The 57,671-nt window shown below is 43.7% G+C and carries 63 protein-coding genes (1 of these 63 running past the window's edge); 27 read left to right on the top strand and 36 right to left on the bottom strand.

Annotation, left to right across the window (positions count from 1 at the left end; genetic code table 11):
• Window positions 1–440 precede the first annotated feature (440 nt).
• The 11 genes from QY309_03345 to QY309_03295 form a co-directional block, all read right to left on the bottom strand.
• Entirely contained in the window at window positions 441–1,007 is a 567-nt protein-coding gene (locus tag QY309_03345) for a DUF502 domain-containing protein (protein ID WKZ60513.1), read from the bottom strand.
• 79 nt (window positions 1,008–1,086) lie between these two features.
• Window positions 1,087–1,497, bottom strand: a complete 411-nt coding sequence (locus QY309_03340) for a cupin domain-containing protein (GenBank protein ID WKZ60512.1) — start codon at window positions 1,495–1,497, stop codon at window positions 1,087–1,089.
• Window positions 1,498–1,509: 12 nt separating this feature from the next.
• Entirely contained in the window at window positions 1,510–2,556 is a 1,047-nt protein-coding gene (locus QY309_03335) for a Gfo/Idh/MocA family oxidoreductase (protein ID WKZ60511.1), read from the bottom strand.
• A gap of 92 nt (window positions 2,557–2,648) precedes the next feature.
• Complete coding sequence (gene nqrE, locus QY309_03330) at window positions 2,649–3,263, bottom strand: NADH:ubiquinone reductase (Na(+)-transporting) subunit E (protein ID WKZ60510.1); 615 nt, start codon at window positions 3,261–3,263, stop codon at window positions 2,649–2,651.
• A 12-nt stretch (window positions 3,264–3,275) separates the two neighbouring features.
• Window positions 3,276–3,935 carry an NADH:ubiquinone reductase (Na(+)-transporting) subunit D gene (locus tag QY309_03325; protein WKZ60509.1) on the bottom strand — a complete coding sequence of 220 codons (660 nt, stop codon included), beginning with the start codon at window positions 3,933–3,935 and terminating at the stop codon, window positions 3,276–3,278.
• A 2-nt stretch (window positions 3,936–3,937) separates the two neighbouring features.
• Window positions 3,938–4,732, bottom strand: coding sequence for an NADH:ubiquinone reductase (Na(+)-transporting) subunit C (nqrC, locus tag QY309_03320; GenBank protein ID WKZ60508.1), 795 nt, complete (start codon window positions 4,730–4,732; stop codon window positions 3,938–3,940).
• On the bottom strand, window positions 4,719–5,921 hold the full coding sequence (locus tag QY309_03315) for an NADH:ubiquinone reductase (Na(+)-transporting) subunit B (GenBank protein ID WKZ60507.1): 1,203 nt from the start codon (window positions 5,919–5,921) through the stop codon (window positions 4,719–4,721). Before QY309_03315 ends, nqrC begins: the two co-directional genes overlap by 14 nt.
• A gap of 1 nt (window position 5,922) precedes the next feature.
• Window positions 5,923–7,287: a Na(+)-translocating NADH-quinone reductase subunit A gene (locus QY309_03310; protein ID WKZ60506.1), complete on the bottom strand. Its 1,365-nt coding sequence runs from the start codon at window positions 7,285–7,287 to the stop codon at window positions 5,923–5,925.
• Between the two features lie 124 nt (window positions 7,288–7,411).
• Window positions 7,412–8,107, bottom strand: coding sequence for a (d)CMP kinase (gene cmk, locus QY309_03305; protein ID WKZ61677.1), 696 nt, complete (start codon window positions 8,105–8,107; stop codon window positions 7,412–7,414).
• 5 nt (window positions 8,108–8,112) lie between these two features.
• Window positions 8,113–8,256, bottom strand: a complete 144-nt coding sequence (locus QY309_03300) for a hypothetical protein (GenBank protein ID WKZ60505.1) — start codon at window positions 8,254–8,256, stop codon at window positions 8,113–8,115.
• A 92-nt stretch (window positions 8,257–8,348) separates the two neighbouring features.
• Window positions 8,349–9,026 (bottom strand): hypothetical protein, encoded by a 678-nt coding sequence (locus tag QY309_03295; protein WKZ60504.1) that lies wholly within the window; start codon window positions 9,024–9,026, stop codon window positions 8,349–8,351.
• A gap of 132 nt (window positions 9,027–9,158) precedes the next feature.
• Here QY309_03295 and QY309_03290 point away from each other — a divergent pair, with 132 nt between their 5' ends.
• A complete protein-coding gene (locus QY309_03290; protein WKZ60503.1) occupies window positions 9,159–9,431 on the top strand; it encodes a hypothetical protein in 273 nt (90 codons plus the stop codon).
• A 30-nt stretch (window positions 9,432–9,461) separates the two neighbouring features.
• On the opposite strand, the gene QY309_03285 is transcribed toward QY309_03290, so the two are convergent.
• From QY309_03285 to QY309_03220, 14 genes are all read right to left on the bottom strand, one after another.
• Complete coding sequence (locus QY309_03285) at window positions 9,462–10,316, bottom strand: nucleotidyl transferase AbiEii/AbiGii toxin family protein (protein ID WKZ60502.1); 855 nt, start codon at window positions 10,314–10,316, stop codon at window positions 9,462–9,464.
• Window positions 10,313–10,951 carry a hypothetical protein gene (locus QY309_03280; protein ID WKZ60501.1) on the bottom strand — a complete coding sequence of 213 codons (639 nt, stop codon included), beginning with the start codon at window positions 10,949–10,951 and terminating at the stop codon, window positions 10,313–10,315. Before QY309_03280 ends, QY309_03285 begins: the two co-directional genes overlap by 4 nt.
• Window positions 10,952–11,013: 62 nt before the next feature.
• Window positions 11,014–11,478 carry a hypothetical protein gene (locus QY309_03275; GenBank protein ID WKZ60500.1) on the bottom strand — a complete coding sequence of 155 codons (465 nt, stop codon included), beginning with the start codon at window positions 11,476–11,478 and terminating at the stop codon, window positions 11,014–11,016.
• Window positions 11,479–11,496: 18 nt separating this feature from the next.
• A complete protein-coding gene (locus tag QY309_03270) occupies window positions 11,497–12,123 on the bottom strand; it encodes a hypothetical protein (protein WKZ60499.1) in 627 nt (208 codons plus the stop codon).
• Between the two features lie 70 nt (window positions 12,124–12,193).
• Complete coding sequence (locus tag QY309_03265) at window positions 12,194–12,451, bottom strand: hypothetical protein (protein WKZ60498.1); 258 nt, start codon at window positions 12,449–12,451, stop codon at window positions 12,194–12,196.
• A 208-nt stretch (window positions 12,452–12,659) separates the two neighbouring features.
• Complete coding sequence (locus QY309_03260) at window positions 12,660–13,406, bottom strand: hypothetical protein (protein WKZ60497.1); 747 nt, start codon at window positions 13,404–13,406, stop codon at window positions 12,660–12,662.
• Between the two features lie 49 nt (window positions 13,407–13,455).
• On the bottom strand, window positions 13,456–14,022 hold the full coding sequence (locus tag QY309_03255; GenBank protein ID WKZ60496.1) for a hypothetical protein: 567 nt from the start codon (window positions 14,020–14,022) through the stop codon (window positions 13,456–13,458).
• 37 nt (window positions 14,023–14,059) lie between these two features.
• Entirely contained in the window at window positions 14,060–14,566 is a 507-nt protein-coding gene (locus QY309_03250; GenBank protein WKZ60495.1) for a hypothetical protein, read from the bottom strand.
• A gap of 7 nt (window positions 14,567–14,573) precedes the next feature.
• Window positions 14,574–15,269 (bottom strand): hypothetical protein, encoded by a 696-nt coding sequence (locus QY309_03245; GenBank protein ID WKZ60494.1) that lies wholly within the window; start codon window positions 15,267–15,269, stop codon window positions 14,574–14,576.
• Window positions 15,270–15,273: 4 nt separating this feature from the next.
• On the bottom strand, window positions 15,274–15,717 hold the full coding sequence (locus QY309_03240) for a hypothetical protein (protein ID WKZ60493.1): 444 nt from the start codon (window positions 15,715–15,717) through the stop codon (window positions 15,274–15,276).
• 8 nt (window positions 15,718–15,725) lie between these two features.
• On the bottom strand, window positions 15,726–16,154 hold the full coding sequence (locus QY309_03235; protein WKZ60492.1) for a hypothetical protein: 429 nt from the start codon (window positions 16,152–16,154) through the stop codon (window positions 15,726–15,728).
• Window positions 16,155–16,254: 100 nt separating this feature from the next.
• Entirely contained in the window at window positions 16,255–17,019 is a 765-nt protein-coding gene (locus QY309_03230) for a hypothetical protein (GenBank protein ID WKZ60491.1), read from the bottom strand.
• A 51-nt stretch (window positions 17,020–17,070) separates the two neighbouring features.
• On the bottom strand, window positions 17,071–19,041 hold the full coding sequence (locus tag QY309_03225) for a hypothetical protein (GenBank protein ID WKZ60490.1): 1,971 nt from the start codon (window positions 19,039–19,041) through the stop codon (window positions 17,071–17,073).
• A gap of 234 nt (window positions 19,042–19,275) precedes the next feature.
• Window positions 19,276–20,679: an MATE family efflux transporter gene (locus tag QY309_03220; GenBank protein WKZ60489.1), complete on the bottom strand. Its 1,404-nt coding sequence runs from the start codon at window positions 20,677–20,679 to the stop codon at window positions 19,276–19,278.
• 599 nt (window positions 20,680–21,278) lie between these two features.
• Here QY309_03220 and QY309_03215 point away from each other — a divergent pair.
• From QY309_03215 to QY309_03205, 3 genes are all read left to right on the top strand, one after another.
• Window positions 21,279–22,502, top strand: coding sequence for a serpin family protein (locus QY309_03215; GenBank protein WKZ60488.1), 1,224 nt, complete (start codon window positions 21,279–21,281; stop codon window positions 22,500–22,502).
• A gap of 338 nt (window positions 22,503–22,840) precedes the next feature.
• Complete coding sequence (locus QY309_03210; GenBank protein WKZ60487.1) at window positions 22,841–23,275, top strand: hypothetical protein; 435 nt, start codon at window positions 22,841–22,843, stop codon at window positions 23,273–23,275.
• A gap of 4 nt (window positions 23,276–23,279) precedes the next feature.
• A complete protein-coding gene (locus tag QY309_03205; protein ID WKZ60486.1) occupies window positions 23,280–23,570 on the top strand; it encodes a hypothetical protein in 291 nt (96 codons plus the stop codon).
• On the opposite strand, the gene QY309_03200 is transcribed toward QY309_03205, so the two are convergent.
• A complete protein-coding gene (locus tag QY309_03200; GenBank protein WKZ60485.1) occupies window positions 23,530–24,375 on the bottom strand; it encodes a HAMP domain-containing sensor histidine kinase in 846 nt (281 codons plus the stop codon). The two genes, QY309_03205 and QY309_03200, sit on opposite strands and share 41 nt — an antisense overlap.
• 102 nt (window positions 24,376–24,477) lie before the next feature.
• Window positions 24,478–24,867, bottom strand: coding sequence for a Dabb family protein (locus QY309_03195; GenBank protein WKZ60484.1), 390 nt, complete (start codon window positions 24,865–24,867; stop codon window positions 24,478–24,480).
• Between the two features lie 814 nt (window positions 24,868–25,681).
• Between QY309_03195 and QY309_03190 the strand changes: the two genes are divergently transcribed.
• The 13 genes from QY309_03190 (at window position 25,682) to QY309_03130 (ending at window position 35,903) form a co-directional block, all read left to right on the top strand.
• Window positions 25,682–25,870, top strand: a complete 189-nt coding sequence (locus QY309_03190; GenBank protein WKZ60483.1) for a hypothetical protein — start codon at window positions 25,682–25,684, stop codon at window positions 25,868–25,870.
• Between the two features lie 276 nt (window positions 25,871–26,146).
• Window positions 26,147–27,349: an acyl-CoA dehydrogenase family protein gene (locus tag QY309_03185; GenBank protein ID WKZ60482.1), complete on the top strand. Its 1,203-nt coding sequence runs from the start codon at window positions 26,147–26,149 to the stop codon at window positions 27,347–27,349.
• Window positions 27,349–28,413: a phosphotransferase family protein gene (locus QY309_03180; GenBank protein WKZ60481.1), complete on the top strand. Its 1,065-nt coding sequence runs from the start codon at window positions 27,349–27,351 to the stop codon at window positions 28,411–28,413. Before QY309_03185 ends, QY309_03180 begins: the two co-directional genes overlap by 1 nt.
• Window positions 28,414–28,424: 11 nt before the next feature.
• On the top strand, window positions 28,425–29,300 hold the full coding sequence (locus QY309_03175) for an SDR family NAD(P)-dependent oxidoreductase (protein ID WKZ60480.1): 876 nt from the start codon (window positions 28,425–28,427) through the stop codon (window positions 29,298–29,300).
• 152 nt (window positions 29,301–29,452) lie between these two features.
• Window positions 29,453–29,623 carry a hypothetical protein gene (locus QY309_03170; protein ID WKZ60479.1) on the top strand — a complete coding sequence of 57 codons (171 nt, stop codon included), beginning with the start codon at window positions 29,453–29,455 and terminating at the stop codon, window positions 29,621–29,623.
• A 152-nt stretch (window positions 29,624–29,775) separates the two neighbouring features.
• Window positions 29,776–31,092, top strand: a complete 1,317-nt coding sequence (locus tag QY309_03165) for a hypothetical protein (protein WKZ60478.1) — start codon at window positions 29,776–29,778, stop codon at window positions 31,090–31,092.
• Between the two features lie 86 nt (window positions 31,093–31,178).
• The gene (locus tag QY309_03160) at window positions 31,179–31,805 is read left to right on the top strand and encodes a hypothetical protein (GenBank protein WKZ60477.1); all 627 of its coding nucleotides are present in this window, start codon (window positions 31,179–31,181) and stop codon (window positions 31,803–31,805) included.
• Between the two features lie 48 nt (window positions 31,806–31,853).
• On the top strand, window positions 31,854–32,324 hold the full coding sequence (locus tag QY309_03155) for a hypothetical protein (protein ID WKZ60476.1): 471 nt from the start codon (window positions 31,854–31,856) through the stop codon (window positions 32,322–32,324).
• Between the two features lie 150 nt (window positions 32,325–32,474).
• Window positions 32,475–33,137: a porin family protein gene (locus QY309_03150; protein WKZ60475.1), complete on the top strand. Its 663-nt coding sequence runs from the start codon at window positions 32,475–32,477 to the stop codon at window positions 33,135–33,137.
• Window positions 33,138–33,210: 73 nt separating this feature from the next.
• Window positions 33,211–34,476, top strand: coding sequence for a TlpA disulfide reductase family protein (locus QY309_03145; protein ID WKZ60474.1), 1,266 nt, complete (start codon window positions 33,211–33,213; stop codon window positions 34,474–34,476).
• Between the two features lie 285 nt (window positions 34,477–34,761).
• Window positions 34,762–35,184 (top strand): hypothetical protein, encoded by a 423-nt coding sequence (locus QY309_03140; protein ID WKZ60473.1) that lies wholly within the window; start codon window positions 34,762–34,764, stop codon window positions 35,182–35,184.
• A 42-nt stretch (window positions 35,185–35,226) separates the two neighbouring features.
• On the top strand, window positions 35,227–35,589 hold the full coding sequence (locus QY309_03135; protein WKZ60472.1) for a hypothetical protein: 363 nt from the start codon (window positions 35,227–35,229) through the stop codon (window positions 35,587–35,589).
• A gap of 17 nt (window positions 35,590–35,606) precedes the next feature.
• Window positions 35,607–35,903, top strand: a complete 297-nt coding sequence (locus tag QY309_03130) for a hypothetical protein (GenBank protein ID WKZ60471.1) — start codon at window positions 35,607–35,609, stop codon at window positions 35,901–35,903.
• A gap of 140 nt (window positions 35,904–36,043) precedes the next feature.
• Here QY309_03130 and QY309_03125 read toward each other — a convergent pair whose 3' ends face one another.
• On the bottom strand, window positions 36,044–38,401 hold the full coding sequence (locus tag QY309_03125; protein WKZ60470.1) for an ABC transporter permease: 2,358 nt from the start codon (window positions 38,399–38,401) through the stop codon (window positions 36,044–36,046).
• 288 nt (window positions 38,402–38,689) lie between these two features.
• On the opposite strand from QY309_03125, the gene QY309_03120 reads away from it, so the two are divergent.
• Window positions 38,690–41,128 (top strand): ABC transporter permease, encoded by a 2,439-nt coding sequence (locus tag QY309_03120; protein ID WKZ60469.1) that lies wholly within the window; start codon window positions 38,690–38,692, stop codon window positions 41,126–41,128.
• Between the two features lie 39 nt (window positions 41,129–41,167).
• Here QY309_03120 and QY309_03115 read toward each other — a convergent pair whose 3' ends face one another.
• A complete protein-coding gene (locus QY309_03115) occupies window positions 41,168–41,785 on the bottom strand; it encodes a YdeI/OmpD-associated family protein (protein ID WKZ60468.1) in 618 nt (205 codons plus the stop codon).
• Between the two features lie 105 nt (window positions 41,786–41,890).
• Between QY309_03115 and QY309_03110 the strand changes: the two genes are divergently transcribed.
• Entirely contained in the window at window positions 41,891–42,175 is a 285-nt protein-coding gene (locus QY309_03110) for a GNAT family N-acetyltransferase (protein WKZ60467.1), read from the top strand.
• An 8-nt stretch (window positions 42,176–42,183) separates the two neighbouring features.
• Window positions 42,184–42,573 (top strand): META domain-containing protein, encoded by a 390-nt coding sequence (locus QY309_03105; GenBank protein WKZ60466.1) that lies wholly within the window; start codon window positions 42,184–42,186, stop codon window positions 42,571–42,573.
• A gap of 2 nt (window positions 42,574–42,575) precedes the next feature.
• Here QY309_03105 and QY309_03100 read toward each other — a convergent pair whose 3' ends face one another.
• From QY309_03100 to QY309_03090, 3 genes are all read right to left on the bottom strand, one after another.
• Window positions 42,576–43,574: a tetratricopeptide repeat protein gene (locus tag QY309_03100; protein ID WKZ60465.1), complete on the bottom strand. Its 999-nt coding sequence runs from the start codon at window positions 43,572–43,574 to the stop codon at window positions 42,576–42,578.
• A gap of 3 nt (window positions 43,575–43,577) precedes the next feature.
• On the bottom strand, window positions 43,578–44,354 hold the full coding sequence (locus QY309_03095; protein WKZ60464.1) for a hypothetical protein: 777 nt from the start codon (window positions 44,352–44,354) through the stop codon (window positions 43,578–43,580).
• A gap of 63 nt (window positions 44,355–44,417) precedes the next feature.
• Window positions 44,418–45,650, bottom strand: a complete 1,233-nt coding sequence (locus QY309_03090) for an OmpA family protein (GenBank protein ID WKZ60463.1) — start codon at window positions 45,648–45,650, stop codon at window positions 44,418–44,420.
• Window positions 45,651–45,928: 278 nt separating this feature from the next.
• Here QY309_03090 and QY309_03085 point away from each other — a divergent pair, with 278 nt between their 5' ends.
• The gene (locus QY309_03085; protein WKZ60462.1) at window positions 45,929–46,432 is read left to right on the top strand and encodes a nuclear transport factor 2 family protein; all 504 of its coding nucleotides are present in this window, start codon (window positions 45,929–45,931) and stop codon (window positions 46,430–46,432) included.
• A 188-nt stretch (window positions 46,433–46,620) separates the two neighbouring features.
• Window positions 46,621–48,147 (top strand): M20/M25/M40 family metallo-hydrolase, encoded by a 1,527-nt coding sequence (locus tag QY309_03080; protein WKZ60461.1) that lies wholly within the window; start codon window positions 46,621–46,623, stop codon window positions 48,145–48,147.
• Here QY309_03080 and QY309_03075 read toward each other — a convergent pair whose 3' ends face one another.
• The 3 genes from QY309_03075 to QY309_03065 form a co-directional block, all read right to left on the bottom strand.
• On the bottom strand, window positions 48,148–48,921 hold the full coding sequence (locus QY309_03075) for a sulfite exporter TauE/SafE family protein (GenBank protein WKZ60460.1): 774 nt from the start codon (window positions 48,919–48,921) through the stop codon (window positions 48,148–48,150).
• A 64-nt stretch (window positions 48,922–48,985) separates the two neighbouring features.
• Window positions 48,986–49,450: a nuclear transport factor 2 family protein gene (locus QY309_03070; GenBank protein ID WKZ60459.1), complete on the bottom strand. Its 465-nt coding sequence runs from the start codon at window positions 49,448–49,450 to the stop codon at window positions 48,986–48,988.
• 71 nt (window positions 49,451–49,521) lie between these two features.
• Complete coding sequence (locus QY309_03065; protein ID WKZ60458.1) at window positions 49,522–49,953, bottom strand: hypothetical protein; 432 nt, start codon at window positions 49,951–49,953, stop codon at window positions 49,522–49,524.
• Between the two features lie 208 nt (window positions 49,954–50,161).
• On the opposite strand from QY309_03065, the gene QY309_03060 reads away from it, so the two are divergent.
• A complete protein-coding gene (locus QY309_03060) occupies window positions 50,162–50,518 on the top strand; it encodes a hypothetical protein (protein ID WKZ60457.1) in 357 nt (118 codons plus the stop codon).
• On the opposite strand, the gene QY309_03055 is transcribed toward QY309_03060, so the two are convergent.
• Window positions 50,519–50,992, bottom strand: coding sequence for an RDD family protein (locus QY309_03055; GenBank protein WKZ60456.1), 474 nt, complete (start codon window positions 50,990–50,992; stop codon window positions 50,519–50,521).
• Window positions 50,993–51,080: 88 nt separating this feature from the next.
• Here QY309_03055 and QY309_03050 point away from each other — a divergent pair, with 88 nt between their 5' ends.
• The 4 genes from QY309_03050 to QY309_03035 all read left to right on the top strand — a co-directional run.
• Window positions 51,081–52,364, top strand: a complete 1,284-nt coding sequence (locus QY309_03050; GenBank protein WKZ60455.1) for an NAD(P)-binding domain-containing protein — start codon at window positions 51,081–51,083, stop codon at window positions 52,362–52,364.
• Window positions 52,365–52,648: 284 nt separating this feature from the next.
• On the top strand, window positions 52,649–55,084 hold the full coding sequence (locus QY309_03045) for an ABC transporter permease (GenBank protein ID WKZ60454.1): 2,436 nt from the start codon (window positions 52,649–52,651) through the stop codon (window positions 55,082–55,084).
• Between the two features lie 222 nt (window positions 55,085–55,306).
• Window positions 55,307–57,313: a sensor histidine kinase gene (locus QY309_03040; protein WKZ60453.1), complete on the top strand. Its 2,007-nt coding sequence runs from the start codon at window positions 55,307–55,309 to the stop codon at window positions 57,311–57,313.
• A gap of 87 nt (window positions 57,314–57,400) precedes the next feature.
• Window positions 57,401–57,671, top strand: the 5' portion of a protein-coding gene (locus QY309_03035) for a response regulator transcription factor (GenBank protein WKZ60452.1). It continues 347 nt past the right edge of the window; the window shows 271 of its 618 coding nt (coding positions 1–271); its start codon is at window positions 57,401–57,403; its stop codon lies beyond the right edge, outside the window.

Raw genomic sequence — 57,671 nt, 5'->3', positions numbered from 1 at the left:
TCAGCTAATAAGATAACGCTCCTACGGAGCTTGAAATTTGCGCCAGATGGTAAGTTCTACACAACTCCCCTCCTGACAAGGAGGGGCCGGGGGTGGTATTTTTCTTGAATCAAATGACGCTCCTACGGAGCTCAAAACACAATTACATTTTCAGCTAATAAAATTACGCTCCTACGGAGCTTGAACTTTTAACGAGATTTCCGTTTTACGAAACTCCCCTCCTGACAAGTACTTGAATTTGCAACGGAATAATAAGCTTTACACAACTCCCCTCCTGACAAGGAGGGGCCGGGGGTGGTTTTGTTATTTCATTTTTCTTAAATGAGATGTCTCCCCTACAGAGCTGCTTTTGAGTCCCGGAGGGACGGCATCTTATTAGAAAAATCAATTATGAAATACCGAGCCCCGGAGGGGCGGCATCTTAAAAAATTCAGATTAACCTACTGCTCCTTCGCGAACCCCGAAACACCACCCGACACCACATACTTCATCGCTACCGGTCCGGAAATATTCAATGGCGTAACGCGGTCTTTTGAAATCACAAAATGATCACCTGAAAAATTATAGGCATGGGGCAGATAAACGGATATCATGTCTTTCAATCCCAACTCGCTTAAATCGCTTTGCGTAACAAATCCGATCTGGTGCAGGTTGTTTTCTTTATTCAGCAGCACCAACACCGGCTTATTGAATTTCTTCTTATCCCCAACAAACGCGCCAATCAAATCTTTAATGGATGAATAGATTAACTTCACCATGGGAATGCGGTTGATGATGTGATCAAACCAGGTGGTGAGGGTTTGAAACGCCAGGTTGGAGGTGAGGTACCCAAACACCGTAATGGCCGCAATGATGATCACAAAACCAACACCTGGATACGGTATACCCAGCAAATTATCCAGCCACGTGAATGAAATATAAATGACATAAGCGGTGGCGGCTACCGGTACTATAAAGAGCATGCCACTGAAAAAGTAGCGAAGGGTTTTTCGAAAAGACGATTCCATATCAGGTTTTGTTTAGCGCATGTAAAAGACAGACCTCTTGGTCATTAAAATAGTGTTGAAACTACAGGTTTGTTCATTTCTACTTTTCAACCATTTCATATCGTTTGATTACCAGGTATTTCAACTGGGTTTCCCCCACATTGCGAATGCCGTGTTCACTGTTTGAAGGGCAATACAAACTGGTGTATGGCCCAACAACTTTCGTTTTTCCATTCAGGAAAAATTCTGCGGTACCTTCCAGAACAAAGAAAAATTCATCTTCCGGATGACGATGCGGAGCATGAGTGGCTTTTCCAGGTTCAACCACACTCATCTTCAGTGTGCGGCCGTCTCCCAGAAAATTTTTATCGGCAAACCAATATTGGTATCCTGCCCGTGTCTCTTCGGTTTGCTCCTTAGAAAATTCGTTCACACAATTTTCGATGGTATACGACTGGGCACACAACGTGAATGAGGTGAACACAAAAAACAGTAAGGCTATAGATTTCATAATACCTGGATTTTAAATCAATTCAATCACTCGCTTTTCTTCACTGCTTGCAAAGGCAGCATCGATTACGCGCATCACTTGTAAGCCATCAAGCGCGGTTACAGGCAATTGCTTATCATGAACCAACGCCTGATAGATGCCCTCATAATATTCCATATAATTGCCGGGCAAACTTTCAATCCGCTCACGAATTATTTTTCCGTCTACTTCGGTGTGAAGCAAACCTTGCTCCTGTTTCGGCTCAACTCCCCAATCAGGATTTAATGGTTTCTTTCCTGCCTGCAAGTCTGCCTCCTGAACATCAGCCCGTGTTTTTAAAAACGATCCCTTCGTTCCATGAGTGATATAAGATGGTGCAGGTTCGCGAACAAAATATCCGGCTCTCAACCGAACCCTCCACGATGGATAGTAAAGCAATATTTCAAAATAATCATACACCCGCGAAGCGGGACGCGTAATCGAAATGTCTGCAAATACAGCCTCCGGCATTCCGAATAAATACAAAGCCTGGTCAATCAGGTGCGGGCCAAGGTCGTGGACTACACCTGCACCGGGGCGAGGAATTTCTTTATGCAGCTTCGGACTAAGATTCGGATTAAACCGATCATACGAAAATGAAACTTCCACCAGATTACCCAGCACGCCTCTATCAACAATGTGTTTCACGGTTTTAAAATCACTATCCCACCTGCGGTTCTGAAAAACGGAGAGCTTACTATTCATTTTTTCCGCAAGCGCTTTCAATTCCATCGCTTCGGCCGCTGTTGCGGTAAATGCCTTTTCTACCACCGCATGTTTGCCTGCTTCAAGCACTTTCTTGGTCAACTCATAATGGGTATACGTTGGTGTGTTAACAATAACGAGGTCAACACGCTCATCGGCTAATAATGATTCAAGTGAAGCATAACTTTTTGCCTGCGGATAGAATTGCTGTATGGATTTGTTTGAACGCTCCCACGATCCCACCAGGGTGAGTCCCTGATGCGCCTCAATAAACGGAGCATGAAATACCCGTCCCGACATACCGAATGAAAGCAGTGCTACACCAACTGTTTGCATATCGGTAAAGGTACGGGTAAGTTTTGAACTCCCTGAAAAAACAAAAGGCTTCCGTTTGCACAGAAGCCTTTATCATCAAAAAGAATAATTTTTTACAACGAGAAGCCCAGGAAGCTTAAGAAGCCCAACGACATCAAGCCTACCAAAATAAAGGTGATGCCCAACCCGCGAAGCGGACCTGGTACGTTGGAATATTTCATTTTCTCACGGATACCCGCTAACGCCACAATCGCCAAGAGCCAGCCAATGCCGGAGCCCAATCCAAAAACGGTAGCCTCTGCTAATGTATAAGAACGACCAATCATAAACAGGGCACCTCCAAGAATTGCACAGTTTACCGCAATCAACGGAAGGAAAATACCCAATGAGCCGTACAAGGCAGGTGAGAATTTCTCAATCGCCATTTCCGTTAACTGTACCATGGAAGCAATTACCGCAATGAACACAATGAATTGCAAAAAGGTCAGGTCAACCGTGGCCAGTTCAGGACTGATCCACGCCAGTGAGCCCTGATTTAAAATGTGGTTTTGGATTAACCAGTTGATGGGAACGGTGAAACCCAATACAAACACAACGGCCACACCCAAACCAAAAGCAGTTTTTACTTTTTTAGAAACGGCCAGGTATGAACACATGCCTAAGAAATAGGCAAAGATCATGTTGTCAATAAAAATGGAGCGTACGCCTATGCTGATAAGATTTTCCATAATGCCTGTTGATTAACCTTCGCGATAACCGTTTAATGAACGTTGTACCCAAATGATGATGCCCACTACAATACAGGCACCGGCCGGTAACAATAACAATCCGTTTCCGGGATATTTCAATCCGATAGATTCAAAAACCTTGAAACCGAAAATTGCACCTGAACCGAGTAACTCACGGAAGAAAGCCACGATCATCAGAATGATACCGTAGCCCAATCCGTTACCGAGGGCATCCATAAAGGACGGCCCGATTTTGTTACCCATTGAAAAGGCTTCCAAACGACCCATCACAATACAGTTGGTGATGATCAAGCCCACAAATACAGAAAGCTGTTTGGAAATATCGTACACAAACGCTTTCAAAACCTGGTCAACCAAAATCACAAATGTTGCAATTACAGCCAACTGCACCACGATACGAATGCGTGAAGGAATCGTATTGCGCAACGCAGAAATTACCATGCTGGACGCAATCAACACCACCACCAAACTCACTGCCATGGTAAAGGCCGGTTTCATCTGTGTGGTTACCGCGAGGGCCGAACAGATTCCCAACACCTGCACGGTAATCGGGTTATCAATATCTAATGGATTGGAGACGAGCTTACGGTTCTTTTTCGAAAACAGCGGTTCGCTCTTTACTTCTTTTACTTCAGCTACTTCAGTACTCATAGTTACTTTGTTTCGTCTGATGATTCTGTTTCTTTTTCTTCAACTGCAGGTTCTTCCACCACTTCCTCTACTTTCGCAGAAGCACTGCCGGCTTTCACCTTCTTCAGGTAATTCTCATATAAAGAAAGGTAACCCGACAACATGGTGTTGACACCTTTCGCTGTTAGTGTAGCGCCCGACATACCGTCAACCTTGTGCAAATCATCGGAGTAGTCAACGCCTTCTCCTTTCATCATGGTAACGGCAACCAACGTGGCGCCATCATAAATGGATTTTCCTTTATAGCGATCCTGAATTTCTTTTGAATCGATGCGAGCACCCAAACCCGGAGTTTCTGCTTTGTGCTGAAACGACACACCCTGAATGGTATTCATATCTTCCTGCAACGCCACAAATCCCCAGATGTTATCCCACAAGCCGAAACCAAAAACAGGCAACACCACGAAATCAATTTTATCAGGATTGCTTTCGTTGCGGAATTCGTACACCGGCAGCTTGCGTTGATCTGCCGGCTTCTTGTATTCGGCCAACACCACCACATCGGCAGCATTTACACCTTCTACTACATTGCCACTGGCATCTACTACAAACGATTTCACTTTGCTGGCGTACACTTCTTCAACGTTGGTGTTTTTATCCACCGCCATTACGGTACCTAGAATATTTTTCTTTTGCTCCAGCGCAATGTTTGCCTGCTGACGATCCTTTAAACCTTCAGAAGCAAGTGCCAGCAAGCCACCGCAGATAACGGTAAGCGCGGCAGCGTATAATACGATGTATAAATTAGATTGTCGCACGTTTTAATCTCCGTTTTTTGTTTGCACTAACTACAAAATAATCAATCAGCGGAGCCATCACGTTCATGAACAGGATGGCCAACATAATCCCTTCCGGATAAGCCGGGTTGAACACGCGGATCAACACCGTTAAAATTCCAATCAATAAACCATACACCCATTTACCGGCCTCGGTCTGTGCAGCCGTTACGGGATCGGTAGCCATAAACACAGCACCAAATGCCAACCCACCAATCACCAAATGATAGTGCGCAGGCATGGCCATAAATTCATTCACGGCAACCAGGTTCAGGAATGCACCCATGCCGTATGCACCGGCAAATACACTGGCAATAATCTTCCAGCTACCTACACCGGTAACCACTAAAATCAATGCACCAATCAAACACATGAAGGTAGAGGTTTCACCAATACTGCCCGGCATAAAGCCAAAGAACATGTTAGAGAAACTATACAGCTCATTGGCCCAACCTGAGCCAAAAGAATTAAACGCCTGAACTACACTTTCACCATCGGTAGAAGCTTGTGCAGCAACCGCCAGCGGAGTGGCACCGGAATAACCGGCAACTGTTTTTGCGCCTTCCGGCAGATACGTCCACACTTCACCAGAAATCTGGAGCGGATACGCAAAGTAAAGGAACGCACGCGCGGTAAGCGCAACGTTTAAAATATTCATTCCCGTTCCACCGAAAGCTTCTTTGGCAATGACTACAGCAAAGATGGTAGCCACAGCTACTTGCCACAGCGGAATATCCGGAGGCATAACCAATGGAATCAACAAACCTGTAACTAAAAATCCTTCGTTAATCGGGTGTTTACGAAATACAGCAAAAGCAGCTTCTACCAAACCTCCTGCCGCATAGGCAACGATAACAATAGGAAGAACCTTGATCAATCCGGTTCCAATCATGGCACCCATTGTCAGTTGCTCACCTGTTGCCAGGGCATGCTGGTATCCCACATTATAAATACCGAAAGCCAGACACGGAACCATGGCAATCACCACCGTCATCATCAGGCGTTTCAGATCCACCGCATCGCGGATTTGTGCTCCCGTTGCCGGAGTTACCGTGTTGGGTGAATAGTTGAACGTATCCAGGGCTTCGAACAAGTAGAAGTACTTGTGATACTTGCCACCCTTCTCGAAGTTATGCTTGGCTTTGTCCAGTGTATCGCGTAAAAACTTCATATCAACTGTTCAGCATTAAATCAATTCCTTCTCTCAATATAGACTGCACATTGTGCTTGGAAACATCCACAAACTCGCACAGGGCCAGGTCTTCTTCAACAACCTCGTAAATACCCAGCGCTTCCATCTCATCGTAATCTTCGGCTATGATAGACTTTAACAAATAAGTCGGCAAAATGTCCATTGGGGTAACCTGTTCAAACACACCGGTTTGAACAAAGGCACGGGGTTCGCCACGTGTGTTGCTATCCAGCACAAATTCTTTCTTGCCATTCAGGAAGGAGAACAACCCAAAGGCACGGTGAAAACTCAATTTGCTTGCAGTGGGTTTAAGCCATCCAAGGAATTCAAAATAGTCTCCTTCAGGAATTACCGAAACCACGTGATCAAAATGACCGAGGTAACCCTCTTTGCCGATGTTGGTACCGGTAAGCACATTACCCGAAACCACGCGTACGTGATCTTGCTTCAGGTTATTCTGAAGAAACTTGTTTACACAAGCACCAGAATGCGTGAGGTAGTACTGTGGCTCCTTCACTTCCGATCCGGCCACTGCTACCACTTTAGAGGTATCGTAAATTCCGTTGAGGAAAAGTTTACCGATCTGGATTACACCTGCAGGTGAAATTGTCCAGATTACATCTCCTTTATTAATGGGATCAAGGTGGTGAATCTGCACGCCCACGCAACCTGACGGATGCGGGCCTGAGAATTTGTTTAACTCCACGCCTTTTACTTGTGAGAAAACAGGGGAGATTTCACGCTCGGAGTGAACATTCACATGTACAAGACCCGAAGTGAACTTCTTTAAAATATCTACACCCACCTGGAAGAACTGCTCCTGTCCTTTGTAGATGATATTATAATCTGCGCCAAGCGGACTGGAATCGAAAGCTGAGATAAATATAGACTTGGGTTTTTCAGCCGGATCAGCAACGATACCAAACGGGCGCTGCACCAGATTTACCCACACCCCGCTTTTCAACATCTGCTCCTGTGCCTGCTCACGATTCAGGTTGGCTATGTCGGAAACAGAGTACTTGTTGAACGACACATACTCGATTTGCTTGTCGGCCAGAATTTTTACTTCCAGCAACTTGCGCTTCTCTCCACGCTTGACTTCCACCACCTCACCACTTACAGGAGCGGTGAATACGATGTTGCTGTGTTTTTTATCGTGAAACAGTACGGTACCTGCTTTTACATTGTCGCCTTCCTGAACGACCACTTTAGGCATGTAAATGCCATGAAAATCAGTGGGTTTTACGGCAAATGTTTCAGGTTGTTCAATACTGGCAATTTTAGGTGCGGCTTTTCCTGCAAGATTGATGTCAAAGCCCTTCTTTAACCGGATGAATTTGCCCATGCGTACGGGTTAATTTTGATTTGATCGGGGGCAAAATTAATGATTAAAACGATATTAAAAAGGCTTTTTGGTGCTGGTTGGCACCTGATTTTCAACTGTAAAAATTGTGTTTAACGGGGCCTCGCTAGCGGGCTGTTTTTCGTGTTGAAACGATCTTCGAAAAGGCCAGCCGAACCACCTCATCTACCTGTTCATCGATGGTAATGTGCGTGGTATCAATCACAATGGCATCTTCTGCCTGCCTTAGCGGACTTTCTGCCCGTGTGGTGTCAATGTGATCGCGTTTTTTGATGTTTTCAATCACCTCATCCAGGTCAACCAGCCGGTCTTGCGCCAGCCATTCCTGTTGCCTGCGAAAGGCCCGCACCATCATATCGGCTGTCATGAACAGTTTCAGCTCGGCTTGCGGAAACACCACCGTGCCAATGTCGCGGCCATCCATCACAATGCCTCTTTCCTTGCCCAGTTTGCGTTGCTGTGCTACCATGGCTTCGCGCACTTCTTTTATGGTACTCACCGGGCTCACCTGCTCTGACACACGCAACTGGCGGATTTCTTCTTCCACACTCAGTCCGTTCAGGAAGGTTTCGGTAACGCCTTTCGCGTTAATCTTAAATGAAATGTTGATCTGTTGCAGCGCACGATGAATTTCTTTCGGATTGGTGAGCGCAACATGATGATCGAGAAAGTACAAGGTTACGGCACGGTACATGGCACCCGAATCGATGTAGCGGTAGCCCAATATTTTCGCTACCTCCTTGGCCGTGGTGCTCTTACCACAGGCGGAGTATCCGTCTATCGCAATAACAATCTTACTCAGGTTCATCAGCAGTCTTTTTGCGGACAAGGAATGGGCTTACCGGGCTTCAGGCGCTTATGCTTTTTTTGAGATGCGCAATCGCTGAACAGCAATGCGGATAACAGGATTAAAACCAGGGAAATTCGCTTGAACAACACGGCACTTTTCATACCGGCAAGTTAGGATGAAACGGGGATTTTGGAAACACCCCCTCCGTCCTGCGGACACCTTCCCCTATCAGGGGGAGGAATAGGGGGTGTAGTTATTTCTGGTAACTCATCTTAAACCCAATCTTCTGCCCGCCACCCAAATCGGGTGTGTGCTCCAGTTTTTGGTGAAGGGTAATAAACCGCACTTGCGGATACGGCATGGCCATCAAATCGTTTTCAATGGCAATGGCCAGCGCCAGTTTTACCAGCGCATTCAGGTTTTCGCGCTGCAGCGGCCCTTCCGAAACCTTGTTGAATAAAAACGACAACTGCCCCTCGCCCTCTACAAAAAAACGGTTCTCGTGATTTACCATCAACCGCGCAAGCAAATAACCCGGGTCGTTGATGCGGTTAAACTTCAATGAATCGGCCATGAAGTTGTAGATCATGATCTGCCCGTAGTAGCGGTTGTATTCATTCTGCCGCGTGTAGGTGTCCTTCATCACAAAATGCTCTTCATCAAACGTAACTACGTTGGTGTGCAGCACAAAAATCAACAAGTCGCCCGCTACCTTTACATGAAATTCGTGTTCGTTGATGATGGTAAATGAAACCGTAACATCATCATCACCGGGATGCGCCTTTTTTTGTAACTCTTGCACAATGCGCGTGGCCTCCTCTTTTAACATAGTGAAAGCTTCCAACAAGTGCTTGTAGGTTTTTTGCTTGGCGGTCGACTTACTCTCCAGCAGTTGGGTGATGTAATCGATGTGATCCTGATCGTTTTCCATGATTATGCATTGAGGTATGCAAAATAAGGAAATTTAATACTCCCGATAACGTAATTTTAAGTGAACGCTGGCGTCTGATTTTGCGTTACAGCAATATCCGTTTTAACTTAAGAACTCAATAACACCAGACGTATGGCAGACGAAACAAAAGAAGGTAAAGCCGAAACACTTTTTCAAAACTTTGGCAAAAAGGTTGATAAGTTCATGGAAGAACTGAACGAAGCAGGCGGCAAACTGAACAAGGAGTTTGAAGACAAATACGAAGACCTGAAGCAGGCCGCTGAAAAACTAAAAGCCCAGGCCGAAAACAAAGATCGCTGGAAGGAAGTGGAAAGCAGCCTGAAGCGTGCCGGCAAGGAATTGGAGAATGCCGTGAAGGCTGCGTTTAAGAAGAAGCAGGAATAAGGTACACAAATTCTGCTTCACATCGTTTCACTAAGATGTTATCAGTAAATGTGACGTCAGGTCTTGAAAATATTTTGGAGACCATACATCCAGCCGGTGGCTATCTGGTATAAATCTAATCACGTCAGCTTTTACTTTATCAAAGTCAATTGTTTCTATTCTTTCGGCTAACAGTTTTCTAACGGTTTCTTCCGAACAAGAACCCGAAGGCAAATCACCACTTGCTTTGGCGCGTTCAATGAAATGCGAAAGGTTCATTGATATCTTATTCTTGATGTACCACTCCAGATCATACCAATCACGACCTTTCACGTTGTTCTTCCATTTCCGAAAAAGTAAGGCATGCATTTTCCCGGCAAAGAGAAATGGAAGTGAAAAACACTTTACATAAAACGAGAAAGGTTTGAGTAATAATTTCTCCTCGGTTTCAAATCCACCGGGCGGAAGAGTGTCAACTTCAATCTTAATGGTAATGTTTACCGGTTGGTTCAAACCTGTCTGCGGTAACATGCTCTCCAATATTAATTCTTTCCAGAGCGTTTCCGATTTCAGAAAAGCAGATTCTACCTGACTCTCTTTTGTTTTCTTTTTTTCCTTGATCGAAACCTTCATCCCCAGAGATTCAAACTCGTCATGGATTGCTACCAAATACCGATCAAGTGAGAAATTGGGATTGGATTCTAATAAAGAAAAGTCAAGGTCTTCAGAAAAACGATCAAGCTTGTAGAAAATACGAAGCGCTGTTCCGCCATAGAAAGCTGCCTTTTCGAAAAATCCCGATCTGTATAATCCTGCCAGGGCTACTTCCTGCATAATTTCACGCAGCGCAGCATGCGCCTCATTTTTATTGGCAGGGTTGTATTCAGCAAGCCATTCTTTAATCATAGTTCTTTGATTGCCTCAATAATCATTTGCAGACTTTCGGACTTCGGAGATTGTGCCACCCAGGTTTCCATTTCATCCAAGTCGAGTTCCTGCAGCTTCTCCTCATCCATACGCATATTCTCAATCAGAAATTCGGTTGCCGACTTTCTACTGCGTAACAATAAACCCGATGTGGTTACCACTTTATCACAAATGGCTTTTGCCGGTGACGCTACCAGAGCATACTGATCATCTGACAACATGATCCGTTGGATACCAAACGTATAATACGGTAAAGGAATCCGTGTGTAGGTGAATTTTCCAACCGATGTATCAAACGTCCGCGAAGCTTTGGTGGTCACGGATGCAATTTCGTGCACCCGTTCCGGTATGAAACCATAATAGGCCAGGGCTGTTTCCATCGAAACGTAGCTCGGACCAAGCATGTGATTGGCCAACAGAAAAGGCTCTGGCCTCCCGGCATTTAGGATATTGCCCGCAATGTAGAGCCCCTTTTTTACGGGTATAATTAATCCATCGCGCATCAACTTATAAATCTTATCGTTGGGCTGTTTGAACGATTTAAGCAGTGAAACCAAAAGCTGGTGCGTAAGGGGCTGATGCGCGTACTGACGAATTTGCTCAACGGAATTCATTAAGCAAAATTGTAAAATTTTAACATGATAATCTACATTTTGCAGATTATTTTGTAAAATTTTTACATTTTTATCTGTCCGTGGTTCAGCAACCAATGATCCCAATCGTCCAGCACATCGGCTTGTTGCTCCATGCGCCAACGGCCCTGATCATAGGTTAAATACAGCAATACATTATCGTTTAGCTTCAGGCAAAGCCAATCGTTTGGCAAGGGCTTGTAGGCAAAGTCGAAACAATCGGTGCGGGTGTTGAGTGCATCCACCAGAAATTGATAAGTCTTGTGTTTTTCCTTTTCACGGGCCAGATACTCCGGGTCCATCACCAGGTCGCCAATTATATAATGATGGTTGCTGCGCTGGTACAGGTACCACGTGCAGGCTTCCGATTCTAATATCAAACCCGCACTATGTGGTTTTATAAAACGGGCAAATGCCTGCACACTTCGCAAGGCAATTTTCAACTTGCCCGGGCGGGTTGCTTTTCTACCACAACTGCAGAGTTTGAAATTTCCGTTGGGTTGACACATGGGCTAGTGGTACTAAGGCTACCTGCAATTCTTGTTATAAAAACTTACAATCGCCTCCATGTCATATTTTTTAAAATCCTTATCCTGAATCTTATCTACCAATGTCGGGCAGTCACTGAAATATTCCGCCATATCTTTTTTGAAACTCAGGTTTTTCGGTCTTTTCAATTCACCCGATCCCTTTTGCATAATGTAGCGTTCCACACTGTAGGCATAGCCTCCGGTAACAACACCCGTTGAAGCATTGTACATACCCGGTGATTGTTGCGTATAGTAATAACTAAACAGTTTTAACGGACCATCTATTTCCAGGCGGAGAAAAATATGGGTGTTGCTTGAAAAAATGTTTCCCAAACCGAGTGTATTGAACCGGGAAAGCATCCGCACCTGCTCGGCCCCATGCATAAATTGAATCTCCTTTGCTTCATGTGGACGCAAGGTGATTTTTTTCTTGTTCGAATCCAGGTACCGAACCTTATACTGAAGTTTTTCAAAATTAGGTTGCCCTGAAAAGAGCTTCACCGGAATCTGGAAAATAACATCAAGGGTGTCGTTCCCTAAAATGATTTTGCCTGCTATGTTTTTTGCCTGTAGGGTAAACGTTAGGAACACGCCAATGATAACGGAAGTTATTATTTTTTTCATGCTTCGGGGGATTAGAATTTGCTGCAATGTTACGATTTATTCGTAACCGTGTTGAAATATTGACATTTAATTACAATTGTTCTGTATCTGCAACATCAGTCAGGCGCATTTTTCCATCTTCTGCTTGCAGTTTCAACTGTCCGATATTTTCGGACAGTTGGCTACCCTCCTTTAAAAGTTTGGTTTTCAGATCACTCCAGTATTTTCTCGGTCTGTCTGTTCCGGTTAAGGCTTCGATTACATCAATTATTGAAAAATACCAAGCCTCTTTTTCCTCATCCCAATGCGTTCTGACCTTTTTGGCTTCGAATAGTTTTATATCACTCATAACTTATCGCCTTATTCATTCAAAAGTTACGCCTTTAAATTCATTGGATAAACTACACCACTTATTAATACTGACAAATTCTGTCAAGATACTGATGTATAAACAATAGGCTAATTGATCCTACCGCTAAGACGCAAAGGCGCAAAGTGTTCCGCGATTTCTTTGCGCCTCAGCGCCTTTGCGGTTTACAATACCATCCAATAATCCTTTACAACTTCTCCAGCACATACTCCGTTACAACCGACTTGCCTTTCACCAACCACGCCAACCCAAACAACACCAGCATGGCTGCTTCCATCCAGAAAACAAAACTGCTGCCGGGTGAATCCGCTTCGGTGAGCATATCAATGAATAGGATAAGCAACAACACCAGTATGCCGATGCCGCAAAACAAATAAATATTTCCTTCTGCATTTTTGATAAACCCGTTGTTGCCATTCCTTCTGAAATTAATGATGCAAAACACCGACATGGCAATAAAAAACAACGCGGCAAAAACGAGGTGCATGGTGCCGGCCGCATCGGAGGAGACGTAGATGTGAATGTTATCGGTAATGGGCTCGCTTGAGCCGGTGGGTAAAATCACGATCAGCAGCGCGCATACGGCTGCCACTTTTGACAGCAGTCCATCCGTTAGCCACGCAAACTTGTCCTTACCCTCCTTTTTGGCATGACCCTGGTAACAAACCAAAAAGATGGCCAGCGTAATGAGCACCCCGGTAAACAACGGCCCGGCTGCGGTGTAGTAAAAATGACTGATTGACGATTTTAAATTCGCACCTGCCGTATATGGCCAACTGTACTTGGCATTTACAAAGACGGGGTTATTCAACAAATCATAATTGTTGACAAACGTGTTGATGCCCCAGCATAGGAACGGAAGCGCTATACCGAGTATGCCGATGAGCCGCCTTAAGGCGTGGTAGGAAATAACGTAGGTGTTGGTTGGGGGCATACTATTTTTGGTTTTAAAAACTCAACGAATAGTTCAAAAACATCAACATTCATTTCAATAATTGTATTGTGTCATAAGATATTGTAATTAATCCTTGCGCAAGAAATACATTTAGTATTTTTTCAAGCCCTAAAGTACTTCTTATGTCTTTAAGTTTTATTGTCCCTATAATTCCCACAACTAAAAAATTCATCAGTCTACCGACAAATATCACATTATGATCAGGATGCAAGTATAAAAGTCCCTGTATGAAGATTAACCCTGCGAACAAAATGTAGTATTTAAAGTCCGAACTAAATTGACGTCTGTATGTCAGTATTATTGATGTTGACAGTATGAATACACCACTCAGTCCGATAAGTTCTATTAAGTAGCCTCCAGTCAAATGCAAAACAGTAAATACGTATCCAATTGTCCGCGTAATCATTAAAGTAATTACTACTGTCCACAATGACTTGTCCAGAATAGCTATGTAGTAAATCATTAATGTTATCAATGAAATGTTTGTCAGCCAAAAGAAAATCATAATCGTGTCCCAATAAATTAGCGCACTCAGCGCCACTCCAATTCCACCAATAACAGCGAGTACAAATAATATTTGCTCAACCTTTTTCATTCTTGAAACAGTGGTTAATAGCAGGCTTTTTCATTTTTCACTTATGGGGAGTGAACTTCATGATCAATTTTTCTTGATCAGAATCTCGCTCACGCTCTATCATCTTTACAAGAATTTCATTTACCTCAGGATGTAATTTAAATATCTTGTCAGGTTTTAGTCCGAGTCGTACCTTCAAGTTATCAAACCAGTTTTTTGGTTGATAATCTACGAATTGCAGAAATTCCTTCTCCCTCAATTGTTCAGGGTACATCATTCTTGAATTTTCAATAACACTATTCGCCAGGGCAGTTTTTAAGTCTGTATTAAATTCAACTTCAAGCCATTTTACAAACGCTTCCATTCCATCAGCGTCCATTGGAATAGCATGCCAAAATACAGGCGTAATTAAATACAAGCAATAATCATCAGATGCAGGTCCTGCTGAAGTTGTAAATTCTCCTATTGCCAATACCTGATTGAGTTCTATTTTAATAGGTCCGGTTTCACCGAGATAATACTCGGCTGTTCGTAATGTGCTATTGAATATAACTTTGTTTCCCATTGAAGACTTAACAAATCACCTTCTCAATGTCTCGCTTATCTTCTTTCAGATGCTCTTTTGAACACTCCATAATCACATCCTCCGTTGATACACGACCAAACTTCCACCTAAGCTGTGGATCAGCATACAGTTTGTTCTTCTTGAATTTCTTTATCCATTTCAAAAAAGCGTTAATCAGTTCAGGGTTTTCAATTTTTAAATGTCCCTGACTCTTTTTTACAATTGCTTTCAGTTCCTTAGGTATAGCGCGAGGCTCTTCTCCAAAATAATAAAAGTGTGTGGAGAGCAGTGCATGCTGCCCGCTCAAATCCCTTCTTCTATTCTCTTCCGTGTGGACGCCACGCCTTAATTTTGGCTCAGGCCCTCCGGAATAATCATAGATACAATCACCTATTATCCGTCTCCAGTCTTTACTAAACCAGTTGGGCATTTTCTTCTTCAATCTCTTCTGGCAATACGCATCATATTCAGCCATTGACTGGATAGCGGTTACTTTCATGGCATATACAATACACCCGGACAGATCGTGAACCTTACCATCTTTCAACCTTGCATTTTTTGAACCTGTACCGATTATCCAATCACCCACTTTGGCAGTACGCCTAATGGTTGGCTTGCAAATGGTTAGCGTGCAAACACCCCAAAACGGATTTGGAGCTGCACCACTATCGTGCTTTACGATATAGGAAAAGAGATTTGGCATTTGCTCACCGATTAACTCCTTTACTATTTCCATACTTTTCAACGATCACTTTTAGCTGAACAAGTGATTCACTTAGATACGATTGATCAGACTTAATCTCAAAAATCAATTGCGTATGTAAATGAAAGAATTCCTGATACTCCCCAATTAAATCCACCTGACCATTTTCGCTATAAACAACTTTTAACTTCAGGTTGTGCTCATAATTCTCAAAGTCAGCCGTACCGCTTACACTTGCATGACAGTTTTCAAGCTGTTTGAAGAATTGAAGAACTTCTCCCGTTGTCGTCCATATAGACCCCTTCACAAAGTAACTTTGACTTTTTATTTCAATTTCGCACTCGGTCTCATATCCCCCGAAATGACTCGTCTGGTTAGGGAATCCATTAACGCGTACAAGACTAATCCTGATATATCCGTTCTCTCCTTTTAATTCAAAGAAGTCCATACCGCATCTTACTCTTTTATGAGCCTATCCAACCAAAATTTTGATCCAATTACATCACTATCGGTAAGGATTGTTTTCATTGGAACCTTATCAAAATAGGTACAACCCGAACAAACGGAAACCAACTCGTCTGATAGTTTTGCTTTTGCAATTAAATCCTTCTCGGTGTCACTTAACTTGTATTGATTGCTTTCAGCCAGCCTTTGAAGTGATATTACGGCTAAATATTTTTCACCGTTATTTCCAGAAGTTAAAAGGTTTGAAATGGCTTTGTAATTTTTTGCTTTCAGTAACTTTGTAACCTTAATAACCGTCTTGGTTGAGCGTCCCTCATAGTAACAACCAAAACCAACCATCTCCTTCAGGTTAACATTGTCTTGTGCAATGGTTGAAAGTGAAATAAAATAAGTCAGTGCTGTTATTAAAAGTACTCTCATTAAATTAATACTTTAATTATCTCCACCCTCAAGCATTCAAAATTTAGTTCAAAACATGAACGTCCGAAAACGAGTGACGTTGTTGAGGTGTAATAGGGTATTAATGGTATTTTCCAAAATATTTCTCACTAGGCGTGCTATATTTATGCGTGACGTAATCCCACAATTCATTTCCATCTTTGAATTTTGGTAAGTTTACCCTGTTTAGTATTTCATTGAATTCTGTCTCCTGAATTTTTGTCTTATCGTAACCAAAACCGTGAATGTGTTCTTGTAAATAAACAACTGACTTACGTTCTTGAAAGTTGTCTGTATATACGACCTCGAGAATATAGAATTGGCTTTGTAATGAAGGTAATGCATATCCTCTTTCACTACCAATGGAATATAACGAATCAATCTTTGCTTCAATACTTTTTATTAGACTTTCATCATATTTACAAATGTAAGCACAAGGTCCTGGCGTCTTCGATTTAATAATAACTTTTTCCGCCTTTCCATCATCATCAATCCACTGGTATAAAAGCGAATTGTCTACATACGGTATTTCAACAATTACCTTACTCTCATAATCTTCATAGCCAACTATTTTAATTTTCAGAAAATTAATCATATCAATCGAGAAGAGATCGCTGCTAATGTTTGTTAATTCAATGTTGTCGTTTTCGTCAATACTAAATTGAATATTTGGCGTATAGTCCTTCGATGAAAAGATGTAGGTTCTTTCAGATATTCTCAATGCTATTACAGAAATTATTAACGAAACAATTGCAATTACTAGCGAAACAAATGTTGAAATACTTTCAAGTTTTGGAAATTTTATCCTTTTGAAATTAACTTTCATTTTATTGATCTTTCCTTTCAAAACTTATCTCAAATCATCACTCGTTCAAACTAGTATTTTGCTGAATAAACATTATGTCAGATTAAGTTTTTCAAAAAGCACCCTATTCCTCTCTTTGGAATCCTTAAGCACTTTATCAAAACTCAGTATCTCTATATACATATTGTAGTTGTCATTAAATGAAAAATAACCATCTCCACTCGGTAGTAGCTTGTAGCCAGCATCTTTCGCAAATGCTTTTAACCTTTTTGTAAGATCACAAACAATGAACGCATAAATGGGAGTATTTTTTCTAAAATTAAACTCCCTTTCATTCTTATCTTTGGCATCGCCATCAATAATTTCCCGAGCATACTTATTTATTTGAGAAATCGGATTTTCTTGGTCAGTGTAGTCATCTCTCATCGGACGTTTGAACTCAATCAATACTATTGATTCATATGGCTTCTCATCATTGGAGAAAGCAAACGGCCTATTAAAAATAATAATATCAGGTCTATCGTTAGAGTTAGACTCAATCGGTTCAATTCTCTTAAATGTTTTATCAGAAGCTAAGTACTTGTGATAGGATAACTTCTCATCAATCATCCATAAATTATGGTCCTCAAAACCAATTTCATCAGAGAGCGTTTGCAGAGGAAATATTAAGCTATGTACTGCTTTTTCAGTTGCCTTTCGTTTTAACATTCTGTCAAATAAATCTAAAACAAGTTTTCTATGAATGACATATTCCGAGAGCTTTGCATTACCAACTTCAATGATTTTTGAATAAAGTTCTTTATGCTTTTGGTCAAATTCGTCCATATCAGATTCACTTGTTATGAACTTCAAAATTGACTTTGTTTCCTTCTTGACATCAAGCTCAAGCTCCTGTTGAATTTTAAAAACCTCAAGCTCCATTTTTTCATCTGAAAGTGTTGAGGGAATTTTTTTTATCTTGTCAGCTTTGTACTTGAGAAGCTGTTTGTAGCGCGGGTGTTGAGAAACGAACTCCTTAACTCGTAATACACGCTTTTCTGACAGTACATTAATATACTCTTCAAATTCGACTTGCAACAAGTCTGTTATAGCTTTTCTTAACTCTTCTTGCGTTGTCTCATCAGGGAAATCGACTTCGCCTTTATTAAAACTTATAGTTGTTCTTTCTTCATTTACATTTTGATCCAAATAGTCACCTTCCACATAAACAGCTATTGAAAACGGTTTGCCTTCGCTATCAACCATCGTATTATCTAGCTCAGGTATGTCGGTTGATATTTTATCAACTAAAACTTCGCGATTGTCCGCACAATAATGAATTTTGTTATCAACTTTGCTACTGTACAGCCTAACTATACTTAATTTAAAATCGTTATTTCTTATTGAAAGTTGTTTTGGAATCACTTGACCGTTTGTAAATAATTGAAATAAGTCATTCACAACAATTTGATTCCCCAAATCATTCAAAAGAATTCGTGGGCAGTGTTCAGTCAAGAAATAAATGAATGTATGTTCAATTATTTTTATAGCAATATCTTCAGCTCTGGTATTGCACCATTTTCTATAATCCTCCTTTAACCCTTTCAATTTTACAATAGTGTATCTCTCACCAGATGAGCTGACTGGAATTAAGGTGTGCTTTTCAATACCCTTCTTTGTTGGCTCAAATTGAAATTTTCGAATACTCCATTGCCCATTTTCTCTGAATCGGCTTTCGATCTCAGCGTGGTGAAATGCTCTCAACCAACTAAATCGCCCAACTCCCTTTCCTCCTCTCTTATAAGTAGAATGAGCGTAATTGAATGATTCATAATTAGCTTCGTTAAATCCGATACCATTATCTCTAATGACAAAATCAATTATCTCCGGCAAATCTTCTTTACCATCAAGTTCTAATCCCTTTTGAGCTGTCCTAATAAGATCAATTTCAATTATACCGGGCTTTGTTGCACTTTCCTCGTCAATTGCTTGAATGGAATTGACGATTGCTTCGTAAAGTGGAAGAAGCGTATTACTGTACGCCAATTTTTTCTCACTTATTTTACCTTTAATGTCAATTTCCATGGTTATTCAAATTTAACCATTTTGAAGATATATCAACCTGAGGCTTGGGGATTTGGCTTTTGACATAACTTTGTATCTAAATTTTATTTCTACAGCCCTAAAAAACAATATGTGTTTGCAGTTTAGTGTAGGAGTAACTCCTACGGTATGCACCAAAAAAATAAGGAGCTGGCAACACCAGCGGCTTTACCGCTTTCGCCCAACTCCTCATCAATTCAATGCTTAGGGTCCTTTCTAAATCTTCACCGTCTTCCACTTGCCCCTGCGGAAGATAAGAATGCCCGCCACCGCCAACAATGACTCGGCCACCACAATGGCCACGTACACGCCCATGGGCCCGAGGTTGAACACAATGGCCAGTGCATACGCCAGCGGAATCTGGAACATCCAGAAGGCCACAAAATTCAGCAACGTAGGCGTGCGGGTATCGCCCGCGCCATTGAACGATTGCGCCACCACCATGCCGTACGCGTAGAACACGTAGCCTAGCGCCACAATCTGCAAACACTGTATGGCGTTGTGCAGCACCACGGCATCGGTGGTAAAAAATTCAACGATGGGCCGCGCCAGCGTAAGAAACGTAATGGTGATGAACACCATAAACACCATGTTGAAAAAACCTGTGCGCCATACCGATCGCTCGGCACGCTCGGGCAGGCCCGCACCCAGGTTTTGCCCCACCAGCGTAGCCGAGGCATTGGCCATGCCCCACGCGGGCAGTATGGCAAACACAATTACGCGTATCGCTATCGTGTAACCGGCCAGCGCCTCGCTGCCAAAGGTGGATACAATGCGCACCAGAAAAATCCAACTCGCAGAAGCAATGATGAACTGCCCCGTTCCGCCTGCGGAGACGTTGATCAGTCGCCCGATCAACCCAAAATCGACAGGCAGGTTTTGCCGGTGAACTTTAATCAGTCCTTTGCCATACAACAAATGCGAAAGCTGATACGCCACGCCAATGCCTCTGCCAATGGTGGTGGCAATGGCGGCACCTTCTACACCAAATGCCGGTATGGGGCCAAATCCGAAAATGAAAATCGGGTCGAGCACGATGTTGAGCCCGTTGGAAAGAATGAGCACGCGCATGGCCAGCGAAGCATCGCCTGCCCCGCGAAAGATGGCGTTGATCAAAAAGATGAGCATGATGGTGATGTTGCCGCCCAACATCCAGCGCGTGTAGCCTGCACCGGTGTCGATCACCGACTGCGAGGCACCCATGAGCGCGAGAATGTTTTCGGCAAAGAACAACCCCGCCACTGAAATGAGTAACGAAATGCCGGTGGCCAGGTAAATGGCCTGCACACCGGAGCGTGCCGCTTCGGGCACGTTGCCCTCACCTACCCTGCGCGCCACCATGGCGGTAGCGCCCATGCTCAACCCAATGGCGATGGCATACACCAACGTGAGCACCGACTCGGTAAGGCTAACGGTGGCGAGGGCATCTACACCCAGGCGACTAACATAAAACGCATCCACAATGGCAAAGAGCGACTCCATCGACATCTCGAGGATCATCGGTATCGACAACAGAATAATAGCTTTGTCGATACTGCCCGAGGTGTAACTCTGCTCCTCGCCTTTGAGGGCTTGCTTGAATAAACGAAACAACGAACCTGCTTTGGTAAAAACAGACATATCTGTAGTGAGTTAAGTAGAAGCCCTCTTAAAAATCAGTTCACGTGTCAGCCTGAGCTTGTCGAAGGCTATATTGAGCTATCAAATCGGTTTCGACAGGCTCAACCTGACATTAGGAGAATTTTTGAGATGACTCCTTGTAAATAATAATTGAAGTAATGGCCGGACGTGCGGCCGGTTGGTGCGTAACCAACAAAATATCCCATGTCAATCCCCGAAAGGGATGCCGACATCGGATAATTTAGAATGTGAGAATCATAGGCATTAACGATTGGGGCTTGTGAGGCCGATGGCAAAGATCACGAAAAGCAGGAGAAAAGGTTTCACGGAGTGTAAACTTTTTCCAACTTATTTTGCTGAGGGTTAGCCTCACCCCAACCAAGGGCTTGCCATTGGCAAGGGTCGTGCTGCCCCTCTCCGCGGGAGAGGGGCGATTCAGGTTTTTCGCACCTGATAAAAAAGATGGGGTGAGGCTAAACAAAACAAAGATGCAGACTTTAGAAAAGCAGGGCTGTTTATTTACGCACTGCTGCTATTTTCCAACTTTTATTGCCGCGAGTGGGTCTAACGTGCATGATGACCCAAAAACCATGAGCCTGATGAAAAGAATTTTGTTGATTCTCCCCATTTTCTTTTTCGCTGCCTGCGAGGAAACAGCCGTTGCGCCCGAAAATCCGCCTAACCTCCGCACACTCTCAGCCGCGGAGCGACAGGCCTCGAAGAGTTCAAATGATTTTGCCTTCAACCTGTTTCGTAACCTGCCTACAGACCCTACCGATAATGCATTTATCTCTCCACTCAGCGTGAGCATGGCGCTGGGCATGTTGCTGAATGGTACGGATGGCGAAGTGCGGCAAAGCATCCTGAACACTATCGACTTCAATGATTTTACTGCTGAAGAAGTGAATGCAGGTTTTCATGACCTGACCGATCTTTTATTGTCGATGGACAAGAAAGTGAATTTCGGTTTGGCCAATTCCGTGTGGTATCGTGAAGAGTTGACTGTCAACAATCAATTCGCTTCTGTCATTGAAAATTATTATGACGGAAAAATAAAAGGTCTTGATTTTGATGACCCTGCATCAAAGGATGTGATCAACAGTTGGGTGGAAAGCAAAACCAACAACCGCATCAAAGACCTGATTAAACAGATTAATCCGGATCACGCGATGTTCCTGGTCAATGCCATTTACTTTAAAGGCGATTGGACACACCAGTTCGAAAAATCCAAAACCAAAAAAGCACCCTTCACTACCCTGAGCGGAACAACCACACAGGTAGACATGATGTTCTCGAAAGGTGTTTCGATGCAATACAAAACCACACCGGATTTTCAGTTGCTGGATATACCCTATGGCAACGGTCAGTTCAGGTTTACGATATTGATGCCAAACGAATATGCCGGAGTTACTTCACTGGTTGAAACCCTTAACGCAGAAACGTTCAACACACTGATCGATGAGTCAGATTCCATCAGCGTTGAACTGGAGCTACCGAAGTTTAAAATGAACTGGCGAGATGATCTGGTACAATCGCTTGCGCAAATGGGCATGATCATGACCGGCTATCCGCTTCTTTTTGAAGGACCAACTCCTCTTATTAAAGTAGGCCAGGTAATTCATCAATCCTTCCTGGAAGTAAACGAAGAAGGTTCAGAAGCAACTGCAGCCACAGCCATAGGAATGGAATTCGTTTGTGTTTGCCCACAATCACCGCCAAAAATCACTATCGATAAACCGTTTCTGTTCATGATTCGCGAAAAACACACCGGAGCGATTTTATTCATGGGGCAGTTAACTGATCCGGGTACGTTACAGCAATAGACGCAACTTTCAGGTTTATTTGTATCTCACATGCACCACACATGAGCTTGGGTTTTGCCTCACCCCATCCATTTTCATCGGATTGGGAAAACCTGAATGGCCCCTCTCCCTTGGAGAGGGGCACCGCGACTCTTGCTACTAGCAGGCCTTTAGTTGGGGTGAGGCTAAACAGAGATGCACTTCAGCCGAAGCGAGAAGCAGACTTCAGTACGTCCTATCGCGTGATGCTAATCAAGAGTACGGTACAGCTATAACCGCAGCTTTCAGATTTATTTTCGGCATTGTTAAACAATACCGTTTTGGTTATGTTATTCCTGTACTAAAACGTAAACAACGATATGAATCTGACAGAAAAGCTGAATTTGACTGTGGCACGCACCTTCAAGCACGCTGTAATCAAAACCGTGGAAGGGAATCCGGAAGTTGCCGTAGTGGAAGCTACAGCTACCTATATTCCCATTGAACAATTCAAGGAAATTTTTGCCGCCATTGGCGAGTTGGTGAAGAAAGAAAAGATTACCAAACTCGTATTCGACAAAAGAAAATTAACCGTGTTTCACCAACCTTCTATGGAATGGTATTTCGTTGAGTGGAAAGAACAAATGTTTGAACACGGCTTAAAAACACACCGCAAAATTTTACCACAGGATGAAGTGTTTCGTCAGAGTGTGAAAATCGGGCGCGAAAAAATCAAGGCCAACCATCCGAATGGAAAGTACCAGCAAATGGATATCCAGTATGCGGAAACGCTGGAAGATGCCATCGTAAAATAAACACATGAACAGCCTTTCGGATGTAGGCGATAATCCAGAAAAAATCCTGCAGTGCATTGAAGCCGCAAAAGCTGAATTAAGAACAGTTTCGGAGTTAATTAAACCTGCAGCATGGGATAATGAAGTGGCCCGGAAAATTTCCGGGTCGCTTGATTTACTATCCCATCAACTCAGCGTGCTGGAAAGTGAAACCCGGTACGTTATGGAAATCAGTATGTGTCGGAAAATTATGCTTTCCGATTCCATTGCACACGTTAAGAAACTGGAGCAGCAGTTACAGGAATTGAAATCGTAAACACGGTTTGTCCGTCACCGCTTTGCCACATGAGTGAGCCGCGTAGCCGATCCACAATTTTGCGCACCATGTATAAGCCCATGCCCAGGCCCACCGATTTTTCAGAGCCGCGGTAAAACATATCGAAAATCTTTTTACCTGTTTCAGTCGAAATACCTTCACCATCATCCGCAATGCGCAGGCTAAGTTGATCGAGCTGTACGTGTACGTCAACCGCTACCTGTCCCTTACCGGGCTTGCGGAAAATAACCGCATTCGCCAACACGCATTTCAGGATGATACGAAGCTGAGCTTCATCTGTGTAAAGCTGCGTGTTGCCTGTGAATGATTTTTTAAACGCTATCTGATTGAAGTTACCCAGGTAATTCAACTGACTGATTTCATCTTCCACTACATCCTGTATAGTAAACACAGCAGGATTAAATGATTCATCCGTAGCCTGACCGAGCAAGATGAGTGTTTTCACTACCGCTTGCATCTGGGTGATGGCTTTTTCGAAATGCTGGCAATAGGGTTTAAAGTTTTCAGGAATAGCTTCCAGTTGCAACAGGCTCAGTACGCCTACCATGGATGCCACAGGCGAACCGAGGTCGTGCGAAGCACGGTATAAAATCTGGTCGAGTTCCTGGTTTCGTTCTGCCAGCAGTTTGTTTTTTTCGATCAACTCCTCCACCGCGGCTGTCAGTTCTTCCTTTTGCGCCTCCAGTTCTTCAAAACGGTCTGCCAGTTCGCTTTCGCGCTCCATGAGTTTCATGGTGCGTTCATTCAGCAATTCGTTTAATCTTTTAATTTCTTCTTCGTTCACGTTTTATCCAGCATCAATACACGGGGCTTAAAATAACAAAAAAGCATTTTTTCCTGCCGGTGAAATTATACAACTGGACGGAACAGTGGAATTGATGGAAGGTTACACCGATGAGGAGTCGTACACCACTACTTTTGACCACAGCGGTGAACACTCCGCCACGAATTTCTGGTGTAAGGGATGATCCTGGTAGATGTTCTGTCCTTCTACGTCATCAAAGAAAATCAGTTCCGAAACACTGAAACTATTGTCGACTACCTCACGCTTTTCGGTTGACGCAGGCACACCAATGTGCAATTCGCGCACGGTTTCAATGGCCTTTAGTGAACGAATGCCGGCAATTAGCTTCTCGCGATCGGTTTTTGATTCGGGATTTTTCAACCAGAAATATACCTGGTGCAACAGTTTTGATTTTTGCACAAGTGTTGATGGCGCAGCTACAGCACTTACGCCTAGCAGCGAGGCGGTGGTGAGAAAGGTTTTACGGTTCATGGGATGAAGTAACGGATTTTTCGGTACAAGGAAAAAACTTATTCGTCATTGCGAGGGATTCCGATGCATATCGGAAGACCGAAGCAATCCAAATTTACATGTTTAGTTACCACTATGTAATGTGGGATTGCTTCGTCACTGAACAATTCGACCAATTGATTAAGTCTTATCAATGTTCCTCGTGCCAAAGGCATTCCTTCGGAGCAATGACGATCCTAATCATAGTCTCTGTGCTTTCTCTGCGTGCTCTGCGGTTTAAACTTTTAAACAGAGCACACAAAGGTTTTCACGGAGGGTACGGAGTGATGACGAAATTAAGTATATTTAAAATCAAATGGAGCAGGCCACGGGCAAAATAACACAACACCGACTATTAAAATGGTTAACGCATACTATATTAATAGTAGGCCTCCTTACGTTTTCTGCCCCGGTTTCTGAATTCAGAATTCTTGGATCCCAACCCGCTAAGACAGAGTTAAACGAAGAAAGATTCGTCCGTTACAAGAAAACTGTTTCTTTAAAGGCTTTTCTTCATTCGCTTTCAACTCAGTCAAGTTGCACCGTACATTTCATTTTTTCCCTGATCGATCAGCATAAAAAGATCACCGTTCAGTTTAAAAACAACATTGAAAAATTCACAACCAAGCAAAGCCAAGGGTTCTTAATTTATCACGCACTCAACTACTCAAAAGAGCACGACTCAAGCCAACTAATGGGATAACACTTCCCACTCCAGCCAAAATCTTTTCTGACTGATTCTTACCCATTTTATTCACACCAATCCAGTCACGCAGACAGGATAAAACTTTGACCAATGAAAAAAGTTAAAGCAGGGCTACGACTATTAGTCATGGTTCTCTTATTGATATTAGCCGCTTCAGATATAGGCATAACCGGAAATTTCTTAGCCAACAACAGGGAACGCTATATGGACAATGAAATAAAAATTGAAAGGCGTGACAAAAAAGAAGACGAAGCGCGTGAAGATGAAGAGAAAAATTAGCGGATAGTTAAACTCGAGCGTTCCTTCTTCCAAAGGTATCCTCCACAGGAGTCCTTTGGGCCTTTGACTACTGAATGTAAATTTCTTCGTCATTGCGAACGGGAGAGCTGGGAGGTGCGATGAAGTGAAGCAATCCCAATCTATACGGTTAGCTCTCACCATATAAACGCGGGATTGCTTCGCACCACCCACATTCACTACTTCTGCTCGCAATGACGCGGTCAATACATTTTCTTATCACAGAATTCACTATCTTTTCCATCTCAATACAAACACATGCACTTTTTCCAAACCGATAAAACCAATCAACTATTACCTCAATACAAACAGTTTCTGGAAGAACACCTCTACCCCATCGAACTGGATGTGCTGAACAAATCATTCCGGCAGTCGTTGCCGAAGTTGCAGGCACTACGCGCAAAGGCTAAAGCAAACGGGTTGTTCAATCCGCATTTGACTCAGGCAGATGGAGGCGTTGGCCTTACGCTGGTAGAGTTTGCCCAAGTAAGTGAACTGCTCGGTACTTCACCACTCGGGCATTACATCTTCAACTGCCAGGCTCCCGACATCGGCAACATGGAGTTGCTGCATGAATTTGCTTCACCAGAATTAAAAGAAAAATATTTGAAGCCCTTGATGCAAGGCGACATCCGTTCGTGCTTTGCCATGACCGAACCTGCCTTTGCCGGATCCAATCCTGTGCATTTAGGAACAACCGCAGTAAAAAAAGATAATCAATACATCATCAACGGACACAAGTGGTTTACTTCCAGTGCCGATGGAGCAGCCTTTACCGTAGTAATGGCGGTGACTGATCCGGAGAATAAAAATCCGTACGAACGTGCGAGCATGATCATCGTTCCATTGCCACACGATGGCGTTGAACTCGTGCGCAACATTCCGGTCATGGGCGATGCCGGTGAAGATTACCTCAGTCATGCCGAATTGAAATTCAACAACTGCATGGTTCCGGTGAGCAACCGCATTGGTGATGAAGGAAAAGGTTTTGCGCTGGCACAGGCACGCCTCGGTCCGGGACGCATTCACCACTGCATGCGGTGGATCGGCATTTGCGAGCGTGCGTTTGCGTTGATGTGCACACGTGCCGCTACACGCGAACTCAGCGAACACAAGATGCTCGGGCATCAGCAAGTTATTCAGCATTGGATTGCCGAATGCCGCGCGAACATTACCGCAGCACGATTGATGGTGCTGCACACGGCACACGCCATGGAAGCACAGGGCGCCAAAGCGGTGAAAGAAGAAATTTCCACCATCAAATTTTTTGTCGCGAATGTATTGATGGACGTACTCGACAAAGCCATACAGGTGCATGGGGCATTGGGCATCACCGATGACACGCTGTTATCGTTCTGGTACCGGCATGAACGGGCCGCCCGCATTTACGATGGCCCCGATGAAGTGCACAAGTCGGCCCTCGCTAAACATATTTTAAAACAATACGGACTTAAATTCTGATGGAACACGTGAAGCCCGATCAACCCATAGAAGCCCGTAAGCATGAAGTACCGGACGTACACAAACTAAACGCGTGGTTAAAATCAGTTGCACCCCATTTCGGTGAGGTGTTGTCTATTGAACAATTTCCAAGTGGTTATTCGAACCTTACATTCTGTTTAAAAACAGCTTCACAAGAATACATTCTACGCAGGCCACCCATTGGGGCCAACATCAAATCCGCCCACGACATGGGTCGCGAGTTCATGGTGCTCACGCGATTGAAACCGCATTTCGATAAAATTCCATCTCCCATAATTTACTGCGAGAATGAAACCGTGATTGGCGCACCATTCTACATCATGCAGCGGTTGCAGGGTGTTATCCTGCGGGCGGGTCATGCGCAACAACTGAAGCTTTCACCAGAAATTTTCAAATCTGTTTCAGAAGCATTAGTGGATACGTTGGTTGACTTACACGCCATCAATATTGTAAAAACCGGACTGGATCAACTCGGCAAACCCGAAGGTTACGTGCAACGCCAGGTGGAAGGTTGGATCAAACGTTACTATGCCGCTGAAACCGATTCACTCGAACACATGAATCAACTGACTGAGTGGTTGAAGCAACAACAACCTTCATCACAACAACCTACCTTTCTCCATAATGATTTTAAATACGATAACGTCATCCTCAATCCGAATAACCTGAGCAACATCATCGGTGTACTCGATTGGGAGATGGCCACCGTGGGCGATCCGCTGATGGACCTAGGCGCAAGTCTGGCATACTGGAGCGAAGCGGGAGACAACCCGGTGTTGCAAAGTTTTAACCTCACGGCCTTGCCCGGAAATTTAACCAGACAAGAAGTTACTGATCGCTATGCGGAAAAAAGCAGTCGCGATGTTTCAGGCATTCACTTTTATTATGTGTTCGGATTATTCAAGAATGCGGTGATCGCCCAACAAATTTACGCGCGTTGGAAACAAGGTTTTTCCAAAGACCCACGCTTTGGCGGATTGATACACGTGATCAAGGCACTGGTGAAACAGGGAGTGGATTCGTTGGAAACTCAAAAATTATAAATCGTTACCGGTTGCCAGTCACCGGCAACTGGCAACTGGAGACCGGAAACAAAAATATTATGTTTGCACTTACCCAACACTTCCCCCACAAACGCGCCTTCATCACCGGGGCTGCTTCAGGACTTGGCAAAGCATTGAGTCTGCATCTCGCAAAAGATGGCTGGACCATCGGAATCAGTGATGTGAACACAGAAGGATTAAAAGATACACATCAGAAAATTGAACAAGCAGGCGGGAAACCGATTTCATTTCAACTGGATGTTTCGGACAAAGAAGCGTACAAACAAGTGGCAACAGAATTTTTGAAACAAGCAGGCGGCATTGATTTACTCGTGAACAATGCAGGCGTAGGCGATGGCGGAAACTTTGAAGAATATCCATTGGAGAATTGGGAGTGGATGGTGCGCATTAACCAGATGAGTGTGGTGTATGGTTGTCACTTGTTTATTCCCACATTCAAAAAGCAACAGTCGGGGCACATTTTAAACATTGCAAGCCTGGCCGCAGTAAGTTGTGCTCCGCAAATGGGCGCCTATAACATGACCAAAGCTGCCGTAGTGGCCATTAGCGAAACGTTGTATGGCGAATTGATGGATGATCACATTGGCGTTTCCTGCGCGATGCCCTCCTACTTTCAAACCAACATTGCCGAAAGTGTACGGGGTGGCGATCGTGTAAAAAAGATTACACAGGTGTTTATCAAAAAATCAAACCTGCAAGCCGATGATGTAGCAAAAGAAATTCTGGAACGCACCGGCAAACGCGAACTCTACATCGTGCTGCCCAAGATGGCCCGCAAGCTCTGGCTCTTCAAACGCCTCATGCCCACGCGCCTGAGAAAAATGGTAAAAGAAAAGTATATGCAAGCGATTGGGAGGATTCAGTAATTTTAAGGAATGAGATACTACTTTTTAATTATATCTGTTCTACTGATATCATTTCATTCCTTTAGTCAAAGGAAAGCAAAACCTGGAGCTCGTTTCAGAAAAATAAAATCTATACTTTCGATTCAGTGTCCGATTTAATTATCGAATGTACCATGAAGCAGCATCTATTCACTGAATCATTTGTTTCACCAAAAGGTGAAATTATGATTCTTGAATCCGCAGCCGATAAAATTAAAATTCAATTCGATTTTGAAATCAAATCCTTAGACAAATCAACACTATTGATTTTCAAAGGAACAAGGGAGTTCAAACCGGACTATTAATGCTTCTTCTAGCGCAAAAAACCATATTTAGCCCTGATAAGTGGGCTTGGGATTACATCCTAAACCGTTGCCCATTATAAAATTTCTGAAAACACTTTATGGAATCGTGACTCCCGCTGCATCTCAAGCATTGTAATTCAAATACAATGCATATGAAGAAGTTCAGATTCCTTCCGCTTATTCTGGGTACAGGTGCGCTCGTATTTTCATTGGCCGCCTTCACCCTGAAAGAAACGCGCTCGTCAACACGCAGCACCTTACGCGAAATCCCGAAAGGTTGTGTGTTTCGCACCGTAATGGGTGAAGAAAATTCCGATAACGATTTACTGTACAACACCCCCGAAAATGTGAGGCTATCGGTTAACCGCGGCCTTACCTGGCTCACCAAAGCCCAACACGAAAACGGTGGCTGGGGTGCGGGCAGTCATTCGCGGCAGCACATTATGGACCCGCATGCCGTACAAACCGATCCGGCTACAACCAGCATGGTGGCCATGGCCATTCTGCGCAGTGGCAGCACACTCACCACAGGCGAATATTCAACACAACTTAATAAAGCACTTGAGTATATTCTTCGTGCTGTTGAACAAAGTCCCGCTGCCACCTACAACATCACCGAACTTAGTGGCACGCAAATCCAAACCAAACTAGGCGCCAACATTGATGTGGTACTGGCCTCACAATTTTTGTCGAACATGGTGGAGCACACGGAACACAACAAAGCACTGCAGGCGCGGGTGAAGAAAAACCTGAATACCTGCGTGGCTAAAATTCAGCGTGCGCAAGATCGTGACGGCAGCATGGCTGGTGATGGCTGGGCCGGTGTGTTACAATCTTCCTTTGCCACCACCGCGCTTGAAGCCGCGCAGGCAACAGGTGCCAACGTAGACGAAGATGCGTTGACAAAAGCCCGCGAATTCCAGAAAGGAAATTACGATGCAAAAACCGGTAAATCAAAAACCGATCGTGGTGCAGGCATTGTGCTGTACTCCGTTTCTGGTTCAACTCGGGCGAGTGCAAAAGAAGCGCGCAGGGTGCAGGAAGAAATGGAAGAGGCCAAACGAAACGGCCAACTTTCACCAAGTGCTTCACCATCTGCCGAAAACCTGGAGAAGATTGGGTTCACTAAAGATGAAGCCATACGGTATTCAACTGCTTACGAGGTGTACAACTCAGCGAAGCAAACTGCACAGCGGGATGATGTATTAGATGGTTTTGGCAACAACGGAGGCGAAGAGTTTCTAAGTTATTTACAAACCGGTGAGGGCATGATTATCGGCAAAGACCAAACCTGGAAAACCTGGTACGACAACATGAGCGGGCGCCTGATGAAAATACAGAACAATGACGGCAGCTGGAACGGCCACCACTGCATTACCAGCCCGGTATTTTGTACGGCCACATGCCTGCTAATACTGGCCGTTAACAACGATGTAGAGCGACTGATTAAGATGGGCAAGGAGCATTAGCGTTGTTCTCCTGTGGGGTGAAAGGGCGGGCAACCGCCCTTTTTATTGAAGGTATTGTTATATTAGTGGTCGAATATGCTCAATGAATGTATTTGGAAGTTAGGGGCCATAGCATAAATAAAATGACACGTAAGACAGGACAAATCTTAAGCGGACTTCTAACAGTATCAGGAATTATTCATATAAGCGGACTTCTAACAAATTGGGAGTACGACATATACGCAGGGGTGTTCTTAATCATTATAAGTGGGCTTTGGTTAACCAACGACTTCTTAAAAAATGGAAAATCGCTATCATCATCGGGCTCTGTAACTATTGAAAGGCTAGATTTCAAATGGTGGAGAGTCATGGAATTAATTGGCGTTGCTTTTTTATTGTTTCTTTTAATAAATAATGAAGGACAATTACCTGACTCGCTTCTCCTGACTTTCATTTTATACTTATCTATCATATTGATTCTAGACCACAAGAGAAATGTTGAAATATCAAAAAAATACATTTCAATTGACGGGATGACAATACCATTTGAAAGGATAACAACTATCGACTTCAAAAAGGGAAAAATAATTATAACGACAGATCATCCAATTAATTTAAAACCAATAACACCAATAAGTATAGACCTCTCAGATTTTAATGAGGAGAACAGAGAATTATTAATTAAACAATTAATCGGGGATGACGCAACGGCCGCTAACACCGGGTTTATTTAATGGCGGGCGACATAGAACAAAAATTACTGACATACAAATAATTTGAACATGTTCAGATCTTTGTTTAACACTTTACTTATTCTATTCAGTGCACTCCAGATAATAGATGCTTTTGCTCAGCCCGCTAATAACTGGACACGTGAACAAATGAGCAAATTGGCAGGTAATCAGGTCGACATAGAGATATTCGAAAACAAAAAGGCTGCAAAGTTCCTGAACAAACTTGATTTTTCTACCCTTATCGAACTAACTCAAAGTGAAGATATCGGCATCAGATGCCATGCCTTTATGGCGTTGGTGTATGTTAATCATAACAAAGTTCAGGATATATTCTTAGAACACCTATCTGATACCAGTAAAGTAGAAACCATCCTGGGGAATAGTTGTTTGGTTATATCTCAACAAGTTAATCAGTTTATGCTCGATCAATTACATCCTGTTGGATCAAGAAGCAACTATAAATTTACAAGAGAAGAATTCGAAAAATATGAACAGGTTATTACTGCCACGCTGAATTAAACAAAATAAATATATTCAACTTTATTGGAGAAGAACCGCAACAAAGACAAAGTACTGAAATATGCTCAATGAATGTATTTAGAAGTTGGTAGTAAGCAATTTTTAGAAAGAGTTAATTTCAACTGACATTGGACACTAAACATCGGATCTATGAGATACTTCGTGCTCCTTTTTCTCATAGCAGCATCACTAACCTCATGGGGACAAAGTTTTATTGGTGTAAAGGGTGGTCTAAACCTGACCTATAATTCATTCAATGATTTATATAAAATGAGAAATTCACGTAGCGGACTATCTGGCGGACTGACCTATGAATTATTTATAAAAAAGAATACTTCATTTGGCGCAGACCTACTCTATAATCAGCGCGGATTTACGGAGGAAATAATATTCACCGATAATCAAGGCAATCCCACGGGTCAAAAAGCTACCACTGAGTATAACTTTAACTATCTGTCGTTGCCGGTAAAAGTTGGCATTTACACAAAAAACAGAACACGAATAGGTCTAAACTTAGGATTTGTACCGTCCTGTCTTATTAAATCAGAAACAATATTACCGCCTTACGAATCTGGAGGACAGGTTTACAATGGTCAAACCATAAACACAACAGACCGTGTTACAAAGTTTGATTTTGCAGGATTAGTTGAATTTGCGTTTAACTTTCAGCTTAAGGACAATTACTGGTTTTTGGGGACTATCTCGTACCAACATAGTTTTACGGATTTTACCAATAAAGATTATTTTAACCGCAATATGAATCATTACGGACTAATTTTATCAATTGGATTTAGATATAGACTCAGTCCTTGATAGCTGTCCGTTACTGCTCTTAACCAACAACGTTTAGCATTACAAATACTAACTGCAAACAATAAAAAGAAAGATGATAAGACCCTCAGCCTTTACTTTGCTATTCCTGATAGCCCTTGGTTCATTTGCCCGGCAACAATGCACCATCAAAGGAGAAATCATTGATCGCAATAGCAAAGTCCTCCTGATCCATAAGTATTCAGAAGGGTATAACTCATTTAAAAATAACCACACAAAGATTTCCATTAAAAAAGGAAAATTTGAATACACCTTTTCATTTACTGAGTTAGAAGCTTACGAGTTGATATTTGAAGACGAAGCCAAACAGGGCACCTGGAGGGCCATCACATTTTTTCCAACAAACGGAACAATTGAATTTAAACTCCACCCCAAGGATCAATGGATGCTAAACACCATCATAGGCGGCCAACTGAATGATGAACTTAAAGCGTATCACCACTACATGAGTCAGCGATTCGATAAGCCAAAAAATAAGTTATCGAAAATAGAAGCCGACCTTGTTGAAAAGAATGAATACAACAGTGCGGCATTTGAAGAACTAAGACAACGCCTTAAAGCCACAAATGATAGTAACGATGAAGCCAAGGCATTAATTTACCAGGAAATTGATGAACTGCAGAAAACGCACGCCCGCTATACCGAAAAAGCAAAACGCTTATTTGTGGATCCATATGACTCATTACAAAGAGTTGAGCACCTGACAAAATATGAATACATAAAAAGCCATATCTCCCTGGCCACGTATTACCTTATCTGGAAGGATGCTGATATGCTCATGAAGAGCAATCCGCTCGTGGCCCAACTCATTACCCATGTGTTTCCGCTTTATCAAAAGACCTACCCGGAACACATCTACACGAAACTTCTTGAAAGACAAGTAACCGGACTTCGCACCATACAGGTTGGTAGCCGGTACATTGATTTTAAGGCGCCAGGCGTTGATGGTGATTCCGTACAGCTCTCCGGTGTCATTCAAAATCATGTGGCCCTTCTTGATTTTTGGGGATCGTGGTGCGGCCCGTGCATTGCAAAAAGCAGAATGGTCGTCCCGATTTATGAACAGTACAAAGACAAAGGATTTAAAATTGTTGGCATTGCCCGGGAATTTAAAAATACCGATGCCGTAAAAAAACGACTAAGCAAAGAGAATTTCTCGTGGTTGAACTTAGTTGAACTGGATGACAAGCTTAACCTCTGGAATACGTATGGAATCAGTAACGGAACAGGACTTATGATATTGGTGGATAAAGATGGAACAATACTATCCCTCGATCCCAAACCAGAAGAACTTGAGAAAATTCTTGCTGAAAAACTTTAAAGACCTAAAGTCAGGTGGATATTAATGAAAACCTCCTTTATGCATTACTGCTATTCCTGGTAGGCATCATTTCGTTTAAACTAGGAAAAGAGGAGCCAGTTGATTGGAAAGACCCATATTTGGTAAGGAATCTCTATTAGTCATTGGGATTTTTTCAGTTCTGATATCGATATATCTATTTGTTAAATCGATAGGGTGACTATACTCAACCGTTGTTTGTCTTCTCCACCAACAACACTAACTTTATCAAAGCTTTGACAGATAGAAAGACTTATCGTTTGTAACATGACCCTCGCAAAATACCTTTGGCTATCAGGCTCTGCAATCATTGGCGTTTTAGGAGCAGCCCATCTTTTCTATACGTTTTTCTCAAACAAGTTTCTTCCCCGAAAAGCTGAACTTGCAGAAGAAATGAAATCAATCAGCCCCGTGCCGACAAAACAAACAACCATGTGGAAAGCATGGATGGGATTTAATGCCAGTCACAGCAGCGGAGCCATATTTATCGGCATGGTAAACATCTATTTAGCAGCCAATCATTTTGATCTGCTTCAAAACAGCACGTTCCTGCTTCTGTTTAACATTCTAACGCTCGGCTTTTACCTGTGGCTTGCGAAAAACTACTGGTTTAAAATTCCACTTCGAGGAATAGGCCTTGCCTTGATTTGTTATATAGCAGCGTATGTATTAATTATCATAAATAAATAGGCTGGCATAAGGAATCAGGTTTCATAAATAGTAAATTCAATTATGCCCTCAGCTTCCAAATCTTACGATTATATTCTTTTCAGCAAGCTTTTGTATGAGTTTTCTTTTACAGATAAATCAGAAACAGAAAAGAAAATCAAACAAAGCTTAAAGTACTACAAGCTTGCCCCTTACAGCCAGGAGCGGGTTGACTACATCCGTCAATTCAAAAACGATTTGTATACGGAAATCTCAAAAACCAACAACTCAACGTATTACAAGAAGACGCCTTCGGTGTATGCCGAGATGGAAGACTTTAATGTAGAACAGATGACCAAAGATTTTCACAACACCTACAACAAACTTGACAAGAAAGAACTGCGCGGCATGATCGGCTATGCCATTTATTTGTACTATCAGCGATAACGATGAACATTCCATCAATGTCTAATAAGTTCTTCCTGATCTGCACCACCGTATTGGTTGTACTGGATGTTGCATTTATTCTATACTTCATCCAACAACCGGGTAACGATACCGTGCATGGCGGACTTGGTGATGCCCTAATGGCCATGTATGCACTCGGAATGGTTTTGATTTTTGTACTTTATGAAATTTCCTTCCTGATTCTCTATTTCAAAAAACGATTTACAGCAACGCGTATACTGTGTTGGTTGCTGATCGGTGCGAATGTTTTGTTTGGCATTTCCTTTTTAATTGATTTTATCAAAAACCGGTGATGATAAAATAGTTGATCAAGTAAAAAAATCTAAACCACATAGACACATAGAGCACATAGGTTCTATTATGAATTTCTATGTGCCCTATGTGCCTATGTGTTTCAAAAGAATACCACGATTGAATTTTTGCTGTAACTCTCCTATTCAGTACGCAAACATTTCACCGGATTCACATTAGCTGCCTTGATGGCCTGCGAGGCTACCGTTAGCCATGCAATCAGCAGTGCCAGAAAACCAGCGGCAACAAAATACCAGGCCTCCAGGCTGATGTGAAAAGCAAAACGTTCCAGCCACTGATCCAGCAACCAGTAACTGAGCGGCAGCCCAATCAAAATGGAAATTAATACCATGCGCGTAAAATCACCCGAGAGCAGCAACACGATATTAGTAGAGGAAGAACCTAATGCTTTGCGAATGCCGATTTCCTTTTGCCTGCGCTCGGCTGTAAAGGCTGCCAATCCGAACAAACCCAAACACGAAATAACAATGGCCATCGAAGCAAAATAAAACGACAAGGACGCTACACGTTGCTCAGCCGCATACATGCGCGCATATTCCTGATCTTGAAATTGATAATCAAAGGTAAAGCCGGGGTTGAAGTCAGCATAAAAATTACGCAGCGCTTCCAACGTTTCCTTTTCCTTACCGGCCTCCAGGCGAATCATGATGTTCCAGGTGTATTGTGGCGTGAGTGCAAAAAAGGCCGGGTTCACGACATCGTGCAACGATTGAAAGTGAAAATCCTTCACCACCCCAATTATTTCCATATCGTATTGCTGCCAAAGTTTTACGGTTTTACCAATGGGCTCATCCAGGCCCATCACTTTAATAGCCGCTTCATTAAAAATGATTTTGCTGCTGTCGGCTCCATATTCTTCCGAGAACGGCCTGCCTTCCAGGAATTCCAACTCCAGGGTTTCAAACAGGTTATAATCCACGCGAATATTTTCAAACAAAATGATGTCTTCCGGATTTTTGCCTTCCCATTGCAAGCCTCCCGTGTTGCTGTTTCGGCCCAGTAAAGAATGGCCGATAGCCGAAGCGTTAACCACTCCGGGGATATTCCTTACCTGCTCCAGAAATGTTTTGCGGTTATCAAGAACCTTACCTTCAATTGGGAATTGAATGAGTTGCTCCTTGGTATAGCCCAGGTTTTTGCTTTGCACAAACGAAACCTGTTTGTATACCACCAACACCGACACAATTAAAAATACAGAAATCGAAAATTGAAACACCACCAATCCCTTGCGCGCCCATAATTCACCCCACGATCCTTTTACCACACCCTTCAACACCGCAGCAGGCTTAAAGCCCGATAAATACAAGGCCGGATATGATCCTGCCACAATCCCTGTAAACACGGTGATCGCAAAGAGCCACATCATCAATTGCGGATCATTCAATAATAGCGAAATGTTCTTTTCAGTAATGGAATTGAATTGAGGTAAGATGAGCCAAACCAATGCCAGCGACAATAACACCGCCAACACTGTCAAAACCATCGACTCGCTGATGTATTGAAACACGAGTGACCTGCGTTGTGCACCTATTGATTTTTTAATACCCACTTCTTTGGCTTTGCGCGATGCGCGCGCGGTAGCCAGGTTCATGAAGTTGATGCACGCAATGATGAGGATGACTATGGCAATTATGGAAAACAAATTCACATATTCAATTCGCCCGCCAGACTGCACACCATTTTCATAACGGCCGTATAGGTAACGATCAGAAAATTTTTGAATAAACAGCGTTACGTTCGATTCCTCATTCTTTCCTTTGATGTAATCCTTAATCTTATCAGAAAATGCTCCCGCATCCGATCCTTCACGCAACACAATCATGGTAGAGGGACCGTTGTTGCCCCATTCGGTTACCCACTGATTCTCTTCCTTAAAAACTTCAAACGGTAACACAAAATCAAATTGATATGAAGATGATGAAGGAAGGTTTTCATAAACACCCGTTACTGTAAACGACTTCTGATGTTGAAACTCCACCACTTTACCGATCAGGTTTTGATCGGTATCGAATAGCTTCATTGCCATATCGCGCGAAATGACAATAGAAAGTTTATCGGTAAGCACCTTATCGGCTTGTCCTTCAATCAGTGGGAAAGAGAAAATCTGAAAAAAATCAGCACCCACATAAAAGCCTTTTGCTTTTACATTGTGCTCCCCTACGGAAAGTGTAAACGGATTGACCCACGTCAGCGTAGCCGCAAACTCCACCTCCGGAAACTCATCCTTCAACCCTTCCGATAAAATACCGGGTGTTGAGGAAGTGGTCATCAGGTTATCGGCATATTGCTGATGCTCCATAACCTGGTACAGGCGTGCATCGTGCTCATGAAATTTATTCATGTTCAGCTCATCGCGTACCCACAGGTAAATGAGCAACGTACAGGTAAGGCCGGTAGCCAACCCAATCAGATTAATAAAGAAATATCCTTTTGCACGGACGTAGTTCCGGTAAATGAGAAGAAGACTGTGTTTGAGCATGGGTGTGGGGTTAAATCTTCACAAAGACAAACGCTTCAACAAAAGGTTGCGCGGTTCAATCAATATGGAAGTACCCTGAAGACGGAAAAAGGTTACAGGAAGTTTTATGGCAACACAAAATAAAACATCCGTACACAACCGGACAATAACCGGTCAATATCGAACAGCCAGACTTTGTCATCCATTGCTTTATTGCTAATTAGTAGCTAAAAAACGCAACCTTTAAAAACTTTCACGGTCTTTGTAACCAAGGCCTGAAACCGGAGTGTTCAACCAAACCGCTAATCCATGTTCACTAACTACCTGAAAGTTGCCCTGCGTTCCATTTTTCGGAACAAGCTTACCTCATTTATAAACATTGCCGGGTTGGCATTGGCGTTAACCAGTGCATTGCTGATTACATTCTATGTAGTGGATGAGTTAAGTTACGACAAGCATCATCCACAGGCCGACAGGCTGTATCGTGTTACCCGCTATTTCTATGATCAGGATGGCAATGCCAGTTTGCGCTTAGCCAACGTGGCCCCTCCTATAGGCATGCTCATGCGAAATGATTTTCCGGAAATCGAAAAACTGTTTCGGATGTTGCCACTCAACACCACCGTAACACTTCGGGAAAATGGCAACGAAGACAAATCGTTTCGGGAACCCAACATTTTTGTAAGCGAACCCGAAATCTTTGACATGTTGGAAGTAAACCTGACGGAAGGAAACAAAGCCACCGCATTGGAAAAACCCGGCACCATGGTGTTATCCGAGGCGATGGCTGAAAAATATTTTGGCTCCACACAGGTGCAGGGAAAAACATTGGAGTTGTTTGGATTCCCCGTACAGATAACGGGCGTGTACAAACCGTTCAAACCGCAAACACATTTCCATCCGGATTTTCTGATTTCATTCAGCACACTGAATGACTCTACTATTTATGGCAGAAGAAGATTGGAAACCAACTGGGGTAATAATGCCTTCGGTACCTACTTTGTGCTAAAGGAAGGCGAGGACGCCAAATCACTGGAGAGCAAACTTCCGGATTTTCTGGATAAGCACTTTGGTACGTTTGCCCGCGCCAACTTTGGTGTCCCTCCCGATTTTGTAGCTTCGAAAGTTACCAGTCTTCAACTTCAAAAAATTACCGACATACACCTGCACTCACACCTCGATGATGAACTGGAACCACCGGGAAACATCAACACGGTATACCTGATGGGCACCATCGGGTTGTTCATTATTCTGATTGCCGGTTTTAATTTCATTAACCTTAGCACGGCACAGGCAACCAAACGTGCTAAGGAAGTAGGCATAAGAAAAGTGGCCGGTGCATTCAAAACACAATTGATGAATCAATACCTGAGTGAATCTGTAATGATCTCCCTGTTTGCATGCGTTTTAGCGCTGGGTATCGGATATGTTGCATTGGAGTGGCTGAATAGTTTTACAGGAAAATCCATTTTGTTCCTCGGAAATCCAAATTTGCTGTTGGCCATGGTGGGTGGCACCATAGTGATTGGCATCCTGGCGGGCTTGTATCCGGCATTTGTGATCTCAGCATTTCGTCCGGCCGTAATTTTAAAAGGCAAACAATCGGGTGGAAAACCCATTTTACGAAGAGCCCTTGTGGTGGTTCAGTTTTCCATTTCCATCGTGCTCATTATTGCTACTACCGTTATTTTCAGTCAGCTTGACTATTTAAACAACAAAGACCTGGGCTATGCCAAAGATCAGGTGATTACCCTGCCCTACTACAGTGACCTGAATACCAATTTCGATGCATTTTATAATGCACTTACAGAACACTCCTCGATAAAAAATGCCGGTCGTTCTTCGCGCATTCCAACTGGTCGTTTGCTCGACTCCATGGGTGCTCAAATGCGCAAAGGCGATTCGCTGCAAAACGTAGGCTCACGTATCGCCTATATTCGTGTCGACCATACCTTTTTTGATACGTACAATATTCCATTTGTTGCCGGTCGTAATTTCTCAAAAGAAGTACGCACCGATGATTCACTCGGCTATGTATTGAATGAAGCTGCACTGGTGGCCATGGGCATCAACGATCCGACAACACTTGTTGATCAGGAATTTTCATACGGAGGGGTTAACGGAAAGGTGATCGGTATCGTGAAGGATTTTCACTTTGAATCGCTGCACCAGACGATCAACCCCATCATCTTTCTCATTCAGCGACCAGCCTACAACAGTCTTTCCATTCAGGTTGCGGGCACTAACTTTCAGGATGGATTAAACCACATTGAAAAAGTATGGCGCGAATTTCTACCCGGCCGCTTGTTCGAATACACCTTTATGAATGAGCGGTACAGCAACCTGTATCAAAACGAAACCAAGCAAAGTCAGTTGTTTACCGGCTTTTCGATGCTGGCTATTTTTATTGCTTGCCTTGGGTTATTCGGGTTGGCAACCTTCAACACCTTGCAGCGCATTAAGGAAATCGGTATACGAAAAGTATTGGGCGCATCCGTTCCGAATATTTTAACCTTACTCTCGCGCGAAATTGTGATATTGGTAATCGTGGCAAACGTAATAGCCTGGCCGGTGGCCTGGTACTTTATGGACAAATGGCTGAACACCTTTGCCTATCGCATTGAAATGAATGTGTTGTTGTATGTACTGGCATCATTTGTAGCGATTGCCATCGCATTGATTACCGTAAGTTCACAAACGCTAAAAGCTGCTATGACTAATCCGGCTAATACGCTGAGGTATGAGTAGTTGCTGGTCACCAGTTGCCTGTCAACCAGCAACTGGTGACTATTTTTTCATATACTTCCAATTCCGCGGTTTGCCTTCTGCCATCCACTCAATAGCTTGTGCTAATCGCTTCTCGCGGGTAGCTTCAGTTTTGGCTTCCGTCAACCATTCAATATAGTCGCGTTTATTGGAGGGGCTGAAGGTTTCAAATGTTAATAGTGCTTTTTTATTTTTCTTGAGGGCAGTCAATAAGTAAGCTGGTGCTTTTACTGCTTTCGATGCGATCTTCTTTTTTGGCGGAAGCTTTACGCCTTCATCGTTTAGTTTTTTGGCTTGCTTGAAAAAGTCCAACAGTACTTTATCAGGCGGTAAATCCTCCAGGCTACTCACGCGACCGAAGTTGCCCATCGCTTCACCACCATCCGCCTTGTTGAGTCCCAGGTAATTTTTTGGATCCTTAAGAAGTTTCGCTTTCCAGAAACCAAAAGCGCAATGTTTTTTAAATGCCGCAAAACTGAAATACGGACCTTTGTAATCGAATGAAGGCATACCCCACTTTATGGTTTCGGTTACCTCCGGGCAGGCCTTGTGCACCAGTGCGCGCATGTGTTCAAGGATAGGCCACGCAAACGGCTCGGCTTTAGCGATGTAGGCATCAATGCGTTTATCGGTAGGCATAGAATTTAACTAGGGGTTAAGAATCCATTCAAAATTCGAATATCTTTACAAACCATGCAAACGCAGGCCAGGTAATAATCTTGGCTTGTTTTAAAATTCAAATACATGCACATCCAATACGAACAAATCGGAACCAAAGGATCTTTCTACTATGAAGAGGGTGGCAAGCGCCTGGCTGAAATGACTTTTACCATGGCAGGTGATACCCGAATGATTATCGATCATACGGATGTTTCTGATGTGCTGCGTGGTAAAGGCGCGGGCAAGCAACTGGTAGAGGCTGCTGTGCAATATGCCCGCAAAAACAAAATCAGAATTTTACCGCTTTGTCCGTTTGCCAAATCGGTATTTGATAAAACGGAAGCTTATCGCGATGTGTTAGATCGCTAATAATGTGTATGAAAAAATTAATTCCCATGCTCTTGTTTGCCGGCCTGTTCATCAGCTGCCAGACACAAAACCTATCGCTCACCGATGTAGAATGGAAACTTACTTCCTTGAATGGAAAAGATTATACCACGTTGTCTCCACCGGTAACACTCACGCTTTCTGCTGATAACAAAGTGGCAGGCTTTGCCGGATGCAACCGGTACTTTGGTTCGTATACCAAAAAAGATGCTGATCTTAGATTTAGTGGGTTAGGTACAACTAAAATGTACTGTCAGGAAAAAATGGAAGTCGAAGATGCTTTTTTAAAAACGATGGGTGAAGTAAATCGATTTGAGCTTACAGCTGATAAACTCATGCTACAAAAAGACGAATCGGTGTTGATGGAATTCTCGCGCTAAACCTACCAATCGGTTTGCTGACTACCCTGCTGAAGTTGTGCCGCACGGGTGCGATATTCCTGCCCCTCCTCTCCTGGTAATAATTCGCCTAATCGTACGTAAATGTCTGTTATGGAATCATCCTGTTGCAAGGTTTCGCGATACAATGCTATGGCTTGTTGCGTGTTTCCTCTTACATCATAAATGTAGGCCATAATGTGCGTGAGTATGGCGGTGCGGTAATTCAGGTTGTAAGCATCAACATAATACACCAGGGCAGAATCATATTGCGTTTGTGTATAGAAGGAATCGCCAGCGAGCAGTAACGCATCTACATGCGAAGGGTTACTGACCAACACCTGTTGTGCAGCATCGATTGCCTCACGGTATTTTTTCTGCTGATAATACGCCAGGCCTCTATTGTGAGTTGCATCAAGGTTACCGGGATCAAGTTCAAGCACCCGGTTATAGTGCCACAAAGCCGAATCGCTCCGGTTCAGGTACAAATAACAGTTACCGGTTTCAACCAGGATGTAGGTATTATCAGGTTCTTCCTTCAGTGCAAGTTTATAATGATACAATGCAGAATCATACTGGCCGGCATAGTAGTAATCACGCGCCATAAGTTCTTCATCTGAAAATACGGCTGAATCATCGCCAAAAATCACGCCCAGTATGATGGCTAAAAACACAAAACCAACTATGGAGGAAATCATTAAGCCGGCTAATGTTTTGCCATCTATGCGGCTGGTACGATTCAGCAGCTTTTTGAAATTTTCAACAAATGAATCTTGATTCGATGGCCGAGGACGTTCCTCGCGTTGATAGGATGCCTGGTGTTCATCCTTTTTATCCCAACGGATTAACAGGTATTGCGCAACACAAAAGGCAAATCCACCTAGACAGAGGTAAATAAACAATGTATCAACCGACCAGAAGAAAGCAAACACCAACAAAAAAATGATCGCAGCAATCAACCACTTGTTGCCTGATTTTTTCTGCTGATCGGGAGGTGTGCTCATGGATTAATGCATCACCGCTACCATATCCTGCTCATCAATGCGAATATCATCTTCGCCAACCTCATCAAATGGATGTTCAAGGTGATCCTGAATGTTATCCAGGCTTACCAAAATAAAACTGTACAACACCGGCATTACATACTCCAGGCCATGTGAATAATCCTGCGCGGTAGCGGCAAAGTATGGCCCGTAGATAATCGGGAAAATATAAATGAACACTTTACTGTAAGCCCGTAAGGTAATGGGCGTACGATAGGCATGAATCACCTTCAGGTTATCGAAAGCAATAATCATTTTACTGATGTACTGGCTTATCCTCGACATTTCACTGCCTTGAACCCCGTACCTGGGAAGTTCCATGCTGAATTTGGACAGATCGGAAAACAACCGGTATACCTCATGCTCATATTTCTCCCATTCATGGCGATGATATCGGGTAAACATATCACGCATATTTCGGGTAAGTGAGTTTACCAGGGTGCGCGCGCGTTCAGGCATGTTATTTTGTTTATCGGTTGTCCAGTCGCGGGTAGCGTAATAAATAGCCACGGCATGACCTTTAAAATCAGATAGTCGTTGTAAAGCAGTTTCTCTTCGTGTGTAGGCCGAGCTAATGGAGAACACAACCGGAAACACAATGGCCACACCCACCAGCATATCGGGAAAACGCGCGGTAAGGTTATACTTATCGCAAAAGTATGTTGAGATTACCGCCAGGATCGTAATGATCAGGGTTTTATAATTGATGATAAGAAAAAAACTCCGTAGAACACGTTTCATAGCACGCCTGAAAATTTAAAAGCCTGTGAAATTGTACATAACGAACGGGATTAACAAATGAAGTTACTCCTGAATGATCTCCACTTCAACGCGTACATTTTTCTTGGCATTCACACTATTCTTATCGAACAACGGGCGCTTACCACCCCAGGCCTTGATTTCAATACGCTCAGCAGAAATACCGTTTGTTACCAGGTATTCCTTTATCGTTTCAGCCCGCTTAAAGGAGAGATCTTTTGCAGAACCCACAGATTGGGCCGATCCTTCCAGTGAAAAGAAGTTTTTCTCGGGGCCTAAGCCCAATATTTTTCCGTGGTAATTCCCATTGGTATGTCCATGCAGGCGGATGCGATAATTTTCATTCTCCTGCATCATTTGCAATAAGCTGTTTAACTCATATTTTGATTCCGGCAACATAATGGCCGCATCGTTAAAAAAATAAACATGATACAATGTGGCGATATCGCCTTTGTGGTAGCGCACCATGTCAAACAACACAGCCACCGTAGTGCCCATAAGATCCACATAGGGCTTAACGGTATCGGCCAGCGGCAGCGGATAGTTGATTTCGTACTGAAGTTTTCTGTAACCGAATACTTCTCCCACCAGTGTAAGTTGACCGGATTTACTTTTCGGATCAGGAAGGATCAGGTACTCGTTACCTTTTACGGTGGTCATCAACCGACTGCGTTCCGTATCGATTACCTGAACTTCACCATCCACAATGCGGTTATTGGCAGCATTGAATAAACTCAGAAAAACTTCCGTATTGCCAAGCGTCATCGGATCGTGCTGTACGATCGGTGGGTTTTCAGTAATTTCAATTTCATCTTCCGGCTTCTCTTCTTCGGCCGGTTTCTCAGGCTCAACCTGAGCAGGTTTTTGTTCACCTTCCTTTACCTGCTCCGCCACCTTCTCCTCGCTTTGCTTCTTTTGTGTTTCCTGGGTTGCCACCACATCTTCGCGAGGAATATCTCCAGTAACCACCCTCACCCATGCATCGGTAAACTCTCCCTGATCCCGAACTTTTTGCATTTCGATTAGTGAAGGTCTTAAGGAAGTGAAATAACTGAGGTAAACAAAATACAGATTCTTCGATGTATTGAATCCGTACCGGGCATCCAGGCCTTTATCCTTTAACTTCGTAGTGAATTTTTGTGCATAGTCTTCGCGGGCTTTGGAGTAGGCGGCTACGGTAACATAATATCCGGCTGGTAACTCTTGACCTGATTGGGCATAGACTTGCTGAAAACCAGTAAAAACAAAGCATAGAAACCAAAAAATACGATACTTCATGATGGGCGCGTTTAGATCAACTTCGAATATCTGACAATATTCATAAAATCCAAACAAAGGTGGTCATTTTCAAGGCTTTAGAAGCCTCATTTAAGGCGATTCGAGTAAATAATGCCTTTAAAAAAACCATCTGGAGCCAACCTAAAACCACATTTGCTAATGCTGTGCATTCAAGACCCGGAGGTTAATTAACCGAAAAAGTAAGTACTGGCACGTTGATCAAATACCTGCCTGACGGGGGCCTAATTTTCGTACATTCGAAGAAATCAGTTACTCCTATGAAATACCTGTTCGTACTTCTCTCTCTTGCTTTTCCGATTTGTACACAAGCGCAAAAAGATTATAACAATGATGTAAAATCCATCGACAATATTATTGCAGCCCTATACGAAGTTATTTCCGGTGATCCGGGTGCTCCGCGCGATTGGGATCGCTTCCGGAATTTATTTACACCCGATGCACGATTGATCCCAACAGGAAAAAATGCCGAAGGAAAAATTACATATCGTACCATGTCGCCTGAGGATTATGTAACCATGTTTACCACGCGCATCACCACGGGATTCTTCGAGTGGGAATTATATCGTGTGACCGAAGAATACGGAACGATTGTTCATGTGTTCAGTACCTATGAAACAAAAGAAAAGAAAGATGGGCCGGTAACCAATCGCGGCATTAATAGCATTCAACTGATTAAGCAAAATGATCGCTATGCGATTATGAATATTTTCTGGTGCCCCGAAAGTGCCGGGTATCCGTTGCCAGATAAGTATTTGAAGTAAGTAAAACCACAAAAATGAATCACTGTCATTGCGAGGAACACTACCAGGACTTTATTAGCAAACACAAATTGTTCGTGTGACGAAGCAATCCCACACTATATAATATGGATAAAATTTGAAGTTTGGGATTGCTTCGCTCCATCACACAGCCACTGCTTCCGCTCGCAATGACGAAAAATTATTAAGATATGTTAAGATCAATTTTCATCTCCCTATTCATTATCAGTACAGGTGCCCTATCCGCACAAAAAACAAAATCCATAAATACGGATGCACTGGCAGAAAAACATGCAGTAGCTTCCTTTAAGGAATTTTATGATTTACTGAGTATCCCCAACGATGCACACCATCCGGAAGACATTGAAAAAAATGTGCAGTGGTGTGAAGCCGCATTTTCAAAAAGAGGTTTCTCAACCAAACGATTAAACACACCAACTGTTCCGTTGTTGCTCGCAGAGCGTAACGTCAAAAAGCCATCGAAGAACACACGAACGGTTCTCATTTATTTACAGCTTGATGGCCAACCGGTAAATCCTTCCAACTGGAACCAGGAAAGTCCGTGGAAACCTACACTGAAAGAAAAAGATGCACAAGGCAACTGGAACGCTATTGCCTATGAACGATTGTATGAAGGCTACGACCGCGACTGGCGGATTTTTGCCCGCGCTGCTTCCGATGCCAAAGGACCGGTTGGAGCCTTTCTCGCTTCGTTGGATGCATTGGCTGAGCTAAAGCAGGAACCAAACTACAACATGAAAGTCATTATGGACTTTGAAGAAGAACTCGGCTCACCCAACCTACCTAAAGCTGTAACAGAATATAAGAATGATCTGAAAGCCGACATGCTCATCATCTTTGATGGGCCGCGCCACATTTCCAATCAGCCTACCTTAAGTTTCGGTGCGCGTGGTATTTGTGAAATTACCCTCACGGTGTTTGGCCCGAGACAACCTGCGCACAGCGGCAACTATGGTAACTACACACCCAATCCCGCCATGCGTTTATCGCAATTGCTGGCTTCCATGAAAGATGATGACGGTCGCGTAACATTGCCCGGTTTTTACGATGGTGTGGTACTTACACCGGAAGAGAAAAAAATTCTGGCGCAAGTACCCGATGACGAAAATGAAATCCGAAAATTTCTGGGCATAGCTGAGCCCGATAAAATTGGCGACAACTTTCAGGAGTCGATTCAATACCCAACGCTGAATATTCGCGGAATGAATTCGCTTTACGTAGGTTCAAAGGCGCGCACGTTAATCCCTGCCTGGGCTACTGCTGAAATTGATATCCGACTTGTTCCTTCAAGCGATCCGCAAAAGTTGATCGGGTTAGTCAGGAAACATGTAGAGGATAAGGGCTACTACATAGTGGATACGGAACCCACCGAAGAAGAGCGCATGAAGTATCCACGCATTGCAGCCATGCAGTCGAGTGTTTCTTATGGTCCGTTTCAAACTCCGTTTGATTCGGAAGTGGGCTTATGGTTAAGCAAGGCCATGACAAAAGCTTTTGACAAAGAGCCCATCAAAATTCGTATGATGGGTGGCTCCATTCCCATTTCTCCTTTTGTGGTTACATTGGGCATTCCGGCTGTCAGTGTTCCTACGGTTAATCCGGATAACAATCAGCATGCAGAAAATGAAAACATTCGTGTAGGAAATTATGTGGATGCGGTGAAAACGTTTCTCGCTATTTTAACGGAGCGATTGTGATCAAATTAAACCGGCCCCCAGTGCAAGCGAAAGAAAAATCAGCAAAACCGCCACAAATACCTGGATAAACCGAAGGGTAACTTTCTTTAATAATTTATTTCCGATATACGCACCTACGATAGCCGATACCGTGGCACTGGCAACCAACACCAGGTTTTCGGTGAGACCCGATGCAGTGAAACGAGTAGCATACACACTTAACCGGGTAAAGTCAACAAACGTGGACACCACTACGGCAGTACCTACAAAAGCTTCCTTTGAAAGTCCGGCTTTAATTAAAAACGCACTGCGCAATGCGCCCTGGTTTCCGGAAAGTCCACCAAAGAAACCACTGAGCGCTCCGCCAAGCGGGAGTTTGTTTTTATCGAACTGCAGTTTGCTGAAATACGGAATGAGATCAATGAGGGCGAAAATCAACAGCAAAACTGAAACGATAAACTTCATCGGGTAAACTGAAATCAATCGCTCACCCAACTGATAGGTGAAGAGCGGCTCCCACTCTGTAATGTTCAGCAACAACCATGAACCAATAATGGCAGCCACTACGGCCGGTATACCAAAGCGCAGTAATACCTGCTTATCGGCATGGCGTCCTACCAATACCAGTTTGAAAATATTGTTAAAGAAATGCACCACACCGGTTAAAGCTATCGCCAGATCCACAGGAAAGAAAATCATAAACACAGGCGTGAGAATGGTACCCAACCCAAAGCCGGAGAAAAAAGTAAGGATGGCTGTAAAAAATGCTGCGATGCAAATAATCAGGATATCCATGTCAGGCAAAAATAACTCACCCGATCAAAGAAAATTACCTCTTCAAAGAAAATAGAATATTAATTTATTCTGCAGCTTTAATTCCCGAAACATGCGAAGCAATCGCTTTCCATTCACCTTGCCGCTTAATCAGCACATTGCTGGATTGATACACCATTTTGTAAGGACCGGTCTCATCGTTACCCTCAATATGACCAGTACCCGCAACAATGGCCGTTCCATTTTCAAAAATATCCAATCGCTTGATTTCAAACCGGAAAGAATCATACGCAGGTTTATTTTTCTTAATGTAATCGAGTTCAAACTTTTTATCCGACCAGTTGCCGTCCGCATCAATCAGTTGAAATTCATCCGCCAGAATTTTATCCAGCAACACGGTGTCTTGTTCGCGATAAGCCTTTGGCCACAACACTTCTTTTAGCGTGGTAAGTTTCTCACGATCATCGGCTGTTAGTACAGAAGTTTCTTTCTTGTCTGCACAACCGGTTAGTACAGCAGTAAGTAGAATTAAGGCGATTAAATTTTTCATGACAGCAGGGGTTTCAGGCAAGATAGCCATCCCCTGTATGCCAGGCCGAACATTAACAACTCCTTAACAGTTTAACCAATCCACCCCTTCGACTTAGCTGTACGCGAAATAAAAACCAGCGCCACAGAAAACAGGGGAATCATAACGGCCATGGCCATTCCACTGGATTCAAAGGCGGGTGAATTTTCTACCATAAACAGGTCGTAACTCCATTGCGCCACCACACAAATCAATGACACCACAAATATCCAATAGGCCAAGGCCTTGCGCAACAGCAGTAGCAAGGAGCCCAATGTTCCTCCAAATACAGCCAGTGCAAATACGCCTATGTACCACGCGGGCTGATTTTGCAAATACACTTGTTGTTCCTGCGGCAAAGCTGCTAAGGCTTCATCCGTCATGTATGCACGCATCAGGTAGGCCATAATGCCCAGGGCGTTCCAGAGCAGGGCCACTACGGCCACAATCCAGAACCAAACAGGAGGTTTTGTTGAGGTTGACATAATTTTTTAGGGTTGGTTTAAGATTGAAGTTACAACATTTTTTCCGACAATCAGGTTGGTATCTTATAACCGCTAAGACGCTAAGGCGCTAAGAAGACGCGAATTACCTTTGCGTCATTGCGCCTTTGCGGTGAAATAATTACGGCTCTAAAAGATCCATCCCAACCATTTTTACCCTAACTGTGTCTAATCAGGCAAAGGATACGTTATGCGTTTATTCGGATTTACCTTCATGTTTCTTGCCCTCTGGCAATGCGATACCACGGAAGTAATCGTCTGCTTTCCGCAAGAATGCACCACCAAAGCCACCGTTAAAGACCTGACTGGCCTTGATGGCTGCGGACTGGTGTTGGAACTGGAAGACGGCACCATACTGGAACCAGAACGCAGAACATACGTTCAGCCGCCAAAGCCGGAAGAAGATCCGCTGTATTACTTCGAGTTGGTTGCCGGTCAGAAAGTGATAATCGGATACGAAGAATCCAATGCCGGATCAATTTGTATGGCGGGAGACGTGGTGTTTGTGACGTGCATTAAATCTGTTCAAACAGGCGGAAGCCAATAGCTAGCGCCTCAATACAATTGTTCCGGAAAGCAGATCATGAAGAGCCTGCCTCCGTGGGGTCATATCAATCAAAAATACTCCCACAACAGAAATAGTAGAAATTATCTTGAGGACATTTCTCACCAATGCCTTTAAAAAGGAAATTCTTTTATACTCTTTATCATATACTTTAATCTTCATAAACCATTTTCCAATGGTTGCCTGCAACGGGGAGCTTTCTAATGCTGAATTGTAAATAAAAAGCAGGGCTAGCATCAATAATTTGATATTAACTTCATTCATCATAATTCCGAAAGCAATCTCATCCGATAAATCTGATGGTCGCTCAGACCGTAAGGATGGTATTACAAATAAAATGAACGGCAATATAATATTATTGAATATCCAGAAATCTATCCAAAACGCCAGAGCCCTAAACCAAAACTGAGTTTGAAGCATTGAACTCGATTCATGAACAAACTTAATACGACTCACGCCTTGCAACTAGGTTGATTAATTTCTATCGCTAAAGATAAGATGCCGGTTCAATAATTCCCTATCTTGCCTCAAAGCGATTTATTCTATGTCAGAGAAAAAACGCGTGTGCGTGATCGGGGCCGGGCCATCAGGAATAACGGCTGCTAAAAACCTGCTGGACGAACATCATGACGTTATTGTATATGACTACGGCCATGAGGTTGGTGGCAATTGGGTGTTCAGCGACAAGCCTTCGCACTCCAGCGTTTTTGAAACCACGCACATCATCAGCTCTAAAACACTTTCGCAGTACGATGATTTTCCCATGCCGGACGATTACCCGGACTATCCATCGCATAACCAATTGGCCACTTACTTTCAGGCATACGCCAAAAAGTTCAACCTCTATCCGCATATTGAATTCGAAACGCTTGTCGTTCACTGCTCGCGTGATTCGCACGACAAATGGCACGTGACCACCAAAAAGTACGACCGTGTAAAAACGGAAGTCTTTGATGCGTTGGTCGTGTGTAACGGACACCATTGGAAACCCCGTTACCCGGAATACCCGGGTGAGTTTACGGGCAGGTTCATGCACTCGCACGATGTAAAGCGTTTTTCAGATTTTGCCGGTGAGCGCGTATTGGTGATCGGGGGCGGCAACTCCGCTTGTGATGTAGCGGTGGAATCGTGCCGGGTTTCAACGGCAACCGACATCAGTTGGCGCAGGGGCTATTGGGTTATCCCAAAATTTATTTTCGGAAAACCTTCTGATACCATTGGCGGGGTTATCATTAAAATGTTACCAACTGCCATCTCCAGAAAAATAACCAGCCTGATGGTGCGCATCCTGCAAGGAAAAAACACACGTTATGGTTTACCCGAACCGGAACATGATTTTGGTTTTCACCATCCAACCCTGAATAGTGAATTGTTTTATTTCATCCGGCACGGAAAAATAAAACCACGGCCCGACATCCAACGCTTTGAAGGAAACACAGTACATTTTACCGATGGAAGTTCAGCCGAATACGATACCGTGGTTGCCTGCACGGGGTATTGGATTGATCATCCGTTTTTCGATAAGTCGTTTATTGATTACTCGCATGGCGATGTGCCGCTGTACCTGCGCATGTTACATCCCGAAATTCCGAACCTGTATTTCATCGGGTTGTTTCAACCCATCGGTTGCATCTGGCCGGGATCGGAGCTGCAAAGCAAAATCATGGCACGCGAACTTTCAGGTAAATGGAAACGACCAGCCAACATTAAAGCATTAGCCCAACGCGAAGTAGACCACCCGGATTACCGGCAAATCAAAACGCCCCGACACACCATCACGGTGGATTACCACAAATTCAGGAAGCGATTGTTGCGTGAACTGAAGTAGAAGCCATCTCAAAAATCAGTTTTTCACTTGTCAGCCTGAGCTTGTCGAAGGCTATTTGGAGCTATCAAATCGGTTTCGACAGGCTCAACCTGACATGGTGAGTATTTTTTTGATGGCCTTTAGTAAACACTTTTAAATTTTTGGATTCCGGCTCAAGACCGGAAGTCCGTTTCCGGACAAAGTGTTTGTGACTTTAACACCATCCATCACAAATTTTTGAGCTTTATCAACTAACTGCAAACGGGCAACATCCTATTGCGTAGTATCACATAAACCGCAATGCCATGCTTCGCAATTTTTTTAAAACCGCTTACCGGAATATTCTCAAATACAAGTCGTACTCCATTATCAACTTTATCGGGCTTACCTGTGGCATTGCCCTTACCCTGCTCATTTTGGTTTATGTACGCAGCGAACTGAGTTACGATCGCTTTCATGAAAAGGCCGACCGGCTGTACCGGCTGCGGTATTCTGCACCCAACGGATTGGAACTGGCCACCACACCCCCGCCAATCGCGCCAAAGCTGAAAGATGAATTTTCAGAAATTGAAGAAGCCGCGCGGGTATACATTCGAAACGTAAGCATCAGCTTGCCCAATGAGGCTGAAGCGTTTGAAGAAAACAGAATTGCGTTTGCCGATTCCGCCTTCACCAAAATGTTTACACTCGATTTCGTAAAAGGAAATCCGAAAAACGCCTTGCACAACAAATTCACCGTACTGATCAATGAAGAAATGGCAGAAAAATATTTTGGCGATAAAGATCCGATTGGCGAGTCGCTGATTTTTTCCGGAAGGCAATCGTTTAAGGTGGTGGGTGTGGTAAAAGATTTTCCCGAAAATTCTCACCTGCGTTTCAACATGCTGGTTCCGTATGATGACATGTTCGACCTGGAAGACGAACGAACCGAAGCCGTGCTGCGCAACAACCTCTCGCGTAATTTTATCATCAGCCATTCGTACACCTATGTATTGCTTCACCCTGGCGCCACACCCGATAACATCAATGCCGGCATGGATGCCTTTATTAAAAAACACGCAGAACCCATTTTTCTGGTAGGTCAGGTGTTTACCCTCATGCCTGTGGTCGACATACATTTGAAAAGCACCTTGCTGGCTGAGCCTACGACCACCAACACCATGACCAACATTTATATTTTTATTGGCGTGGGTATTCTCACGTTGCTCATCGCTTCCATCAACTACATCAACCTCAGCACGGCACAGTCGTTTACGCGCATGAAAGAAATTGGCATACGGAAAATTATGGGTTCGATGCGGGTTCAACTCATTGTTCAGTTTCTGGCTGAAAGCTTTTTGTTCTGCCTCATCTCCATGGTGATGGCGTACCTGGTGTTTGATTTATCATTACCCCTACTCAACCAGCTTACCGGTAAGAGCCTGGAATTTTTACAGGTGGTAGATGGCACGCTCCTTATACTTTCATTTGTTCTATTGGTGGTCATTTCGGTGCTGGCGGGTGGCTACCCGGCTTACTTCATTTCATCTTTCGAATCGGTGAACGCGCTGAAAGGTTCGGGCACAACGGGAGATGGCAATCAGTTTTTACGCAAATCATTGGTGGTGGTCCAGTTAACCATTGCATGCATGTTGTTGTCGGGCTCATTGCTGATCATCAAACAACTGAACTACCTGAACAGTCGCCCGTTGGGTTTTCAACGCGAGCATGTGATCAACATTCCGTTATACAGCCAAAACATGAACGGATACTTTCAGCAACGCGACTCTACGTTTCAGGTTCGGCTGCAAACCTTTCGCGATCTGGTGGAAACACAAAGCGGAATTATGCACACGACCTTATCCTCCGGCTCACCCGGAAGCGGAAGTGTGTTCAGGGGCACGATACCCGAAGGCTTTACGCGTGAAGACAACATCTTTGCCGCCAACATGGCCATCGATTATGATTTCCTGAAAACGTACAACATGGAGCTGATTGCCGGGCGCGCCTTCAGCCTGGATTATCCATCCGATGAACAACAAGGTTTTCTGGTGAATGAAGCAGCCGTGCGTGAATTCAACTGGGAAACACCCGAAAAAGCATTGGGTAAAACGATCGACCGCGAAGGAAAAAAAGGACAGGTGGTTGGCGTGATTAAGGATTTCAATTTTGCCGATCTCACCACAGCCATTTCTGCTTTAGTGATGGCCATAGATCGGAATCAGTTCAACACGCTTTCCATTCGGTTTGAAAATGAGAATGTGGAAACCACGATCAACAAACTGGAACAAGAATGGAACAGGTTGTTTCCGGAAAAAGCGTTTGAGTTTACGTTTCTTGATGAACAGCTTAATCAGCAATATGCCAACTTCCAGAATTTCGGAACCATCATTCAGGTGTTCACCGCCATTGCCATTTTAATTTCATGCCTTGGCGTTTATGGATTGGTGTTGTTTACTGTAAAACACAAAGTAAAAGAAATTGGGGTACGCAAAGTGTTGGGCGCTACGGTAAGCAACATTCTTGTGTTGATCTATCGCGATTTTGCATGGCTCATTGTGCTTGGATTCGTTTTGGCTGTACCGGTGTCGTATTACTTTATGAATCAGTGGTTCACAAATTTCATCTACCACACCAGCATTGATGTGCTGACCTACGTACTGAGCCTGACCGTAATTTTAATCATTGTTACATTAACCATCAGCTACCAGGCCGTACGGGCGGCACAAGCCAACCCGGTAAAGTCGCTGCGTAGTGAGTAACCCTGGCTAAAAACCGCTCCGTTGCCAAAAGTTTAATTTGGATACTTCCTGTACATGGTTTTCTTTGTAGAAGCCATCTCAAAAATACTGTCTGTGTCAGGTTGAGCCTGTCGAAACCGGTTTTAGTATCCGAGAAAGCCTTCGACAAGCTCAGGCTGACAGATGAACCTAATTTTTGAGATGGCTTCAACTTAAAGGATGTATACACTTTAAACACACGGCATGCGGAGCTTTTTCATTTTTCTTGTCTTTATTTCATTCACTACCCATGCGCAAATACCCGCGCATATCGACAGCCTGTTGCACGTGCTTGAAACCACTGACAATGATTCGCTCAAGGTGAGGGCCATTAATCAGGCTGCGTTTTATTTTATCTTCAACAATCCCGAAAAAGCTTACGCCCTATTGCAGGAAGGAAACACGTATGCTTCAACAAACCGCTTACCGTACAGTTACAACCAGCTTTTAAACACAACCGGTATTTATTTCGATGTACTCCGCGTAAGCGATTCGGCACAGTTCTATTTTGAAAAAGCATTGCAATTAAGTCGCGAAAACAACTGGCCCGACCAGGAAGAAAAAAGCCTGAACAATTTGGGCATGAACAACCTGAACAGTGGCAGGTTCAGTGTAGCGCTTGAACACTTTTCGGCCGGCCATGAGTTGGTGAAAACCAATCAACCAGAAAACTTTGTGGGCATGGGAAAATACCTGAGCAACATCGGGCTGGTCTATCAGGAGTTGAAACAATTCAACACCGCCATCGATTACCACAAACAAGCGTTGGAACTGCGGGAGAAATATTCGCACGCCAACGATCAGGCAATATCCAATGCCAACCTGGGTGTGTGCTACATCGGCATCGGTAACGTACAGGAAGCGGTAGCCCATTACACCAACGCCATTGCGTTGGCTAAGGCCGCCAACAACATGCGCATGTATTACTCCCTGCACGATAACCTGGGCAACCTGTACCTCGACCAAAAAGATTATGCCCGCGCTTTACCGCTGTTTCTTACTGCGCTTAGTGCTCCGGAACACCTGGGTAAAAATCCGAAAAGCGATTTGAGTGCGCTCAGTAATTTAACCAACATTTATGTTCAGATAAATCAACCCCAGCAGGCGCTTGTCTATGCCAAAAAAGGGTTAGCTATTTTAGATGAACACCCTGAACTGGAAAGCTACGCCCCTACCCTTTTTAAAAGCTCAGCGCAGGCACATTACCTGATGAATGATCCGCAAAGCGGACAAAATCTTTTCGATCGGTATGATGCAGTTCGCGACAGCGTATTCTCGCAACAAAATGCCAATGCCATTGCCGACTTGCAGGTGAAATATGAAACCGAAAAGAAGGAACAACAGATTGCCCTTCAACAAGCACAACTGGAAGAACAGCAAGCCATCAATCAGCGCAACCTGCTGCTGGCAATTTCGCTTTTCTTGTTGTTGGTGTTTTCCGTTATCCTGATTGTGTTTATCGTTAACCGCAACAAACGAAAAGCACAGCTCATGCACCAAAACCAGCAACTGCTAGTCAAGCAAACTCAAATCAATGCGGCCCTCGCCTCGCAGGAAGCGGAACGAAAACGCGTTGCCCGCGATTTGCACGATGGCTTCGGTCAGCTTATTTCGGCCTTGCGTTTACACCTCGATCAGCTTGATCAGGAAAAAGATTACGAAACCCGCGACCGGATTTTTGAGAAGACGGAACGCGTTATGGAAGAGATGCACACCGAACTGCGCAACATCGCCTTTAACCTGATGCCCGCCATTCTCATTCAAAGTGGTTTACCGGCTGCGTTGAAAGAACTGGCCGCACGCCTTTCAGCCACGGGCAACCTTCAGGTAACGGCCAGTGATTTTGGCTTAACCGAACGACTAAATGAGCTACAAGAAATTAATCTGTATCGTATAACGCAGGAATGGATCAACAATATTTTGAAATACAATTCGCCAACCAAAATAAATATCCAGTTGGTGCAGCATGAACATTCGCTCACCTATACCCTTGAAGACGATGGGAAAGGTTTTGATCGTGATGCGCTTGAAAAAAGTAATGGAAACGGGTGGCGCAACATTCAAACCCGCCTGAATTTAATTTCCGGAAAACTGGACCTGGACACACAACCGGGCGTACGCGGCTCAACCCTCATCATTGAGTTGCCCATACATCCGGAGCATATGGAACAACCTGCTCCCCTCAGTTGGGGAGTAAAGAATACCGCGTAATACGGATGGCTTATTATTTTCAGACCTTCTTCATTTGCCTCCATGAAGTTTTCATGGAGCATCAGGCGTAAGGAAATACGAAAACACATGAAAACAATCCTGATTGACGATCATACCATTTTATTAGACGGCATCCGCGCGCTGTTGGAACGCGATGGTGAACACGACATACTGGCCACCGCCACCAATGCGGAAGAAGGTCTGGACCTGTTGCGGCAACACAAACCCGATTTACTCATTACCGATTTCAACCTGCCCGGCATGGACGGGCTATCCCTCATCCGCAGGGTAAAGCAACTTTATCCGGAAATGAAAATTGTGGTGCTGAGCATGCACGATGAAACACACCTGGTAAAAG

This window comes from Cyclobacteriaceae bacterium (assembly GCA_030584025.1).
Classification (GTDB): Bacteria; Bacteroidota; Bacteroidia; order Cytophagales; family Cyclobacteriaceae; genus UBA2336.
The sequence above is the reverse complement of the archived record's forward strand: the minus strand, read 5'-3'. Positions and strand labels throughout refer to the sequence as shown.

Bases quoted from the DNA above. Each gene is read 5' to 3' on its own strand.
- QY309_03345 (WKZ60513.1), bottom strand. From the start codon at position 1,007: ATGGAATCGTCTTTTCGAAAAACCCTTCGCTACTTTTTCAGTGGCATG.
- QY309_03340 (WKZ60512.1), bottom strand. From the start codon at position 1,497: ATGAAATCTATAGCCTTACTGTTTTTTGTGTTCACCTCATTCACGTTG.
- QY309_03335 (WKZ60511.1), bottom strand. From the start codon at position 2,556: ATGCAAACAGTTGGTGTAGCACTGCTTTCATTCGGTATGTCGGGACGG.
- nqrE (WKZ60510.1), bottom strand. From the start codon at position 3,263: ATGGAAAATCTTATCAGCATAGGCGTACGCTCCATTTTTATTGACAAC.
- QY309_03325 (WKZ60509.1), bottom strand. From the start codon at position 3,935: ATGAGTACTGAAGTAGCTGAAGTAAAAGAAGTAAAGAGCGAACCGCTG.
- QY309_03315 (WKZ60507.1), bottom strand. From the start codon at position 5,921: ATGAAGTTTTTACGCGATACACTGGACAAAGCCAAGCATAACTTCGAG.
- QY309_03310 (WKZ60506.1), bottom strand. From the start codon at position 7,287: ATGGGCAAATTCATCCGGTTAAAGAAGGGCTTTGACATCAATCTTGCA.
- QY309_03300 (WKZ60505.1), bottom strand. From the start codon at position 8,256: ATGAAAAGTGCCGTGTTGTTCAAGCGAATTTCCCTGGTTTTAATCCTG.
- QY309_03295 (WKZ60504.1), bottom strand. From the start codon at position 9,026: ATGGAAAACGATCAGGATCACATCGATTACATCACCCAACTGCTGGAG.
- QY309_03290 (WKZ60503.1), top strand. From the start codon at position 9,159: ATGGCAGACGAAACAAAAGAAGGTAAAGCCGAAACACTTTTTCAAAAC.
- QY309_03285 (WKZ60502.1), bottom strand. From the start codon at position 10,316: ATGATTAAAGAATGGCTTGCTGAATACAACCCTGCCAATAAAAATGAG.
- QY309_03280 (WKZ60501.1), bottom strand. From the start codon at position 10,951: ATGAATTCCGTTGAGCAAATTCGTCAGTACGCGCATCAGCCCCTTACG.
- QY309_03275 (WKZ60500.1), bottom strand. From the start codon at position 11,478: ATGTGTCAACCCAACGGAAATTTCAAACTCTGCAGTTGTGGTAGAAAA.
- QY309_03270 (WKZ60499.1), bottom strand. From the start codon at position 12,123: ATGAAAAAAATAATAACTTCCGTTATCATTGGCGTGTTCCTAACGTTT.
- QY309_03265 (WKZ60498.1), bottom strand. From the start codon at position 12,451: ATGAGTGATATAAAACTATTCGAAGCCAAAAAGGTCAGAACGCATTGG.
- QY309_03260 (WKZ60497.1), bottom strand. From the start codon at position 13,406: ATGCCCCCAACCAACACCTACGTTATTTCCTACCACGCCTTAAGGCGG.
- QY309_03255 (WKZ60496.1), bottom strand. From the start codon at position 14,022: ATGAAAAAGGTTGAGCAAATATTATTTGTACTCGCTGTTATTGGTGGA.
- QY309_03250 (WKZ60495.1), bottom strand. From the start codon at position 14,566: ATGGGAAACAAAGTTATATTCAATAGCACATTACGAACAGCCGAGTAT.
- QY309_03245 (WKZ60494.1), bottom strand. From the start codon at position 15,269: ATGCCAAATCTCTTTTCCTATATCGTAAAGCACGATAGTGGTGCAGCT.
- QY309_03240 (WKZ60493.1), bottom strand. From the start codon at position 15,717: ATGGACTTCTTTGAATTAAAAGGAGAGAACGGATATATCAGGATTAGT.
- QY309_03235 (WKZ60492.1), bottom strand. From the start codon at position 16,154: ATGAGAGTACTTTTAATAACAGCACTGACTTATTTTATTTCACTTTCA.
- QY309_03225 (WKZ60490.1), bottom strand. From the start codon at position 19,041: ATGGAAATTGACATTAAAGGTAAAATAAGTGAGAAAAAATTGGCGTAC.
- QY309_03220 (WKZ60489.1), bottom strand. From the start codon at position 20,679: ATGTCTGTTTTTACCAAAGCAGGTTCGTTGTTTCGTTTATTCAAGCAA.
- QY309_03215 (WKZ60488.1), top strand. From the start codon at position 21,279: ATGAAAAGAATTTTGTTGATTCTCCCCATTTTCTTTTTCGCTGCCTGC.
- QY309_03210 (WKZ60487.1), top strand. From the start codon at position 22,841: ATGAATCTGACAGAAAAGCTGAATTTGACTGTGGCACGCACCTTCAAG.
- QY309_03205 (WKZ60486.1), top strand. From the start codon at position 23,280: ATGAACAGCCTTTCGGATGTAGGCGATAATCCAGAAAAAATCCTGCAG.
- QY309_03195 (WKZ60484.1), bottom strand. From the start codon at position 24,867: ATGAACCGTAAAACCTTTCTCACCACCGCCTCGCTGCTAGGCGTAAGT.
- QY309_03190 (WKZ60483.1), top strand. From the start codon at position 25,682: ATGAAAAAAGTTAAAGCAGGGCTACGACTATTAGTCATGGTTCTCTTA.
- QY309_03185 (WKZ60482.1), top strand. From the start codon at position 26,147: ATGCACTTTTTCCAAACCGATAAAACCAATCAACTATTACCTCAATAC.
- QY309_03180 (WKZ60481.1), top strand. From the start codon at position 27,349: ATGGAACACGTGAAGCCCGATCAACCCATAGAAGCCCGTAAGCATGAA.
- QY309_03170 (WKZ60479.1), top strand. From the start codon at position 29,453: ATGAAGCAGCATCTATTCACTGAATCATTTGTTTCACCAAAAGGTGAA.
- QY309_03165 (WKZ60478.1), top strand. From the start codon at position 29,776: ATGAAGAAGTTCAGATTCCTTCCGCTTATTCTGGGTACAGGTGCGCTC.
- QY309_03160 (WKZ60477.1), top strand. From the start codon at position 31,179: ATGTATTTGGAAGTTAGGGGCCATAGCATAAATAAAATGACACGTAAG.
- QY309_03155 (WKZ60476.1), top strand. From the start codon at position 31,854: ATGTTCAGATCTTTGTTTAACACTTTACTTATTCTATTCAGTGCACTC.
- QY309_03150 (WKZ60475.1), top strand. From the start codon at position 32,475: ATGAGATACTTCGTGCTCCTTTTTCTCATAGCAGCATCACTAACCTCA.
- QY309_03145 (WKZ60474.1), top strand. From the start codon at position 33,211: ATGATAAGACCCTCAGCCTTTACTTTGCTATTCCTGATAGCCCTTGGT.
- QY309_03140 (WKZ60473.1), top strand. From the start codon at position 34,762: ATGACCCTCGCAAAATACCTTTGGCTATCAGGCTCTGCAATCATTGGC.
- QY309_03135 (WKZ60472.1), top strand. From the start codon at position 35,227: ATGCCCTCAGCTTCCAAATCTTACGATTATATTCTTTTCAGCAAGCTT.
- QY309_03130 (WKZ60471.1), top strand. From the start codon at position 35,607: ATGTCTAATAAGTTCTTCCTGATCTGCACCACCGTATTGGTTGTACTG.
- QY309_03125 (WKZ60470.1), bottom strand. From the start codon at position 38,401: ATGCTCAAACACAGTCTTCTTCTCATTTACCGGAACTACGTCCGTGCA.
- QY309_03120 (WKZ60469.1), top strand. From the start codon at position 38,690: ATGTTCACTAACTACCTGAAAGTTGCCCTGCGTTCCATTTTTCGGAAC.
- QY309_03115 (WKZ60468.1), bottom strand. From the start codon at position 41,785: ATGCCTACCGATAAACGCATTGATGCCTACATCGCTAAAGCCGAGCCG.
- QY309_03110 (WKZ60467.1), top strand. From the start codon at position 41,891: ATGCACATCCAATACGAACAAATCGGAACCAAAGGATCTTTCTACTAT.
- QY309_03105 (WKZ60466.1), top strand. From the start codon at position 42,184: ATGAAAAAATTAATTCCCATGCTCTTGTTTGCCGGCCTGTTCATCAGC.
- QY309_03100 (WKZ60465.1), bottom strand. From the start codon at position 43,574: ATGAGCACACCTCCCGATCAGCAGAAAAAATCAGGCAACAAGTGGTTG.
- QY309_03095 (WKZ60464.1), bottom strand. From the start codon at position 44,354: ATGAAACGTGTTCTACGGAGTTTTTTTCTTATCATCAATTATAAAACC.
- QY309_03090 (WKZ60463.1), bottom strand. From the start codon at position 45,650: ATGAAGTATCGTATTTTTTGGTTTCTATGCTTTGTTTTTACTGGTTTT.
- QY309_03085 (WKZ60462.1), top strand. From the start codon at position 45,929: ATGAAATACCTGTTCGTACTTCTCTCTCTTGCTTTTCCGATTTGTACA.
- QY309_03080 (WKZ60461.1), top strand. From the start codon at position 46,621: ATGTTAAGATCAATTTTCATCTCCCTATTCATTATCAGTACAGGTGCC.
- QY309_03075 (WKZ60460.1), bottom strand. From the start codon at position 48,921: ATGGATATCCTGATTATTTGCATCGCAGCATTTTTTACAGCCATCCTT.
- QY309_03070 (WKZ60459.1), bottom strand. From the start codon at position 49,450: ATGAAAAATTTAATCGCCTTAATTCTACTTACTGCTGTACTAACCGGT.
- QY309_03065 (WKZ60458.1), bottom strand. From the start codon at position 49,953: ATGTCAACCTCAACAAAACCTCCTGTTTGGTTCTGGATTGTGGCCGTA.
- QY309_03060 (WKZ60457.1), top strand. From the start codon at position 50,162: ATGCGTTTATTCGGATTTACCTTCATGTTTCTTGCCCTCTGGCAATGC.
- QY309_03050 (WKZ60455.1), top strand. From the start codon at position 51,081: ATGTCAGAGAAAAAACGCGTGTGCGTGATCGGGGCCGGGCCATCAGGA.
- QY309_03045 (WKZ60454.1), top strand. From the start codon at position 52,649: ATGCTTCGCAATTTTTTTAAAACCGCTTACCGGAATATTCTCAAATAC.
- QY309_03040 (WKZ60453.1), top strand. From the start codon at position 55,307: ATGCGGAGCTTTTTCATTTTTCTTGTCTTTATTTCATTCACTACCCAT.